The sequence below is a fragment of the Dictyoglomus sp. DH genome, from assembly GCF_055181375.1.
The window spans coordinates 1,152,847-1,210,517 of sequence record NZ_CM143706.1 but is presented as its reverse complement, the minus strand read 5'-3'; the positions used below and the strand labels follow the sequence as shown (position 1 = coordinate 1,210,517).

General features: G+C 32.1%; 55 protein-coding genes, 12 tRNA genes and 1 pseudogene (2 of these 68 only partly in view). 8 read left to right on the top strand and 60 right to left on the bottom strand.

Annotated features, from left to right (window positions below):
- Positions 1-641, top strand: partial view of a phosphodiester glycosidase family protein gene (locus ACY3JJ_RS05935; RefSeq protein ID WP_463091220.1) — the final stretch only. Its footprint begins 1,423 nt before the window's first position; 641 of the gene's 2,064 nt are visible here — the last part of the coding sequence; its start codon lies off the left edge, out of view; the stop codon is at positions 639-641.
- Between the two features lie 4 nt (positions 642-645).
- Here the strand turns inward: ACY3JJ_RS05935 and ACY3JJ_RS05930 are convergent, their stop codons facing one another.
- The 3 genes from ACY3JJ_RS05930 to ACY3JJ_RS05920 are packed head-to-tail and all read right to left on the bottom strand — an operon-like array spanning position 646 to position 2,716.
- Entirely contained in the window at positions 646-1,194 is a 549-nt protein-coding gene (locus ACY3JJ_RS05930; protein WP_463091219.1) for a CDP-alcohol phosphatidyltransferase family protein, read from the bottom strand.
- Entirely contained in the window at positions 1,163-2,125 is a 963-nt protein-coding gene (locus ACY3JJ_RS05925; protein ID WP_463091218.1) for an ROK family protein, read from the bottom strand. Before ACY3JJ_RS05925 ends, ACY3JJ_RS05930 begins: the two co-directional genes overlap by 32 nt.
- Before the next feature lie 12 nt (positions 2,126-2,137).
- Positions 2,138-2,716, bottom strand: a complete 579-nt coding sequence (locus ACY3JJ_RS05920) for a hypothetical protein (protein ID WP_463091217.1) — start codon at positions 2,714-2,716, stop codon at positions 2,138-2,140.
- Between the two features lie 163 nt (positions 2,717-2,879).
- Here ACY3JJ_RS05920 and ACY3JJ_RS05915 point away from each other — a divergent pair, with 163 nt between their 5' ends.
- On the top strand, positions 2,880-3,107 hold the full coding sequence (locus ACY3JJ_RS05915) for an FmdB family zinc ribbon protein (protein ID WP_463082112.1): 228 nt from the start codon (positions 2,880-2,882) through the stop codon (positions 3,105-3,107).
- Between the two features lie 12 nt (positions 3,108-3,119).
- Here ACY3JJ_RS05915 and ACY3JJ_RS05910 read toward each other — a convergent pair whose 3' ends face one another.
- The 7 genes from ACY3JJ_RS05910 to lepA are packed head-to-tail and all read right to left on the bottom strand — an operon-like array spanning position 3,120 to position 11,050.
- Positions 3,120-3,881: a class I SAM-dependent methyltransferase gene (locus ACY3JJ_RS05910; RefSeq protein ID WP_463091216.1), complete on the bottom strand. Its 762-nt coding sequence runs from the start codon at positions 3,879-3,881 to the stop codon at positions 3,120-3,122.
- A complete protein-coding gene (gene mnmG, locus ACY3JJ_RS05905) occupies positions 3,868-5,727 on the bottom strand; it encodes a tRNA uridine-5-carboxymethylaminomethyl(34) synthesis enzyme MnmG (RefSeq protein ID WP_463091215.1) in 1,860 nt (619 codons plus the stop codon). The genes ACY3JJ_RS05910 and mnmG overlap by 14 nt, the downstream gene beginning before the upstream one ends.
- Positions 5,714-6,742, bottom strand: a complete 1,029-nt coding sequence (locus ACY3JJ_RS05900; protein ID WP_463091214.1) for a glycosyltransferase family 4 protein — start codon at positions 6,740-6,742, stop codon at positions 5,714-5,716. Before ACY3JJ_RS05900 ends, mnmG begins: the two co-directional genes overlap by 14 nt.
- A complete protein-coding gene (locus tag ACY3JJ_RS05895) occupies positions 6,739-7,335 on the bottom strand; it encodes an ANTAR domain-containing response regulator (RefSeq protein WP_463091213.1) in 597 nt (198 codons plus the stop codon). Before ACY3JJ_RS05895 ends, ACY3JJ_RS05900 begins: the two co-directional genes overlap by 4 nt.
- Positions 7,336-7,352: 17 nt before the next feature.
- A complete protein-coding gene (gene hemW, locus ACY3JJ_RS05890; RefSeq protein WP_463091212.1) occupies positions 7,353-8,477 on the bottom strand; it encodes a radical SAM family heme chaperone HemW in 1,125 nt (374 codons plus the stop codon).
- Positions 8,478-8,483: 6 nt separating this feature from the next.
- Positions 8,484-9,242 (bottom strand): 5'/3'-nucleotidase SurE, encoded by a 759-nt coding sequence (surE, locus tag ACY3JJ_RS05885; protein WP_463091211.1) that lies wholly within the window; start codon positions 9,240-9,242, stop codon positions 8,484-8,486.
- Between the two features lie 5 nt (positions 9,243-9,247).
- Positions 9,248-11,050, bottom strand: a complete 1,803-nt coding sequence (gene lepA, locus ACY3JJ_RS05880) for a translation elongation factor 4 (RefSeq protein WP_463091210.1) — start codon at positions 11,048-11,050, stop codon at positions 9,248-9,250.
- Positions 11,051-11,182: 132 nt separating this feature from the next.
- On the opposite strand from lepA, the pseudogene rpsT reads away from it, so the two are divergent.
- Positions 11,183-11,471: pseudogene (rpsT, locus tag ACY3JJ_RS05875) on the top strand (30S ribosomal protein S20).
- On the opposite strand, the gene holA reads toward rpsT, so the two are convergent.
- The 31 genes from holA to rho form a co-directional block, all read right to left on the bottom strand.
- A complete protein-coding gene (gene holA, locus ACY3JJ_RS05870; RefSeq protein WP_463091209.1) occupies positions 11,448-12,431 on the bottom strand; it encodes a DNA polymerase III subunit delta in 984 nt (327 codons plus the stop codon). The pseudogene rpsT and the gene holA sit on opposite strands and share 24 nt — an antisense overlap.
- Positions 12,412-13,569, bottom strand: a complete 1,158-nt coding sequence (locus ACY3JJ_RS05865) for a ComEC/Rec2 family competence protein (RefSeq protein ID WP_463091208.1) — start codon at positions 13,567-13,569, stop codon at positions 12,412-12,414. The genes holA and ACY3JJ_RS05865 overlap by 20 nt, the downstream gene beginning before the upstream one ends.
- A 174-nt stretch (positions 13,570-13,743) precedes the next feature.
- Positions 13,744-14,301, bottom strand: coding sequence for a helix-hairpin-helix domain-containing protein (locus ACY3JJ_RS05860; RefSeq protein WP_463091207.1), 558 nt, complete (start codon positions 14,299-14,301; stop codon positions 13,744-13,746).
- Positions 14,302-15,555, bottom strand: coding sequence for a S41 family peptidase (locus ACY3JJ_RS05855; protein WP_463091206.1), 1,254 nt, complete (start codon positions 15,553-15,555; stop codon positions 14,302-14,304).
- 28 nt (positions 15,556-15,583) lie between these two features.
- Positions 15,584-16,714: a murein hydrolase activator EnvC family protein gene (locus ACY3JJ_RS05850; RefSeq protein ID WP_463091205.1), complete on the bottom strand. Its 1,131-nt coding sequence runs from the start codon at positions 16,712-16,714 to the stop codon at positions 15,584-15,586.
- A complete protein-coding gene (locus ACY3JJ_RS05845) occupies positions 16,711-17,520 on the bottom strand; it encodes a permease-like cell division protein FtsX (RefSeq protein WP_463091204.1) in 810 nt (269 codons plus the stop codon). The genes ACY3JJ_RS05850 and ACY3JJ_RS05845 overlap by 4 nt, the downstream gene beginning before the upstream one ends.
- Positions 17,521-17,535: 15 nt before the next feature.
- The gene (locus tag ACY3JJ_RS05840) at positions 17,536-17,781 is read right to left on the bottom strand and encodes a DUF4321 domain-containing protein (RefSeq protein ID WP_463091203.1); all 246 of its coding nucleotides are present in this window, start codon (positions 17,779-17,781) and stop codon (positions 17,536-17,538) included.
- Positions 17,778-18,305 carry a Gx transporter family protein gene (locus ACY3JJ_RS05835; RefSeq protein WP_463091202.1) on the bottom strand — a complete coding sequence of 176 codons (528 nt, stop codon included), beginning with the start codon at positions 18,303-18,305 and terminating at the stop codon, positions 17,778-17,780. Before ACY3JJ_RS05835 ends, ACY3JJ_RS05840 begins: the two co-directional genes overlap by 4 nt.
- Positions 18,302-19,306, bottom strand: a complete 1,005-nt coding sequence (locus ACY3JJ_RS05830; protein WP_463091201.1) for an FAD:protein FMN transferase — start codon at positions 19,304-19,306, stop codon at positions 18,302-18,304. The genes ACY3JJ_RS05835 and ACY3JJ_RS05830 overlap by 4 nt, the downstream gene beginning before the upstream one ends.
- The gene (locus ACY3JJ_RS05825) at positions 19,270-20,070 is read right to left on the bottom strand and encodes an RnfABCDGE type electron transport complex subunit B (protein ID WP_463091200.1); all 801 of its coding nucleotides are present in this window, start codon (positions 20,068-20,070) and stop codon (positions 19,270-19,272) included. Before ACY3JJ_RS05825 ends, ACY3JJ_RS05830 begins: the two co-directional genes overlap by 37 nt.
- Before the next feature lie 15 nt (positions 20,071-20,085).
- Entirely contained in the window at positions 20,086-20,673 is a 588-nt protein-coding gene (rsxA, locus tag ACY3JJ_RS05820) for an electron transport complex subunit RsxA (RefSeq protein ID WP_463091199.1), read from the bottom strand.
- A gap of 4 nt (positions 20,674-20,677) precedes the next feature.
- A complete protein-coding gene (gene rsxE / locus ACY3JJ_RS05815; RefSeq protein WP_463091198.1) occupies positions 20,678-21,274 on the bottom strand; it encodes an electron transport complex subunit RsxE in 597 nt (198 codons plus the stop codon).
- Between the two features lie 12 nt (positions 21,275-21,286).
- Positions 21,287-21,823 carry an RnfABCDGE type electron transport complex subunit G gene (locus tag ACY3JJ_RS05810; RefSeq protein ID WP_463091197.1) on the bottom strand — a complete coding sequence of 179 codons (537 nt, stop codon included), beginning with the start codon at positions 21,821-21,823 and terminating at the stop codon, positions 21,287-21,289.
- Complete coding sequence (locus ACY3JJ_RS05805) at positions 21,820-22,791, bottom strand: RnfABCDGE type electron transport complex subunit D (RefSeq protein ID WP_463091196.1); 972 nt, start codon at positions 22,789-22,791, stop codon at positions 21,820-21,822. Before ACY3JJ_RS05805 ends, ACY3JJ_RS05810 begins: the two co-directional genes overlap by 4 nt.
- Positions 22,792-22,809: 18 nt before the next feature.
- A complete protein-coding gene (gene rsxC / locus ACY3JJ_RS05800; protein WP_463091195.1) occupies positions 22,810-24,123 on the bottom strand; it encodes an electron transport complex subunit RsxC in 1,314 nt (437 codons plus the stop codon).
- A 34-nt stretch (positions 24,124-24,157) separates the two neighbouring features.
- Entirely contained in the window at positions 24,158-26,800 is a 2,643-nt protein-coding gene (locus ACY3JJ_RS05795) for a valine--tRNA ligase (protein ID WP_463091194.1), read from the bottom strand.
- Positions 26,801-26,812: 12 nt separating this feature from the next.
- Complete coding sequence (gene clpX / locus ACY3JJ_RS05790; RefSeq protein WP_463091193.1) at positions 26,813-28,042, bottom strand: ATP-dependent Clp protease ATP-binding subunit ClpX; 1,230 nt, start codon at positions 28,040-28,042, stop codon at positions 26,813-26,815.
- 26 nt (positions 28,043-28,068) lie between these two features.
- Positions 28,069-28,656: an ATP-dependent Clp endopeptidase proteolytic subunit ClpP gene (gene clpP / locus ACY3JJ_RS05785; protein WP_463091192.1), complete on the bottom strand. Its 588-nt coding sequence runs from the start codon at positions 28,654-28,656 to the stop codon at positions 28,069-28,071.
- Positions 28,657-28,663: 7 nt separating this feature from the next.
- Positions 28,664-29,956 carry a trigger factor gene (gene tig / locus ACY3JJ_RS05780; RefSeq protein ID WP_463091191.1) on the bottom strand — a complete coding sequence of 431 codons (1,293 nt, stop codon included), beginning with the start codon at positions 29,954-29,956 and terminating at the stop codon, positions 28,664-28,666.
- A gap of 153 nt (positions 29,957-30,109) precedes the next feature.
- Positions 30,110-30,184: transfer RNA gene (locus tag ACY3JJ_RS05775), tRNA-Gly, on the bottom strand.
- A 17-nt stretch (positions 30,185-30,201) separates the two neighbouring features.
- A tRNA-Leu gene (locus ACY3JJ_RS05770) sits at positions 30,202-30,285 on the bottom strand.
- A gap of 5 nt (positions 30,286-30,290) precedes the next feature.
- Positions 30,291-30,366: transfer RNA gene (locus tag ACY3JJ_RS05765), tRNA-Lys, on the bottom strand.
- Between the two features lie 5 nt (positions 30,367-30,371).
- Positions 30,372-30,448, bottom strand: a tRNA-Arg gene (locus ACY3JJ_RS05760).
- Positions 30,449-30,461: 13 nt separating this feature from the next.
- Positions 30,462-30,538 (bottom strand) — tRNA-His (locus ACY3JJ_RS05755).
- 30 nt (positions 30,539-30,568) lie between these two features.
- Positions 30,569-30,645: transfer RNA gene (locus tag ACY3JJ_RS05750), tRNA-Arg, on the bottom strand.
- 16 nt (positions 30,646-30,661) lie between these two features.
- Positions 30,662-30,736: transfer RNA gene (locus tag ACY3JJ_RS05745), tRNA-Gly, on the bottom strand.
- 12 nt (positions 30,737-30,748) lie between these two features.
- A tRNA-Pro gene (locus ACY3JJ_RS05740) sits at positions 30,749-30,826 on the bottom strand.
- Positions 30,827-30,889: 63 nt separating this feature from the next.
- Positions 30,890-31,438, bottom strand: coding sequence for a phosphodiesterase (gene yfcE / locus ACY3JJ_RS05735; RefSeq protein WP_463091190.1), 549 nt, complete (start codon positions 31,436-31,438; stop codon positions 30,890-30,892).
- A 5-nt stretch (positions 31,439-31,443) separates the two neighbouring features.
- Complete coding sequence (locus ACY3JJ_RS05730) at positions 31,444-32,169, bottom strand: metallophosphoesterase family protein (protein WP_463091189.1); 726 nt, start codon at positions 32,167-32,169, stop codon at positions 31,444-31,446.
- Between the two features lie 2 nt (positions 32,170-32,171).
- Positions 32,172-32,678: a GerMN domain-containing protein gene (locus ACY3JJ_RS05725; RefSeq protein ID WP_463091188.1), complete on the bottom strand. Its 507-nt coding sequence runs from the start codon at positions 32,676-32,678 to the stop codon at positions 32,172-32,174.
- A gap of 6 nt (positions 32,679-32,684) precedes the next feature.
- Entirely contained in the window at positions 32,685-34,091 is a 1,407-nt protein-coding gene (rho, locus tag ACY3JJ_RS05720; RefSeq protein WP_463091187.1) for a transcription termination factor Rho, read from the bottom strand.
- A gap of 197 nt (positions 34,092-34,288) precedes the next feature.
- Here rho and ACY3JJ_RS05715 point away from each other — a divergent pair, with 197 nt between their 5' ends.
- On the top strand, positions 34,289-34,978 hold the full coding sequence (locus ACY3JJ_RS05715) for a DUF72 domain-containing protein (RefSeq protein WP_463091186.1): 690 nt from the start codon (positions 34,289-34,291) through the stop codon (positions 34,976-34,978).
- On the opposite strand, the gene hflX is transcribed toward ACY3JJ_RS05715, so the two are convergent.
- The 9 genes from hflX to ACY3JJ_RS05670 are packed head-to-tail and all read right to left on the bottom strand — an operon-like array spanning position 34,967 to position 46,220.
- A complete protein-coding gene (hflX, locus tag ACY3JJ_RS05710; protein WP_463091185.1) occupies positions 34,967-36,187 on the bottom strand; it encodes a GTPase HflX in 1,221 nt (406 codons plus the stop codon). The two genes, ACY3JJ_RS05715 and hflX, sit on opposite strands and share 12 nt — an antisense overlap.
- Positions 36,151-37,356, bottom strand: a complete 1,206-nt coding sequence (locus ACY3JJ_RS05705) for an LL-diaminopimelate aminotransferase (RefSeq protein ID WP_463091184.1) — start codon at positions 37,354-37,356, stop codon at positions 36,151-36,153. Before ACY3JJ_RS05705 ends, hflX begins: the two co-directional genes overlap by 37 nt.
- The gene (gene miaA, locus ACY3JJ_RS05700; RefSeq protein WP_463091183.1) at positions 37,349-38,326 is read right to left on the bottom strand and encodes a tRNA (adenosine(37)-N6)-dimethylallyltransferase MiaA; all 978 of its coding nucleotides are present in this window, start codon (positions 38,324-38,326) and stop codon (positions 37,349-37,351) included. Before miaA ends, ACY3JJ_RS05705 begins: the two co-directional genes overlap by 8 nt.
- The gene (mutL, locus tag ACY3JJ_RS05695; protein WP_463091182.1) at positions 38,323-40,050 is read right to left on the bottom strand and encodes a DNA mismatch repair endonuclease MutL; all 1,728 of its coding nucleotides are present in this window, start codon (positions 40,048-40,050) and stop codon (positions 38,323-38,325) included. Before mutL ends, miaA begins: the two co-directional genes overlap by 4 nt.
- Positions 40,038-42,626, bottom strand: coding sequence for a DNA mismatch repair protein MutS (mutS, locus tag ACY3JJ_RS05690; RefSeq protein ID WP_463091181.1), 2,589 nt, complete (start codon positions 42,624-42,626; stop codon positions 40,038-40,040). Before mutS ends, mutL begins: the two co-directional genes overlap by 13 nt.
- The gene (miaB, locus tag ACY3JJ_RS05685) at positions 42,619-43,941 is read right to left on the bottom strand and encodes a tRNA (N6-isopentenyl adenosine(37)-C2)-methylthiotransferase MiaB (RefSeq protein WP_463091180.1); all 1,323 of its coding nucleotides are present in this window, start codon (positions 43,939-43,941) and stop codon (positions 42,619-42,621) included. Before miaB ends, mutS begins: the two co-directional genes overlap by 8 nt.
- A gap of 1 nt (position 43,942) precedes the next feature.
- Complete coding sequence (locus ACY3JJ_RS05680) at positions 43,943-45,373, bottom strand: histidine kinase N-terminal domain-containing protein (RefSeq protein WP_463091179.1); 1,431 nt, start codon at positions 45,371-45,373, stop codon at positions 43,943-43,945.
- Positions 45,374-45,865, bottom strand: a complete 492-nt coding sequence (gene argR, locus ACY3JJ_RS05675; RefSeq protein ID WP_463091178.1) for an arginine repressor — start codon at positions 45,863-45,865, stop codon at positions 45,374-45,376.
- Positions 45,828-46,220, bottom strand: coding sequence for a Fur family transcriptional regulator (locus ACY3JJ_RS05670; protein WP_463091177.1), 393 nt, complete (start codon positions 46,218-46,220; stop codon positions 45,828-45,830). The genes argR and ACY3JJ_RS05670 overlap by 38 nt, the downstream gene beginning before the upstream one ends.
- A gap of 113 nt (positions 46,221-46,333) precedes the next feature.
- Here ACY3JJ_RS05670 and ACY3JJ_RS05665 point away from each other — a divergent pair, with 113 nt between their 5' ends.
- A complete protein-coding gene (locus ACY3JJ_RS05665) occupies positions 46,334-47,854 on the top strand; it encodes an amidohydrolase (RefSeq protein WP_463091176.1) in 1,521 nt (506 codons plus the stop codon).
- Here the strand turns inward: ACY3JJ_RS05665 and ACY3JJ_RS05660 are convergent.
- From ACY3JJ_RS05660 to ACY3JJ_RS05615, 10 genes are all read right to left on the bottom strand, one after another.
- Positions 47,836-49,233: an NAD(P)/FAD-dependent oxidoreductase gene (locus tag ACY3JJ_RS05660; protein ID WP_463091175.1), complete on the bottom strand. Its 1,398-nt coding sequence runs from the start codon at positions 49,231-49,233 to the stop codon at positions 47,836-47,838. The two genes, ACY3JJ_RS05665 and ACY3JJ_RS05660, sit on opposite strands and share 19 nt — an antisense overlap.
- Positions 49,230-50,054: a DUF4388 domain-containing protein gene (locus ACY3JJ_RS05655; RefSeq protein WP_463091174.1), complete on the bottom strand. Its 825-nt coding sequence runs from the start codon at positions 50,052-50,054 to the stop codon at positions 49,230-49,232. The genes ACY3JJ_RS05660 and ACY3JJ_RS05655 overlap by 4 nt, the downstream gene beginning before the upstream one ends.
- A 21-nt stretch (positions 50,055-50,075) precedes the next feature.
- A tRNA-Arg gene (locus ACY3JJ_RS05650) sits at positions 50,076-50,152 on the bottom strand.
- Between the two features lie 66 nt (positions 50,153-50,218).
- Entirely contained in the window at positions 50,219-50,467 is a 249-nt protein-coding gene (locus tag ACY3JJ_RS05645; RefSeq protein ID WP_463082157.1) for a metal-sensitive transcriptional regulator, read from the bottom strand.
- Between the two features lie 3 nt (positions 50,468-50,470).
- Complete coding sequence (gene gltA, locus ACY3JJ_RS05640) at positions 50,471-51,865, bottom strand: NADPH-dependent glutamate synthase (RefSeq protein ID WP_463092588.1); 1,395 nt, start codon at positions 51,863-51,865, stop codon at positions 50,471-50,473.
- A complete protein-coding gene (locus ACY3JJ_RS05635) occupies positions 51,840-52,691 on the bottom strand; it encodes a sulfide/dihydroorotate dehydrogenase-like FAD/NAD-binding protein (RefSeq protein ID WP_463082158.1) in 852 nt (283 codons plus the stop codon). The genes gltA and ACY3JJ_RS05635 overlap by 26 nt, the downstream gene beginning before the upstream one ends.
- Before the next feature lie 71 nt (positions 52,692-52,762).
- Positions 52,763-53,458 carry a hypothetical protein gene (locus ACY3JJ_RS05630; protein WP_463091173.1) on the bottom strand — a complete coding sequence of 232 codons (696 nt, stop codon included), beginning with the start codon at positions 53,456-53,458 and terminating at the stop codon, positions 52,763-52,765.
- 32 nt (positions 53,459-53,490) lie between these two features.
- Positions 53,491-53,565, bottom strand: a tRNA-Ala gene (locus ACY3JJ_RS05625).
- 17 nt (positions 53,566-53,582) lie between these two features.
- Positions 53,583-53,658: transfer RNA gene (locus ACY3JJ_RS05620), tRNA-Cys, on the bottom strand.
- Between the two features lie 19 nt (positions 53,659-53,677).
- A tRNA-Gly gene (locus tag ACY3JJ_RS05615) sits at positions 53,678-53,752 on the bottom strand.
- A gap of 153 nt (positions 53,753-53,905) precedes the next feature.
- Between ACY3JJ_RS05615 and ACY3JJ_RS05610 the strand changes: the two genes are divergently transcribed.
- From ACY3JJ_RS05610 to ACY3JJ_RS05600, 3 genes are all read left to right on the top strand, one after another.
- On the top strand, positions 53,906-56,008 hold the full coding sequence (locus ACY3JJ_RS05610; RefSeq protein ID WP_463091172.1) for an ABC transporter substrate-binding protein: 2,103 nt from the start codon (positions 53,906-53,908) through the stop codon (positions 56,006-56,008).
- A 73-nt stretch (positions 56,009-56,081) separates the two neighbouring features.
- Positions 56,082-57,146, top strand: coding sequence for an ABC transporter permease (locus tag ACY3JJ_RS05605; protein WP_463092587.1), 1,065 nt, complete (start codon positions 56,082-56,084; stop codon positions 57,144-57,146).
- A gap of 10 nt (positions 57,147-57,156) precedes the next feature.
- Positions 57,157-57,671, top strand: partial view of an ABC transporter permease gene (locus ACY3JJ_RS05600; protein ID WP_463091171.1) — the 5' end (the start) only. The gene runs 871 nt beyond the window's last position; the window shows 515 of its 1,386 coding nt (coding positions 1-515); its start codon is at positions 57,157-57,159; the stop codon falls past the right edge of the window.

Below are 57,671 nucleotides of genomic sequence, written 5' to 3'. Positions count from 1 at the left end.
TAGATAATCTTCAAAGGGAAAAGATTCTTTCATTAGACGGATTAAAATTTGACCCTAATTATTTCAGAAAAAATGGAAAGGGATTAACTGCTATTAACCCAGGAATTACAACCATAACGTATACATTCGATAATCTTTCTGCGACTTATACAATAGAAATTGTGCCAAATATAATAGAAGATTTTGAAGAAGACAAGAAATGGAATATAAGAGGAAAAAATTATAATCCTGATAGTACATTTTACAAACTTACATCAGATGCATACACAGGAAAAAGTTCTTTTATGTTAGTTTATGATTCAAAAGAAGAAAATTCTTTTATCTATGTTGATTTAAATATATCAATTCCTCCTGATAAAATTTCCCTCTCTATTGCACTAAAAGGGCAAGGAAATGGCTGGATTAGGTTATTATTTTATGATGACGATGGAACCCCATGGGTAATGGATCTAACAACAACACTACAATATAACTTTAATAAATGGACAACTATTAATAAAGATCTCACAGAAATAAGACCTTTAATATCTATAAATAAAAATACTCCCAAAATTCCTCTTAGATTAGCTAGCATCTATTTAGTTGGATTAAACAATAAAATCTCTGGAAACCTTCTCATTGATAGCTTAAATTTTAAATAAAAAATTATTTTCTCAAAACCTTTAAGTAATAGTTTAAATAATCTAAGCCTGCAAATATGGAAAAGAAAAGTCCAATAGCAAAAACCGATACAGATAAGGGTATTTGAAGTAGTGCCATTAGTATAGACATAGAGGTTAAAACCATTGCAATCTTTCCATACATTCTTGAAGATATTATCTTTATCCCTTTTAATAAAAACCACAAACCCACCAAAAGCATTAATAACTCTTTTAATACAAATATGATAACTAGAACTGGCGGAAAAATTCTTTTGAATGAAAAAAATATAAGAGTTACTCCTACAATTAACTTATCAGCTATTGGATCTATTATTTTCCCTAACTCAGAACCTTGATTCAATCTTCTTGCCAAATATCCATCCAATATATCACTGACAGCAGCAAGTCCATAAAGAACTGCTGCTGTCATGTAACGATTAGAAACTAAAAAATAAAAATAAAAAGGTACAATAATAAATCTTATAAAGGTCAATAAATTAGGAATAGTAAACATGTTAATCTCACCTATATAACACAAATAAAGCTGCTCCAATGCCTCCTGCATCTTCACCTAACTCTGCCCATGCAAAGGATATCTTATCCCTTAAGCTTGGTAAAACTCTTTTATAAAACTCATCTCTCATAGGCTTTCCAATATAATCTCTTACATTAGCAACACCACCGCCTACAACTATTTTCTCAGGATCAATTACGTGAACATAATTCGCCAAGGCTATACCAAGATAATATCCTGCTCTATTGAAAATGTCTATAGCTAACTTATCTCCTTTTTCTGCAGCTTGGTATATTACCCTTACAGTTACTTTATCTACATCTCCATTTACTAAATTCCATATAAGACTATCCTTATTATCTAGAATAATAGATTTTGCATATCTTTCTATACCACTTCCCGAGGCAATTGCTTCAATACACCCTTTATTTCCACAACCACAAATAGGCCCATCGGGAATTACCGTAGTATGCCCAAATTCACCAGCCATTCCATGTGCTCCAATCCATAATTTACCATTTAACACTATACCAGAACCAATCCCTGTTCCAATCGCGATAGATATCATTGTTTTAGTCCCTCTTCCTGCCCCCACAAGCCATTCTGCCCAAGCCACTAAATTTACATCATTTTCCAAAAATACAGGCACCTTAAAATAATTCTCCAGCTCTTCTCCTAGAGGTACTTCCCTTTTCCATTCTTCACCTAAATTAGGAGCATATAAGGTTGTTTTCTTTTCTCTATCCATAATACCTGGAAATCCTACACCTATACCCTCTATATCATTAATTTTAATATTTGCTTCAACAAGTACTTTATTTATCATGTTTTTAATCTTTCGAATTACATAGTCTCTTCCTTTTTCAGACTCAGTAGGTTGTTTATCTCTTGAGATTATCTCACCCTTTTCATTAACCAGAAGTACATTTATTTTAGTACCACCTAAATCAACACCTATAGCTTTTCGCATCGTCAACCTCCTTTATCTTACTAATATAAATTCAAAATTTATTTTCCTCATTGTTGTTTCAAAAAGAACATCAGGAATGATAAATCTTGCGGGGAATTTACAATAAGGTAAATGAAAAGCTATCAAACCACTTACTCTTGCACCTGCAAAAATTCTCCCATCCTTAAACTTTAAAAGTTCATAACTTTTTATAATTTCTTCCAAAGATTTTTCTTTATTAGAAGAACTTATACTGAAAGAAAAAGTCGGAGGTTGGTTTGTCCCAAATGAAACTTCAAAAGATACTTTTGGGGATGTGGAGGGTTGATAATATATCTCTCTTATTGGTGAAAATTGTTTTCCGGTTTGATCTATAATCACAGATTTTCCTAGTGGATAAACCCAAATATTTTCTGAAGAGTTATTCACTATTTCCAGGTTTATAACCAAAATATCCTCTGAAAGATTATACCATCTTGAATCCCTAATAATATCAACGCGTGCTTCTACCCCCCCTTTGGATGTAATTTGAGGGGATATATTTACGGGTTTTATACAACCGCTAATTATTAATATAGTAAATATTAAAAAACAAAAAATAACCTTTTTCATAATTAAGCCACTCCTTTAAATTTAAACTAAATTAAAAAGTTTCACACTAATACATTTTACATTAAAATAAGACTTCTTGACAATAAATATCTTAAGATTTAAAAATATGAAATGGTGAACCTTAAAAAGAAAGTTTAATAATTATACTAAGGAGGTGAAAGTAATGCCTATCTATGAATATGAATGCGAAAGATGTCATGAAAGATACGAGATTATGACAAACCTTGGAGAAGAACCCCCAAAAACTTGTATAAAATGTGGTGGCAACTTAAGAAAAATCTTTTCACCTGTAGGAATTGTCTTTAAAGGATCAGGATTTTATACTACAGATTATAAGAAAAAATCTTCTAATTCTAGCGAAAAATCTAGTGATAGTAAGGGGGAAGAATAATTTCTCCCCCCTTTATTTTTTAATTGCCAATATTATTAATCTTCTTGATCCAATATGAAATTTACGACCTTCATAATCTCCCATAAGCCTATCTACATGAAATCCGCTCTCTTTAAAAAGATGTATAATCTCTGAAGGAGAATAAAGATATATTCTTCTTACAAATTCCTTTCTAATATTGTTTTTCAAATCAATAACTATTCTGTTTGATATATAAAATCCCGTATCCAACTCAAAAAAATGTTCTGTAAGTAAAACATAATCCTCCCCAAAAAGATCCCAAGAGTATGGAATAAAATGTTTAAGAAGGGCATCTCTATTTTCAATATCTATAAGAAATCTACCATCCTTTTTTAACACTTGATATACCTTATTAAAAGTCTCTTTATCTTCCTCATATGTGGAGAGTCCAAAACTGGTATAAAGAGAAAATACGATGTCAAATTTATAGTCAAGCTTATCAATATCTTTGTATTCCATCACATAAAATTCCACATTAAAAACTTTTTCTTTTCTAGCATTTTCTTTTGCTATCTCAATAAGTTCAGATGAACGATCTATTCCAATTGTTCTGTATCCTCTTTTGCCAAGTTCTAAAGTATGTCTTCCAAATCCGCAACCAAGATCTAATATTAAAGATCCCCTTTTTAAGCTTAGTATAGATTCTAAAAAATCCACTTCCCTTTTTGTACGCTCTGGAGTTAGATGTTTAGCAAGATATTGATAATAATCTCTACCAAAATATTGATCTCTCCAATCTTTACCTTCTTGCATATTTCTGCCTTAAATAATACAAAAGTATAGTAAGATCACTAGCGTTTACTCCTGTAATTCTCTGAGCTTGTCCAAAAGTAGTTGGTCTTACCTTTTCAAGCTTTTCTTTTCCTTCTCGAGAAAGATGCGATATTTCGTCATAATTTATATCAGGAGGAATTACTAAATCTTCATATTCCTGAAATTCTCTAATCTTTTGGAGTTCTTTTTGTATGTATCCTTCATATTTAATATCTATTTCTATTATGCTTCTCCACTTTTTTGGTAAATCTCCAGAAAGACCTATTTTTTCCAAATCATCATAGGTTATTTCAGGTCTTTTCAATATCTGGATAAGAGGAATCGACTGTTCTATAGGATTAGTACCCTTTTCTATTAATAAGTCATTAATTTCATTAGGATCTACCGATGTTTTTTCAAGTCTCCTCCTTTCAAGCCTTAATTTTTCCATTTTTTCTTGAAACATTTTCCACATATCTTCATCTATTAGACCTAACTTGTAAGCCTTGGGAGTAAGTCTTTGATCTGCATTATCAGATCTTAAGAGTAATCTATATTCTGCTCTTGATGTTAAAATTCTATATGGCTCATCCACACCCTTTATTACAAGATCATCTATAAGTACCCCTATATATCCTTCGTCTCTTCTTACAATAAGTGGTTCTCTTCCTAATAGACTTAACGCAGCATTAGCTCCTGCAATTAATCCTTGTGCGGCAGCTTCTTCATAGCCAGTAGTACCATTTATTTGACCCGCCAAATATAAACCTTTTATTTTCTTGGTTTCAAGAGTAATCTTTAACTGTTGAGGGTATACAAAATCATAAGCTATAGCATATCCAGGCCTTATAAGTTCAACCTCCTCTAAGCCTGGAATACTTCTTAAAATTTGGATTTGAATTTCCTCTGGCAAACTTGTATATATTCCTTGTACATAAATCTCTACCGAGTTTTTTCCTTCTGGCTCAAGAAAAACTTGGTGAGTTTCATGATGAGGAAACCACACATATTTTTCCTCTATAGATGGACAATATCTCGGTCCTTTTTTTACCATCCCCCCAATTCGAGAGGCTGTTAGATGAATATTATTAAGTACTATTTCTTTCGTCTTTTGGGTGGTTCTAGTTAAATATGATAAAACTTGCTCTCTTGGTTCTGGCTCTTCCCAGAAAGAAAAAGAATGAAGTTCTTCATCTCCTGGTTGAGGTATGGTCTTACTAAAATCAATAGTTCTTTTATCTACTCGAGGAGTAGTGCCTGTATTAAATCTTCCTACTTCTAAGCCTAATCTCCTAAGAGCATCAGAAAGACCTATAGAGGGAAATTCTCCCATTCTTCCTGCTGGCTTAGACCAGGTACTTATATGGATAACACCATTCATAAAAGTACCAGGGGTAATAACAACTCTTTCAGCATAAAACTCTTTTTTAGTTGATAAAACTACACCTTTTACTTCATCATTTTCTACAATTAGATCTATAACTTCTCCTTGATAGACATCTAGATTTTTCTGCTTTTCAAGAAATTCTCTCATCTTTATAGGATAAAGCCATTTATCTACCTGTGCCCTAAGAGCCCTTACTGCTGGACCCTTAGAAGTATTTAGCCATTTTACTTGAATCATACTTCTATTTGTTATTCTTCCTATGGCACCACCCAAAGCATCTATTTCCAATATTAGGTGACCCTTCCCAGGACCCCCCATAGCTGGATTGCAAGGGAGCCATCCCAAGGTATCATAATTCATAGTAATCAAAAGAGTTTTAACACCAAGACGAGAGGCTGCATAGGCAGCCTCACATCCTGCATGACCACCACCTACTACAATGACATCATACTTTTCCATTGCCATTTCTCCTTATCTCTAAAACTCCTAACTTTTTCAGTATAAATAATATTAAAAATAAAGTTCCAAACACAAGAAGAGCTGATATATAAGGATCCTGGATTAAAGAAATTAGTATTGCCACTAAAGACATACAAATGGTAAATAAATAAATAAAAGCAATACTTTGCTCTGTTGTCATACCAATCTTCAAAAACCTATGATGTATATGATCCTTATCAAACTTCCAAGGTGCCCTACCTTCAATTAGTCTTCTCACAATAGAAAAAGCTGTGTCAAGAACTGGAAATCCCATAACAAGAATTGGAATAAACAAATTAATAATAGTACTTATTTTTAAGACTCCCACTATAGATATGGCTCCTAATATAAAACCTAAAAACATTGCCCCTGAATCTCCCATAATAATAGAAGCAGGTGGAAAATTGAAAAATAAGAATCCTAATACACCCCCCAAAATACTTGCCAATAAAAATGCCATCTCTAATCTTCCCAAAAGTAAAGAAATAATGAGTAAAGAGAAGGAAGATATTGCTGCTACACCTCCAGCGAGACCATCAAGACCATCTATAAAATTCATGGCATTTGCAATACCTAAAAGCCATATAAATGATATTAAATGAGCCCAAAAACCTTTTATTATTATTCCTGTATAAGGAATCCTCCACAAATCTACTCTAACTCCCAATATAACTGCCAAAAGTATAGCTATAAATGTAAGAGAAAATTTAGGAGCTGGTTTTAATTCAACAAAATCATCTAATAATCCCACTAAAAACACTAATGTTCCTCCCATTAATATCCTCTCTACAATAAGAGACCTATTAAAAAGAATGTTTACTATTAAAACTCCTAAGAAAAATGAAACGCCACCAATTCTTGGAATAGGTTTAGTATGAACTTTTCTATCTGTAGGAATATCTATTCCACCTATTATAAAAGCTTTCTTTCTTATCCAAGGTGTAACTATTAAAGAAATAATTAAAGATAAAGTAAAAGATATTAATATTTTCATTTTTCCTTCTTATCTTTTAATTCATAGGCTAATATAATAGCTTGAGCTATTTCTTTCATAGGTTTTCTTTTGTCCATACTGGCTTTCTGAATTAATCTAAAGGCTTCATGCTCTTTTAAACCTTCTCTATCCATAAGCAATCCTTTTGCTCTATCTACAAGCTTTCTTGTCTCGAGAGCATCTTTTAGGTCTTCTACTTCCTTTCTTAAAAGTTGAAATTCTTTAAATCTTGCAATAGCTATTTCAATAGCTGGAAAAAGATCAGATTCTTTAAAAGGCTTTACAATATAAGATATAACTCCAACCTCTTTTGCTTTTTCTACTAATTCTTTATCTGAATAGGCAGTAAGAAAAATTATAGGAGCAATTTCCTCTTGAGTTAATATCTTAGCTGCCTCAATACCATCTAAATTAGGCATTCTAATATCCATAATTATCACATCTGGCTTCAATTTTCTTGCAAGTTCTACAGCCAGCTGACCGTCTGAAGCTTCTCCTACCACCTCATAACCCTGCCCTTCTAAAATCTCTTTTATATCCATTCTAACTATAGGTTCATCTTCTGCTATTAATACCCTTATAGGCTTTTTCATATGTTTCAGCAACCTCCTCAAAGGATATCTTTAAATATTTCATTTGCAAGTAATATTCCCTTTTTAGTCAAGCATATTCTATCTTTATTTCTCTTTATAAGACCTTCCTTCATAAAAAGAGAGAGATTTGGAATATAATCTGATATTTTTTTTCCAAACCTTTCAAAAAACTCCTTTTCAGAAACTCCTTCCATAAGCCTTAGCTTTATAAAAAGATAATCCTTAGGATAAGTTTCATCATTTAAAATTTCTATATTTTCAATCGGCAATTCACCATTATTTATTTTCTCATAGTATACAAAAAGATTTTTGTAATTTCCATACCTTATGTGATTAGTAAAAGAATAAGCTGATACACCATATCCATGATATTCTTCTTGATTCCAATACTTCAAATTATGCCTACATTTTAGATTAATGTTTCGTGCAAAATTAGAGATCTCATAATGAATAAAACCTACTTCTTCTAATAGATTCATCGCATACGCATACATATTAGCTTCTTCATCATTATCAGGTAAAGTAAATTCTCCCTTTATATATCTTTCATAAAATAATGTACCTTCCTCTATTATAAGATTATATATAGAGATATGTTCGGGATTTAGTGAAAGGGTAAAATCTAAGGACTTATAAAAGTTATTAGGGTTCTGAAAAGGTATAGAGTAAACAAGATCAAAATTTATGTTATCAAAACCATAATCCCTAAATAAAAAAAATGTTTTTAACGTATCTGAAACAGTATGAATCCTACCTAAAATGAATAATTCTTCATCTATGAATGATTGAGCTCCTATACTTATTCTATTAATTCCTACATTCTTCCAAAAAATTATTTTCTCCTTGTCTATAGTACCAGGATTGACTTCTATTGTTATCTCTGCATCTTTTCTTACCTTATAATTTTTATTAATACAGTCAAGAATTGAACTCAATACCTTTAAAGACATTAAAGATGGCGTTCCACCACCGAAATATATTGTATCTACAATCTCTCCTTTAGCTTTAAGTTGTATCTCTTTAATAATATACTCCATGTATCTTTCTTCTTCCTCAATAGAATAAACAAAAGAGGTAAAATCACAATAAGGACACTTTTTCACACAAAAAGGATAATGAATATATACTCCTACAGTTTTCATAAATATTTATTCAGTTATAAGCTTTTTAATTATTTCTATTAATGGGAAATAAGTCATGTTAGAGTGAAGAGGAGTGATAGATATCATCCCATGATTGATTGCCCAGATATCAGAACCTTCTTCTGCTTCCTTTTCTATTTCGCCATGAAGCCAATAATACTCTTTATTTCTGGGGTCATATCTTTTTTCCACTCTATTCTTATAATGAAACTTACCCTGGTAAGTTACAAAAACATTTGAAATATCAGCTTTAGGAGGTACATTTATATTCAAGAAAACTTCCTTAGGTAATATCCCTAAAAATAAGTGTATATATTTTATTAAGAACTCTACAGCCTTTTCATAATCTTCTTCTCCTCCTTCATGAGATACAGAAATGGAAACAGCAGGTATACCATTAAGAGATGCTTCCCTTGCCCCAGAAACTGTACCAGAATAAATAATATCAGTTCCTAAATTATATCCTTTATTTATCCCAGATATAACAACAGAAGGGAAATTAGGAAGTAAAGCATAAAGTCCTAAAAGAATACAATCTGCAGGATTACCGTTAGTAGTCCAGCATTTAATATTTGGAATTTTCCATGCTACCTCATTAACTCTTAAAGGCTTATGAAGAGTAATAGCATGACTTCCTCCACTTCTCTCTCTTTCAGGTACAATAATATAAACTTCTCCTAAATCTTTTAGCCTTTTGCTTATAATCTCTAAAGCAGGTGAATTTATTCCATCATCATTTGTTATAAGTATTCTTAATCTTTCCATAATTCCTAATCCCTCTTTAACACAGTCCAGAAAGCTTCTTGAGGTATTTCTACATGACCTATTTTCTTCATTCTCTTCTTACCTTCCTTTTGCTTTTCTAATAGTTTCTTTTTCCTTGTTACATCACCACCGTAACATTTTTGAAGAACATTTTTTCTTAAAGGCTTTATCTCTTCACGAGCTATAATCTTACTCCCAATACCCACTTGTATTACTACCTCAAAAAGTTGACGTGGTATAACTTCTCTCAATTTCTGTGCCAATTTTCTCGCTTCTTCATAAGCCTTTTCTTTATGTACGATAAGAGAAAGTGCATCTACAGGTTTTCCGTTGATATACACATCTAATTTTACTAACTCACTATTTTTATAACCAATCAGCTCATAACTTAATGATCCATACCCACGGGTAACCGATTTTAATATATTGAAAAAGTCAGTTATAATCTCAGAGAGGGGGATCTCAGCAGTAATTAACACACGATTAGTAGTAAGATATTCCATACCCTTAAATTCTCCTCTTCTTCTATCAATCAATTCCATAACCGACCCAAGATATTCATTAGGTGTTACAATGCTTGCTATTACAAATGGTTCTCTAAACTCAGAGATTTCATATTGAGGAGGTAAATCCAAAGGATTCTGAATAATTTTTTTCTCTCCTTTTTTCGTAATTACTTCATAAGCTACAGAAGGTACAGTAGTAATTATATTTAAATCAAACTCTCTTTCTAATCTTTCCTGTATAATTTCCAAATGTAAAAGTCCCAAAAAACCACATCTAAAACCAAAACCAAGAGCAGGCGAACTTTCAGGTTCATAATATAAAGAAGCATCATTTAGACTTAGTTTTTGTAAGGCATCCCTTAATTTCTCATAATCTTCATTATCAATTGGATATACACCACAAAAAACCATAGGTTGTAATTTTCTATAACCAGGCAAAGGTAAATTTGCTGGATTATCAGTTTTTGTAATTGTATCTCCTACTCTGGCCTCTGAAATATTCTTTATATTAGCAATAATATATCCAACTTCTCCTGAAAGAAGACTTTCCACCTTTACCATATCAGGAGTAAATACTCCTACTTCTTGCACCTCATATTCCACGTTATTAGACATAAATTTTATTTTATCACTTACCTTTACCATTCCGCTAAAGACTCTTACATATACTACAACACCTCTATATGGATCATATTTAGCATCAAAAATCAATGCTTTTAAAGGATCATTAATATCTCCCTTTGGATGTGGTATATACTTAACAATACCTTCCAATAATTCCTCAATTCCCCAGCCTTCCTTAGCACTTACAAAAAAAGTTTCTCCTATATAATCACTCCCAAGAAGTTCCTTGATCTCTTCAGCTACCTTTTGAGGTTCTGTATTTGGAAGATCTATCTTATTTATAACAGGAATTATGGTCAGATTATTCTCAAGGGCAAGAAGAAGATTGTTTATCGTTTGGGCTTCTATTCCTTGAGAGGCATCTACAACTAAAATTGCACCTTCACAAGCCGCCAAACTCCTTGATACTTCATAAGTAAAGTCCACATGACCAGGTGTGTCAATTAAATTGAATTCATAGTTTTCTCCATCCTTTGCCTTATAAAAAAACCTTACCGCTTGAGCTTTTACAGTGATTCCCCTTTCTCTTTCAATTTCCAGAGTATCTAATAATTGATCTCTCATCTTTCTCTTATCTATAGCTCCTGTAAACTCTAAAAGTCTGTCAGCTAATGTAGATTTACCATGATCTACATGTGCAATAATGCTAAAATTTCTTATCTTAGTTATATCTCGCATAAATCCTCCTCCCAATCTTTGCCATATTTTTGATTATATAACATTTTGTAAAATCTTTTGAACTATTTTAATTTTATGGTATAATTCACACTGTTAAATCAAAAATTTTTATAAAGGAGAGGGAAAAGGAATATGGCAAATACAAAATCTGCAATTAAAAGAATAAAGATAAGTGAAAGAAACAGAATTAGAAATCGTGTAAGACTTGGAAAAATTAAATTTTATACAAAACAGTTTCTTAATCTCCTCAAAGAAAATAAAATAGAAGAAGCCAAAAAAATCCTTCCAGAAGTAATAAGTGCAATAGACAAAGCAGCACAAAAAGGAACTCTTCATAAAAATACTGCAGCAAGAAAGAAATCAAAACTCATGAAGCTTCTTAACGAAAAACTTGCCGTCAAATCTTAGCTCCAATTTTTAGTACTACTTTTTCCAAAAGTACTCTTGGATCTTTAGTTGTAGTCTTAAACTCTAAATCAGTCTGCCGCAGAAGAAGATATATCTCAAAAATTTCTGCGGCAGAGTATTTTGTTAATGAATCTAAAAGCTTTTTTACTACAAAGGGGTGTAAACCAAGTTTTTCCCTAATCTCTTCACTTGAATACCCATCTTTAAATAATGCATTTGCTCTTAGAAGTTGTCTCATTTGTCTAATAAGGATTTCCAATATGACTTGAGGATATGTTCCTTCATTAAATAAAGTATCAATTCCAGACAAAGCAAGATAGAAATCTCTCCTCAAAATAGCATCTAAAAAAGTATAAAAGGCTATCTCCACAGGAGAGAGTAATCTCTTTAAAACATCAATTGTGATATCCTTTTTATCTATAGCAAAAATACACACTTTCTCAATCTCTTGAATAAGTAAACCTATATTTTCAGAATAATAAGATGATAGAAAATATATGCTTTCATCATCGATATTTTTACCCCTCTCTTGAAATTTTTCCTTTATCCATTTTCTCAAAGCGTCAGCCCTAAATTTAGTAAACTCTACAACTCCTTCTGGGGGTATCATTTTTGAAAAAGAAATCTTTTTGGGTTTTTCTTCTTCAGCATTAGCCATAAAAACTAAACAAGTATTAGTCATTTTTCTAAATAAAATCTCCAATTTTTTTGGAATATTTTGATCTTTAAGGTCTTGGGCATGCCTGACTACAATAAATTGATTCCCCAAAAGCGGAGGTGATTCTAAATATGGGAGAAGGTCATTCCAATTTATTTCATCTCCAAAAAAGGCCACATAGTTAAATTCTTTAAATCTCACTTTCTTAAGTTCCAATAAAGCTTCTTCCATTAAAAATTTTTCTTCCCCTATAAAAAGATAAACAGGAGAAAACTTCCTTTCTTTTAATGAATGCCTAAACTCCCAGTAATTCATAATCCTCCCTTTTCCTCATAATTATTGGTAAAAAGACAAGAAATAAGGAAATTACAAGACTAATTTTATAATGAGAAAGAATGAATTGCAAACCATTTATCAGAATATCAATCAAAATAGATAATAGTTTTACAAAAATATGATTAATTGGATAAATATTAATGAAAAATAACAAAAAACTAAGAATTAAAATAATATAGAATATGGGAATTGAAAAAATATTTGAAAGAATTGAGATAAAAGAAATTTTTTTAAAATAGTAAAGATAAATAGGAGATAAAAATATCATTAACCAAAAAGAACTTTCCCAAATTTCCTGAAAAAATTTTGGTAAAAACTTAGGAAATTGAGGCTTATACAGAAGACCTAACATGGAAAGATAAGAAAGTTGAAAGCTTAAATTAAAAAGCTTTAACGGAAATATTATAAGATTAATCAATGCAACCCAGAAAACTGCGTTCAAAGTATCTTCTTCACGTCTAAAAAGAAAAGCTAAAAGTAGAAAGATATATTCCCCTATAACTCTCCATATAGGTGGATTATCTCCAATAACATAACCATAAAAAATAAGTATGGGAAGAAAAATAATTCTGCTTAATACTTTCCTAAAAGGTAAAAAGTTAATAAAAATTCCTATTAACAAAGAAACATGTAAACCTGAAATTGCTAACAAATGAGAAGTACCAGTTTCAGAAAATATCTCTTTTATATCTTTATTTAGTCCTAATTTCTCTCCAATTGTAATAGCCTTGATAAATTCTTTTTTATCATCACTAAAAAAACCCAAAATGTGATCAACATATTTTTTAAATTTTAACCTTAGAAGTTTAAATCTATCTTGGTATCTATGTCCGACTAATTGCATCTCCTTAACCTTTATTTTATATATAAAACTTTCACTCCAAATATTATTATTTTCTAATGGATAATATTCTACTCCTCTTAAAAGAAGTACATCTCCCACTTCATATCTGACACTTTTACCAACAGACATAATAAATTCTTCCTTACTAATATCTGCTTTTATAACATATTGTATATATTTTTGGGTAAATCTCACATCTTTTACCTCTGCATAAATCTCATGATATTTTTTATGAAAAAGTTCATATTGAGGTGATGATACCTTATATAACAAAGATCCAAGAAAGAAAAAAAACAAAGATAAGAAAATAAGTAAAAATCTTTTCCTTAAAAAGATGAAAGAAACAAGAATAAAAAAGGGTATTCCAAAACTAAAATGATATTTGGATATAATTATTCCTACCACATAACTTATTAAAAAAATAAATGAATAAGGTATTCCCAAAGGTCACCAAGTAATTTTATCTTTTAATTTTTCAAGTTTCTTTTCTCCTATTCCCTTAACATTTAATAGATCATCATAAGAAGTAAATAATCCGTGTTCATTTCTATAATCAATTATTCTTTGAGCAAGGGTAGGCCCAATTCCAGGTAAAGTTTCAAGTTGTTGTTTGGAAGCAGTATTTATATTAATCTTATCATTAGTTGAAATACCAACCGAAGTTCTTAATTCTTCTTTAGAAGATATGACTGAATTTAAGCACTGGACTTTGGAAGGAACGTTTATTTTTGATGCGTCTTTCAAATAATCTGCAAGGTTAAGCTTATCTAAATCAGCAGAGGGTAAGGGACCACCTGCCACATTTATAGCATCAATAACCCTTGCTCCATCTCGTAATTTATACACCCCAGGAATCTTAACTTCTCCTGCCACATGTACTACTATAAAACTATCTACATCTTCTTCTAATATTTTTTGTTCCTTTCCAAATAAGTTAAATACAGTAAAAACAATAACTAAACATACAAAAATTATGATAATTATTTTTTCTTTTTTATCAAACATCTATTTTCTTAATACTAATTTAGTTTTATCCCTCAAAAGAGAGATATTCTTTTTCAATATTTCCATAGCTCTATTTAGCTGAATATCATTATCCCTACCCACACTCTCTGGGGCCATCTCTACTAATACCTCTGGAACTATACCTTCTTTATTTATATCTCTACCTGATGGAAGTAAATATTTTTCTGTAGTTATTTTAACAGCTGACCCATCTGAAAGAGTGAAAATTGTTTGAACTACTCCTTTACCAAAAGTTTTCTCTCCTACTAATATACCTTTATTATAGTCATTTATAGCTCCTGACAAAATCTCAGATGCACTTGCAGAATACCTATTAACAAGAACTATTAAAGGCTTATTCCATTTATATGTTCCTTTTACTACTTTCTCTCCATATAATCTTTTATCCCTATCCTGTCTATAAACAATTATACCTTTTGTATCAAATGTTTTAGATGTATTATTATCTTTAATAATAGTTTTTACTTGATCATTTTCGGAAATAAAGAAACTTGCTATAGTAACTGCAGCTTTTAAATCTCCCCCTGGGTTATTTCTAAGATCTAATATTACTCCGCTTACTTTCTTCTCCAATGCTCTAAATGCATCAGATAATTTTTGAGGTGAGTTTTGAGTAAATTCATAAAATCTTATATATCCAATATTATTATCTAAAACCTTATATTCCACAACAGGCACTTCTATAAGCGCTCTCTTTAAAACAAACTCATAATATTTCTTCTCTGATTCTCTATATATTTTTATTTTTACCTCTTTACCTATCTCCCCTCTAATCATAGAAACCACAAGATCTAAAGGTTTATCAACCACACTTTGTCCATCCACTTCTACTATCTGATCCCCAGGTTTTATACCTGCCTTAAAAGCTGGTGTTCCTTCTATTGGTGATACAACTAAAATTTTTCCGTCTTTAGACTCAAGCCTCATTCCAACCCCACCAAAAGAACCCTGTATATCCTCTGTAAAGGTCCTAAAAGCTTTTGGATCAAAAAATTCGGTATATGGATCATCTAAAGCCTTTAAATATCCTCTTATTGCTTCATACTCTAATTTCTTATTGTCTAAATTTTTCTCAATATACGCATTTCTTACATAATAAACAGTTTCAATAAAAACCCTAATACTTGTAATAATGTCATCAATAGAATCCTTAGCCATATTTAATTTAGAGATTAAAAATACAGCTATTAAAGCAATGAAAGTAAGTATTAAAATTCTCTTTTTAAATCTCATTCTTTCCTCCTTTATTTATAACTTCCTATTATTTTAACCAATTCATTGGATCTACAGGTTCACCATTTACTCTCACCTCAAAATGTAAGTGGGGACCTGTACTTAAACCTGTACTTCCTACATATCCAATTATATCACCTTCAGAAATTTCTTCTCCAGATCTTACAGCTATTCTTGATAAATGCCCATAAACAGTAGATATATTACCCCCATGATCTATTATTATCATATTTCCATATCCGCCATACCATCCTGCAAAAATAACTCTACCAGAAGCTACCGCTCTTATAGGTGTTCCATAATCTGCTGAAATATCTATACCAGTATGGAAAAGAGGAGCTCCTCCAAGTATAGGATGTCTTCTCATACCAAATCCAGAAGTAACACTCCCAATAACAGGCCAAGAGAGGTATCCTTTTTTAGCTTTTTGAATTTTAGAAGATGCCAATTTCTTTATCAAATTCTCAATCTCCTTTGACTCTCGCTCTAAGGTTGCAATTACTTGTTGCTGATACCTTTTCTGCTCCCTAATTTTCTGAAGAAAGGCTTCCCTTTCTTTCTTCTTTGCTTCTATATATCTTTTTCTTTCTGATATATCCTTCACTAAAAGTTCAACCTTCCTTTTTTCAGCCTCCCATTCTTTTTTCTTCTTATCTATATCTTTACATTGTTTATCAATACTTTGTAGTCTATTTACTTCTTTCTTCATTAATATCTTCAAATAATATGGAACAGCAATAGAGGCAAATACATCCTGTGTAAAGATAATATCTAAATGTATCTTAGATTGTATAGTTTTAAAAATATCACCTAAGGATTCTTTGTAGTTTAAACTTCTATATCTCAAATTTCTTTGCATTATACTTAATTGTGTTGATAATACCACCAATTTTGCTTGAGCTTCTCTAAGTTTCGTTTCCGCAATACTAAGATCTCTTTCTGCTTTATCAAGATCCATATCAATTTTGCTTATTTCTTGAACAATATTCAATTCCTTCTTTTCTAAATTTTTAACTTGTATCTTTAAACTATTTATTTGCTCTCTTTTTTTCTGCAATTCCTTTTGTTTTTGAAGTATAGTATTATCTATGTTACCCCATGTAAATATGGGTACTAATAATAGTGATAGGACAACTGTTATTGCAATTATCCCTCTCATCTAAGTCTCTGAAAGCTTATTAAGGCAGAAGTAAAACTAATAATTACGTTGGATATTACAAAATAAAAAGTCCATATCAAGATGTGTTTTAAATCAAATACATAAGAGAAATAAGGAAGTATTGTTGATATATGATCTTTAAAAATGTTCCCCAAGAAACATATGGAAGCCAATGCAGAAAAAAAGGAAATTGTTGTTATTATTATATTCTCCATTATTTGAGACGGTACTGAAAATATGGGATAAGCAAGATGAGTATGAGTAAGTAGTTCAACAGACAATAAAAGAAAAGACAAACTACCTAAGTATGTAAAAATCTTTTTAATGGTATCCACTAAGCCCTGCAAATTATACCATTGAGTAACCATTTCTTCAGGATATCTTACATCTTCAACAAAGTTATAATTAAGAAGATACCTTATAATATCATGTATATTTTCTAATAAAGATGGAATTATTTCGATAGTTTTAGGCAAAGAATCAGGTGATCCCCAAGCAAAAATATCATTCTCTCTTCCTACAACTTCCTTTAGCTTTTCCCAGGCCTCCTTCTGGGTTATATAAGTTGCTTCCTTAAAATGAAAATTAGATTTTAGATCTGTCAATAATTTAACTATATCAAAATCAGAAGTTTTGGGATTTACAAAAGCATAAATTTTTATTTTCTCTGCCCAAAGATTTAGAGATCCATTCATAGAAGTAATAAAAACAATCAAAAACAATAAAAGTATATAGAGTATAAAAAACCCTATAAAGACAAAAAAACCTTTGTTTTTTAACCCCTCTATAAAATCTCTACTACCCATAGTTAAATTATAACTCTAAATATTATAAAAAAGCAACACAATTAATACTCCTAAGGCTCCACCCAAATTAATTTTTAAATCAAATCCTAATGTGAAAGTAAGAAAATACATGTTAAGAGTAACTGGGGAAAAGCCAATATTTAATCCCTTCTTTAAAAATTCTAACTTATCTCCAAATGCCTCAGCAATAACTCCACCCACAATTAGTCCCAGAACAATAAGAAAGATCAGAAGTTTTGTAGACATTTTATTTCTTCTCATAGGTCACCCCCTAAATAGTTTTTAATATATTTTATTAGATACCCCCCTACTATTCCATTAAAAAGACCTGCTAAAAACCCAAAAATGATAAGGAATGGAGCATAGTAAAAAATACCCTTATGAAAAATGAAAAAGGCAACTATAAAAAGTTGGGTCATATTATGAATAATCGCTCCTATAATGCTATTATTTATAACACTTATTGAGGTTTTTGAAAAAAAACCCATAAAAAGATTACTTATCAATCCACCAAAAAACCCTAAATAAAAAGAGATATCTAAAAATCTTCCCATAATTATATTAACTATTATAACTCTAAGTACAGTTATAATTATAGCCTCTTTTATACCTACGGTATAAATAGCAACTAAGGGAACTAAATTTGCAATTCCAACTTTTCCACCTGGTAGAAAAAGAAAGGGAGAGATAAAAGTACTTTCAAAATAATAGAGAACACAAGCTAAGGATATCATTAAACCTAAGGTAGTAATATAAACAACTTTATTTTCCTTTATCCTTTTCACTTTTTACTCTCCACTTTAAATTCCAGATTAGGAGAATACCATACATTTAAATTTGGAAAAACAATAACTAAGCCTAAGTAAGAAAATTTTTCTTTCCACAAAGATATGGCATCTTTACCTAAAACAAAAAAAGCTGTTGATAAAGCATCAGCTTCTGTTCCACTTTTACTTATCACACTAACACTTATAACGGAGTTTGATGGATATCCATTTTTAGGATTAATTATATGACAATATCTCTCATTGTCTTTAATAAAAAATCTTTCATAATCTCCCGAAGTAGAAACAGAACCTTCTTTTATCCATACTCTTCCAATAAAACCTTGATCTTTACGGGGATGCTTGATACTTACTTCCCAAAGAGTTCCTTTCTGAGTTCTTCCATAAACTCCAACTTGTCCTCCAAAATTCAAAACAGCCCTATCTATAGAATATTTTCTCAAAACCTCAAATATTTTATCCATTAAATATCCTTTAGCAATACCCCCCAAATCTATTTCCATTCCCTTTTCTATCATAACTTTGTTTCCTTTTATATGAATTTTTCTATAATTCACACATTGAAGTTTATCTTCAATCTCTTTTTTGTCAGGAACTCTGTAATTTTTATCATAAAATCCCCAAATCCTCATGAGAGGAGCTATTGTTGGATCAAAATAACCGTTTGTAATCTGAGCAAAATATTTAGCCTTTTTTATAATGTCTACAATGTCATAAGAAATTTCAACATAATTTCCAGCATTTTTATTGATCTTACTTATTTCACTATATGGGTTGAACCTGTCAATTTTTTTACTCAAATTTTCTATTAAAGCCCAAGATTCATTAAGAGCTCTATAACTGTCTTTCCCCCAGATTCTTATATCAACAAAAGTATCCATTAAAATACCAATATAAGAAGCTTCCCTATTCCCTTGATAACTTCTAACCAAGAAAATAAAGAAAATTAATATAGACAATATAATTAACGCTTTAATAATATAAGCGCCTTTGTTGGACATTTTTCTACACAGATTCCACAACCATCACAAAGGTCATAATTTATAACTGGAAATCTACCATCCATCTTAATTGCTCCTTTAGGGCATACCTTTTCACAAATACCACATCCAATACATGCATGAGAACATACCTTTCTTGCATCAGGTCCTGGAAGTTCTGTTATACAACCAAGAAGTAAAGGGATATTAACAGGTAATAAAGTTAAAATACCTCTTGGACATGCTTTCACACACAAACCACATCCAGTACATTTATTCACATCAATTTTAGGTAGACCATCATCTCCCATATGTATAGCATCAAAAGGACAAGCTCTAACACAATCACCATATCCTAAACATCCAGTAGGACAACCTTTATAACCTCCTTGAACCAAATTTGCTGCTTTACAGGTTTCTACTCCTTTATATATAAACCTTTCCTGAGCAATTCCTTTGCCTCCTTGACATGTAAGGAAAGATACCTGTTTCACAAGACTAACTTCTTCATTAGCTCCCATAATCTTTGCAATTTCTTTCGCTACTTTATCTCCTCCTACAATACAAGCAGTAATAGGTGCTCTACCCTCTAAAATCGCTATAGCACAAGCCTCACACCCTGTATAACCACACGCACCACAATTTCCCCCCGGTAAAACCGACATAATCTGAGAAATACGAGGATCAACCTCTACCTTAAATTTCTCACCTGCTACTGCTAAACCTAAGCCAAAAAGAAAACCAATCCCTCCTAATACTAAGATTGATATTATTATTAATTCCATATAATTTCCTCCTCTTTAATGAGCAAGTCCTTGGAATCCAAGAAAAATTAATGCCAATAGGCCAGCGGTTATAAAAACAATAGGATATCCTTGCCAAAATTTAGGTATATCTGAAAAAGATAACCTCTCTCTTATGGTTGCAAGAAGTACTAAGGCAATTGTAAAGCCAAGAGAGACACCCAATGAATAAATAATAGATTCAATAAGATTATGCTGATAGTTTATATTTAAAAGCGTAACACCTAATATGGCACAATTTGTAGTTATTAATGGTAAATAAATACCCATAGCCTTATAAAGAGATGGAGAAGTCTTTTTTATAAACATCTCCACAAGTTGTACTAAAACTGCAATCACTAATATAAAAGATATGGTTCTTAGAAAAATTAAATTAAAGGGAATAAGAATATAATAATAAATGAAAAATGTAACCACCGATGCCATAGTCATAACAAAAGCCACAGCAACACCCATGCCAATAGATGTTTCAAGAAAAGAACTCATACCTACAAAAGGACATAAAGCTAAAAATCTCATAAAAACAATATTATTGATAAAGGAAGCAGATAGAAAAAGAAGAAATAGTTTTCCAATATATCCCATGTTATTACCTCCTAATTTTACTATCTACCCATTTCAATATTCCTATCAACAATCCTATTCCCCAAAAAGCTCCAGGAGGCATTATAAAAACCTTAGTTGGCTGAAAACTTGGAATAATATTTATATTCCAAAAAGTTCCTGATCCCAAGAATTCTCTTATAGCTCCTAAGGCTACTATAGCCCATATATAACCTATACTTATTCCTATCCCATCAGCAATAGATTCCATTACTGAGTGTTTATAAGCAAAAGCCTCAGCTCTACCAATTATTATGCAATTTACCACAATTAATGGAATAAAAATACCTAAAGCCTTATAAAGTTCTGGAAAATAAGCAGATATAACAAGATCAACAATGGTAGTAAAAGTACCAATAACTACAATAAAAATAGGTATTCTTATGTCATGAGGTGTAAATTTTCTTAAAAGAGATACAAACAAATTAGAAAAAACCATAACAAAGGTAAAAGCAAGTCCCATTCCAATTGCATTTTGTACACTAACAGAAACAGCAAGTACAGAACACAGACCTATCATTAATATCAAAACAGGATTCTCTTTAAAAATACCATTTCTTATATATATCCATAGCTTTTTCATTTTTCTTCCCCCCTAAAAGTTTTTGTGTTTCAGAACCTCATTTACAGCTCTCACAATCGCAGAAGAGGAGATAGTTGCTCCTGACACAGGAGTAACATTCTTTTTTACTTCTAAATTTGGGGTATCTCTTCCTATAAACTGATTTAAAAAACTATCCTTAACAATTTCAGTCCCAAGGCCTGGTGTTTCTTGTTGAGAAAGTATAGTTATGTGGGAAATTTTACCTTCCTTATTTGTACCAATGATCATCAAAATATCACTACTATACCCCTTTGATGTTACTTCCCAAACAGTTCCAGTTTTTTCATTTCCTTTATAAGCAATATATACTTCGGTTATTTTTACTAAATTACTATCAGATTCTGGAGGATTCTCGACTTTTTTGAAATCTGTTGCCTCTGGAATTATTTCCTTTAAAATTCTTTCTTTTTCTTTTTTTCTATTGCTCTCAATTACTCTCTGAGTGTTTTCATATGTAAAGGCTAAAACACCAGCCGATATACTACATACCAAAAAAAGGATTAATCCATATCTTAATATCTGTTTCATTTTCTCACCTCTCCAAATTTGCGAGGTCTTAAGGTTCTATCTATAAGAGGAGTCAAAGCATTCATAACAAGAATTCCATAAGATACTCCTTCTGGATAAATACCAAATAATCTTATAACCATTGTAAAGAAACCTGCTCCTACTCCAAAAATAATTTTACCTTTTGTTGTAAGAGGGGTTGTTACCCAATCAGTAGCCATAAAGAAAGCACCTAAAAAAAGTCCTCCAGCTAATATTTGAAAAATAGGGTCTTTCCCGAATAAAAGGGAAATTATAATAACCGTTGAAATATATGAAAGTGGTATTCTCCAATCCACTATTTCTTTATAAATAAGGTAGAGACCACCTAAAAGCAATAATAAGGCAGAAGTTTCTCCTATACATCCTGGAATATCACCAATAAAAAGATGAAAATATGAGGGTATTTGATAACCAGTAAGTTTAAGTTTTTCTACAGCAAGAGGGGTAGCAGTAGAAGTAAGGGGAGATGCTTGTGAAACTATGCCTCCAATTTTATGAATAGGTTCCATCCATGAGGTCATTATTTGAGGATAGGAAGAGAGGAGAAAGGCTCTTCCAACTAAGGCAGGATTTAAAAAATTATCACCCAATCCCCCAAAAACCTGCTTTCCAAGAAGAATAGCTGCACCAGATCCCACCATAGGAATCCATAATGGAACCTTAGGAGGTAAAGTAAGAGCAAGAAGAAGCCCTGTAACTACAGCACTAAAATCTAAAAGTATATTTAATGGCTTTTTCCTCAAAATAAGAGCAAAAGCTTCCCATAAAACTGCTGAAATTATACTTACTAATATAACCAATAAAGAATACAAACCAAAAAAATAAACACCTGCAAGAGTAGCAGGTATTAGTGCATAAATTACTTGCCTCATCGCATATGAAACATCTTCTTTAACAAAAATATGAGGCGATGAAGAAACTATTAATTTATCCACCTCTGACTTCATAACTGGTTATGCCTCCCTTTACTTTCTTTTCTTTGCTAAGATATCCGTTTTACCTACTCTTATCCATTGAAGAAGTGGCCTTCTGGAAGGACATATATAATTACAAGAACCACATTCTACACAATCTAATATTCCTAACTCCTCCGCCTCTATTAGTTTACCTCTTCTTACATATTTAGCTAATATGGTAGGCATTAATCCCATAGGACAAACATCAATACATCTTCCACATCTTACACATTCCACAGGTTCATAATATTTTGTTTCCTTCTCAGAAAAAACAACCACACCTGATGTACCTTTAATAACTGGTGTATCCATATCATAAATAGCTATACCCATCATAGGTCCACCAAATATAATCTTTCCTGGCTTTTCTCTAAATCCTCCTGCAGCCTCAATAAGTTTTGATACAGGAGCACCTATCAAAACCTCTAAATTTTTAGGAGAATTAATATTCTCACCTGTAACTGTTACTCCACGAGATATTAAAGGAAGGCCTGTTTTAAAATGTTCAGCAATAGCTACTGCTGTTCCCACATTATTAACAACTACCCCTACATCTAAAGGAAGACCTCCAGAGGGAACTTCTCTATCTAAAATAGCCTTTATGAGCTGCTTTTCAGAACCTTGAGGATATTTCGTGGGTAAAATAGCAATTTCTATATCCCTATCTATATATTTTCTCAAAACTTCCGCTGCATCCTTCTTGTTATTCTCAATACCAATAATTCCCTTCTTAACTCCTAATGCATACATCAATATCCTCAACCCTTCTATAATTAGTTGAGGTTTCTCTAACATAAGCCTATAGTCTATAGTCAAGTACGGTTCACACTCTGCTCCATTGAGAATAACCGTATCTATCTTTTTCTCTGGTGGAGGTGATATCTTAACATGGGTAGGAAAAGCAGCACCTCCGAGTCCAACAATACCAGCCTCTCTAATTCTCTTTTTAATCTCGTCAGGTGAAAGATTTTGCCATGATAAATCTCTGGGAATATCTGGAAAAATCTCTTCTTTGCCATCTGGCTCTATCTCAATACCCAAAACATTTCTTCCATTGGGATGAGGGAAAAGTGCAATTCTTTTTACAGTTCCTGAAGTTGGAGCATGAATAGGAGCCGTAACAAAAGCCTGCGCATCTCCAATTTTTTGTCCTTTAAATACGTAGTCTTTAGCTTTAACAAGAGGGGTTGTAGGAGCTCCTGTATGCTGAATTGTAAGAATAAGTAATCTTTCAGGGAGAGGAATTTTTGTTATTGGTACATCTTTTGATAATTCCTTTTTTTCAGGGGGATGTACACCACCTTTAAAGCCATATATTTTCATAATGACCTCCCTGTTTAATTTTTAAACTACTTAACTACTCTAATGTATTAAAACTTTCTTCTAAGCTCCTTATCTTTCTATTAATACTTTCTAATTTCTCTTTCTCCTTTTCTACCACATTTTCTGGGGCTTTTCTTAGAAACTCCTCGTTGGAAAGTCTTTCTTCAATTTTCTTCTTTATATTTAATGCTTCCTCTAATTCTTTCTTTATTCTCTCTTTTTCTTTTGTTATATCAATTAAACCCTTTAGATTTACATATAAATCAACACCTTCTAAGACTTTATGTACTACATTTTTAACATCTTTCTTTTCGTCAACTTTATTAATTTCTGCTTTTGCAAGCGTAGCAAAATAACCAGAATTACCGAGAAGTAAAATCTCCTTATCTTTATCAAGGGTGTAAAAATCTACTTTTATAACATCAGAGGGAGAGATATTGAATTCAGATCTAATTGCTCGAATTGTTCTGATTGACTCCATAATAAATTCCATATCCTTTTCTGCTTTTTCATCAATAAAGGTATCATCAGAGATAGGCCAAGATGAGATCATTATACTCTCGCTGTTTTCTGGTAGTTTATGCCAAATCTCTTCAGTAATAAAAGGCATTACAGGATGAAGAAGTTTCAGATTATCACTTAACACCTTCCAAAGAATAGTTTGAGAAACTAACCTACTTTCTGGATCCTCTTTTTGAGATAATCTGGGTTTTACCATCTCAATATACCAGTCACAAAATTCATTCCAAAAGAAATTATATATAGTTTTTACATATTCACTAAATCTATAATTCTCTAAATGATCTGTTACCTCTTTAATCTCTTTTTGAAGCCTGCTCAATATCCATTTATCTGATAAAGATAAGAGATGGTATTCTAATTTTACTTCTGAATATTTTCTATCTTCCAAATTTGATATTACAAATCTGGAAGCATTCCATATTTTATTAGTAAAATTTCTTGTGTTTTCAAAATTCTCTTCATGAAACCTCAAATCTTGCATTTCAGTACACTGAATAGCAAGGCCAAATCTTGTAACATCTGCACCATATTTATTGATTAAATCTAAGGGATCTACACCTGTTCCCTTCGATTTACTCATACGTTTTCCTTCTCTTGTAAGTACTGTTGGATGAACATATACATGGTAGAAAGGCACATCATTTTTAAACTCAAGCCCCATCATAATCATTCGGGCAACCCAGAGATTGATAATATCTCTTGCCGTACTTAATACAGAAGTAGGATAGAAATATTTAAGATCTTCTGTATCTTCTGGCCATCCTAAAGTACCAAGAGGCCATAAAGCAGAACTAAACCATGTATCTAATACATCATCATCTTGTTTTAGATTAGACGAACTACAATTCTCACATTTATCAGGAGATTTTTCAGCCACATTTATATGGCCACAATCGTTACAATACCAAGCGGGAATTCTATGCCCCCACCATAACTGTCTTGATAAACACCAATCTCTAATGTTATACATCCAATCAAAGTAAACTTTCTTCCACCTATCAGGAATAAATTTCACTTTACCTTCCTCAACTGCTAATATGGCGGGATTTGCTAAATTATCCATTTTCATAAACCATTGTTTAGATATCATAGGTTCTATGGGAGTACCACATCTATCACAAGTGGCAATATCATGAACATATACTTCTTTCTTTAAAAGAAATCCTTCTTTTTCTAAATCTTCCTCTATTTTCTTTCTACATTCTAAAACACTAAGTCCTTTATATTTACCAGCATTTTCATTCATAAATCCTTTTTCATCAATCACAGATATAAAATCCAAACTATGTTTTTTACCTATCTCAAAATCATCAGCATCATGAGCTGGAGTAACCTTTAAAGCACCAGTACCAAAGTCAGGATCTACTGTCTCATCGCCAATAATAGGGATTACTCTTCCTACTAATGGTAGAATAACTTTTTTCCCAATAAGATTCTTATATCTCTCATCTTCTGGATTAACAGCTACAGCAGTATCACCTAACATGGTTTCAGGTCTTGCAGTTGCTATAACTATATAACCTTCTTCATCATAGAAAGGATATTTTATGTACCATAAATAGGAGGACTCTTCTATATATCTGACTTCCAAATCAGAAATAGCAGTTCTACAACGAGGACACCAATTTATTATTCTTTCTCCTCTATATATATATCCCTTTTTATAAAGCTCAACAAAAGCCTTAATTACAGCTTTTGAATATACTTCATCCATGGTAAATCTAAATCTTTTCCAATCACATGAAACCCCAAGTTTCTTTAACTGCTCTACAATAGTATTTCCATATTTTTCCTTCCAGTCCCATACCTTTTCCAAAAATTTTTCTCTGCCTAAATCCCATCTGCTTTTTCCCTCTTTTAAAAGTTCTCTTTCTACTACCATTTGGGTTGCAATGCCTGCATGATCAGTGCCTGGAATCCATAATGCATTATAACCTTGCATTCTTCTCCATCTAATCAAGATATCCTGAATAGTCGCGTTTAAAGCATGGCCTAAATGTAAAGAACCTGTAATATTTGGGGGTGGCAATACTATACAGAAGGGTTTTTTTGAGTCATCCACTTCTGCATGAAAATAATCCTTATTTAGCCAATAATCATACCATTTTTTCTCCACATCCAAAAAGGAATAAACAGAAGCCATCTCCTCTTTCATAAAATAAACCCCCTAACCTGCCATCTTTTTTAATTTTTCTATAGATAATTTTCCACGATTATAAACTAATTCTGGTGTGATAACAAATTTTTTGATTCCTAAGGACGGTAGCTCATACATAAGTTCTAACATAAGTTCTTCCATTACAGCCCTTAATCCTCTTGCACCTGTAGCCTTTTCTTGTGCCTCTTTGACTATAGCTCTTAATGTATCCTCTGTAAAATCTAATTCTACCCCTTCTAAAGCCAATAATGCCTTATATTGTTTAACAAGAGCATTTTTAGGTTCTACTAATATCTTCATAAGAGCTTCCTCATTAAGAGGTTCTAAAACCGCTACAACAGGAAATCTTCCAACAAATTCAGGAATCATTCCGAATTTTATAAGATCTTCTGGAATGATATTTGAGAGGATCTGACTTAAACTCTTTCTATTTTTAGGTTCTATTTGTGCACCAAATCCGATACTTGATACATCAAGTCTTTTTTCTACTATTTTTTCTATTCCTTCAAAAGAACCACCAGCAATAAACAAAATATCTTTTGTGTTTATCTGAATAAACTCTTGATAAGGATGTTTTCTCCCACCTTGAGGGGGTACATTAGCTATAGTTCCCTCAACAATTCTTAATAAAGCTTGTTGAACTCCCTCCCCAGAAACATCTCTTGTAATAGATGGATTTTCAGACTTTCTCGATATCTTATCTATCTCATCAATGTAAACTATTCCTTTTTCTGCCCTTTTAACATCCCAATCTGCATTTTGAATGAGTCTTAAAAGAATATTCTCCACATCTTCCCCCACATAGCCAGCCTCAGTAAGTGTGGTAGCATCTGCTATAGCAAAAGGTACCTTTAAGAATTTTGCAAGAGTTTCTGCAAGAAGAGTCTTACCTACACCAGTTGGTCCAATTAGAAGTATATTACTTTTCTGAATTTCTACATCCTCTTTTAATTTATCTCTCATAAATATTCTCTTATAATGATTATAAACTGCTACTGATAATATTTTTTTTGCTTTCTCTTGCCCTACAACATATTGATCTAAGAAAGATTTAATATCGGATGGTTTTGGAAGTTCAAAATTATCATAAGTATCGTCTTTTTTATTCTCTTCTTCCAATATTTTATAAGCTATTGATATACATTCATCGCAAATATAAACTCCTGGTCCTGCAATAAGTTTTTTAACCTCTTTTTGACTTTTTCCACAAAAAGAACAATGAAGCTCTCTATTTCCCATACATTAGTATCTCCTTTATCTATGATTTAGCTTTTCTTACTTTCTAATACTTCATCAACAATACCATACTCTTTTGCCTCATAGGCAGACATGAAGAAATCTCTATCAGTATCTTTTTCGATCTTCCCTATAGGTTGTCCTGTATGGTATGACAATATTTCATTTAATATCCTCTTTATTTTAAGGATTTCTCTTGTATGAATTTCTATATCTGCAGCAGGACCATATGCACTACCCAGTGGTTGATGTATCATTACTCTTGAATGAGGTAAAGCATATCTTTTACCTTTGTCTCCTGCACTCAAAAGAATAGCAGCCATGCTTGCTGCCTGACCTACACATACAGTAGCTATTTTAGGCTTTATATGTCTCATAGTATCATAAATAGCAAGTCCTGCCGAAACTTCACCACCAGGGGAATTTATATAAAGATAAATATCCTTTTCAGGATCTTCAGATTCCAAGAATAAAAGTTGCGCAATTATAAGATTTGCCACATCATCATTTATGGCTGTACCTAAAAAAACAATCCTACTTTTCAAAAGCCTCGAATAAATATCATATGCTCTTTCCCCTCTTGGAGTCTGCTCTATAACAATAGGTACTAATGTCATAATAGATCTATTCCTCCTCTATTAAGTTTTGTTCTAATAAAAATTTCTTAACTTTTTCTCTAATAAGATTTCTTCTTAGAGTATTTATCAAATTTTCTCTCTCGATTTCTTTCTTAATCTCTTCGTAATCTCTGCCTTCGCTATCAGCAATCTCTCTTATAGCATCTTCTATCTCTTGATCAGAAACAAAAATATTTTCGACTTCCGCTATCTTTTCAAGAATCATCTCCATCCGTATTCTATTCTTTGCATCTTCTATGACACTCCTAATGAACTCATCTTTTGTTATTCCCTTCTCATTTAGATAATCATCTAAACTCATTCCTCTTTTTGCGAGATCATTAACGAATTCTCTAAAAATATTTTCTGCAAGATACTGTACATAACTTAAAGGAGGGTCAAGTTCTGTTTTTTCCAATATTTTGCTCATAATTTCAGAAAAAGCTTTGTCCTCAGACCTTCTTTCTCTTTCTTCTTTTATGCTTTCTCTCACTTTCTCTCTAAACTCTTCAAAAGACTGTGCACCAACCTTTTGAAGAAAAGTCTCTTGATCAGGCTTTTCATATCTCCAAATCTTATTAACCTTCCATTTCAATTTTAACTTTTGACCTGATAAATCTTTTTCATAAAAATCTTCAGGAAAAGTTATCTCAAATTCCTTTTCTTCTCCTGGTTTCATTCCCAATATCTTATCTTCCAATTCTGGAAACACTTTTCCATTTAATGTAAACCACATTGGAGAAAGCTGAGTACCATCTTCCTTAGTTCTTTCTATATAAACCACATCACCTTTCTCAACTTGTCCTTCCTCTACAGGATTTAATTTACTAAGTTGTAATTCTATCTGCTCTATAACCCTATTAATTTCTTCCTCACTAACTTCTACTTTTTCTTTTCTGATATTTAAACCTTTATAATTTCCAAGCTTAAATTCTGGTGGTACTTCCAATACAAAAGAGAATTTTAAATTTTCATCTTCTTTCCAAGAATCAGGAATATCAAAATAAGGATCCTGAAGAGGTGTAACATTTTCTTTATTTAAAAACCATTCCAAGGTTTCTCTCGCAACTATTTTTATTGCTTCACTTTCAAAGGTCTCATTTCCAAGGTATCTTTCCAAAATAGGACGAGGAGTATGACCTTTTCTAAAACCAGGCACTTGAATTCTTTTAACCAAAGACTTATATGCTTTTTCAAGACTTTTCTCCCTCTCCGATTGATTTATTTCTACATTCACTTTTACTCTGCTTCCCTCAAGCTTTTCTACATCATATTTAATGTTGGTCTCATTAATTGTCATTACATTACCTCCTATCTATTAAAATAACATTTTTATGTTAAATACCAAAGCTATATTATATCATCATAAAAAATACTATTAAAGAAGAAAAATAGAAAAGAGTTTATTAAATTTGCGTAAAAAATGATTGCATGGGGTATATTATTAAAAATTTGGAGCGGGAGACGGGATTTGAACCCGCGGCCTTCTCCTTGGCAAGGAGACGCTCTACCCCTGAGCTACTCCCGCTCATCAATATATCTACTTGGTGCGAGGGGTGGGATTTGAACCCACACGGGAAATCCCACTAGATCCTAAGTCTAGCGCGTCTGCCATTCCGCCACCCTCGCACAACTGGTGAGCCGTGCAGGAGTCGAACCTGCAACCCCCTGATTAAGAGTCAGGTGCTCTGCCAGTTGAGCTAACGGCCCGTGAATGGCGCGCCCGGAGGGAATCGAACCCCCGACCCACGGATTAGAAGTCCGTTGCTCTGTCCTACTGAGCTACGGGCGCTTTTTATATATTATGGGGTGAACGGCGGGACTTGAACCCGCGACCACTGGGGCCACAACCCAGCGCTCTACCATCCTGAGCTACGTTCACCATCATCCATGTTTTTCAACTTACTCTTACTGGCGCGCCCAGGAGGACTCGAACCCCCGACCCGCAGATTCGAAGTCTGCCGCTCTGTCCACCTGAGCTATAGGCGCAAATGCCCATCAAAATTGGAGCGGGAGACGGGATTTGAACCCGCGGCCCTCAGCTTGGAAGGCTGATGCTCTACCCCTGAGCTACTCCCGCTCTTTTATTATATGGTCGGGGCAGCTGGACTTGAACCAGCGACCTCCTGGTCCCAAACCAGGCGCGCTAAACCAACTGCGCCATGCCCCGATTGCTAAATAAATATTATAAAAAATTGTCTCTAAAGTCAAGAGTTACCATGTAATTATATTATCACTTAATCAATTCCAAACTAAAAATTTCTTTTTTGCTTATTATGTCTATAATCGAAACTTTTTTTTCATCAAGAAAAGCTACAGATTTATATTCTGTCTTTGGTAAAGCAGGACTTCCAGGATTAAGTATTATTCTTTTATTTCTTTCTTTAAGAACTGGAATATGGATATGTCCAAATATTAAAAGATCTACATCAAAAAGTTCTGCAAGATTAAAAAGATCATCTTCATTTCTATTTTCTCCATGAGTAACAAAAATCTTCAAAGAATTCACATATAACAGAAGATAAGGAGAAGAAATAGGAAATTTTATAACTAATTGATCTACATCAGCATCACAATTACCCTTTGAAATAAAGAAAGGTTTTGAGTTATTTATAAGTTCAGCAAGCTTGCTAGGATTATATCCTGCAGGTAGTGGATTTCTTGGACCATGATAAAGAACATCTCCAGCATGTATAACGAAATTTGCTTCGGACAAAAAATCATTTATATATTCCCAAAAACTTGTATCACCATGAGTATCACTCATAATAAGTACTTTCAAATTAATCACCTCCCATATTGGAGCCTTTCCCAAAGCTGTTTAGGAAAACCCAAAAGTTTCATATAATTTTGTATTTTTCCTACATCATATTCAACTCTCTTAAATTTTAAAATCTTTTTATCAACATCATATATAACAAAGCTTGCTTTCCAATTACCATCTCGAGGTTGACCCACACTACCAGGATTTATTAAATATTTACTATTTTTCTGTAACTTTAATTCTCCTCCTTCGCTAAAATTTACATAGTATATTTCTTTATCCGAATATACAAAAACCCCAGCTAAATGAGAATGTCCAAAGAAACAAATATTCTCATCCATAATCTCAAAATTGGCCAATACTGAATAATAATTTATTAAATATTCATCAAGAGGTTCTCTGATGCTTCCATGAACTAAACAAAAATTATTATTTTCAATAATAAGAGGAAGCTTTTTCAATTTTTCAATATTCTCCCAACTTAATCTTTCTTTAGTCCAATCTATTGCAAATTGAGCATAAGGATTAAAATCATCATAGGTTCTCAAATCAATTACTGCAGCATCATGATTACCTAATACAGAATAACCAAATTTATTCAGATATTCCATACACTCATTGGGATATGGGCCATAGCCTACTATGTCTCCCAAAAAATATATTTCATCTACTTCTTTCTCAAGTTCACTGTAGACCTTTTCTAATGCAGGCAAATTAGCATGAATATCTGAAATAATCCCAATTTTCATTTTTATTTAACCAATGAAAGATCTCTTTCTAAAGGAGAGGTTAAATCCATATGTCCCACTAAGGTCTCTACCACAGCACCACTTATTAAAATTTGAACCTTTTTAATTTCTGGAAATTCTGTAAGCGTATCTACAATGCTATAAACAGTTAACATCTCTCCCAAACTACCACCAGGATGGTTCTTCCTTAATTCATCGGAAAAATCTATATAAGCTATATTGTTTTTGACAGATATATTAAGGATTTTTGTCCCTTTTGGTATAGGTAGATGATATATATTATTGTCAGAATAAGAAATAAGATTATTGATTGCTTCTTTATATATTTTTTCCTTTATAAAATATTTTTCAAGTCTGGTTAACTTAATATTTATATCCTTGCTTTCTAAGGCCTGTTTTTGAGGATTGTAAACATATAACCTTATAGAAATATCTTCTTTAGTAAGAAGAAAAGCCAAAGTCACTATTATTAGAGATATAAATAAAATAATTAATATTGTTTTTCTCACCTTAACCTACCTTCTTACAGTATTTCCTTTCTTTATAATCCCATCAATAAATTTCAGAAATTCCTCATTATTTCTTGTTTCTCTTAACATTCTCTTTAAACCCTCAATAGCTTCTCCCTCTTCTTGCCCTATCAAAGTTCTTCTCAAGAACCAGATTTTCTTTAACTGCTCCTCAGGATATAAAAGTTCTTCTTTTCTTGTACCAGATCTTGAAATACTTATAGCTGGGAATATTCTTCTATCTGCCAATTTTCTGTCTAAAACAAGCTCCATATTTCCAGTACCTTTAAATTCCTCAAAAATTACATCATCCATACGACTACCAGTCTCAATAAGAGCTGTAGCAAGAATAGTCAAGCTTCCTCCACCCTCTATATTTCGGGCAGCCCCAAAAAATTCTTTAGCATGATGTAAAGCTGCAAGCTCAACTCCACCTGAAAGAGTTCTACCACTTGATGGTACTGCCCAGTTATACGCCCTAGCAAGCCTTGTTATACTATCTAAGAGAATAACCACATGTTCACCATATTCCACCAATCTTTTTGCTCTTTCAAGAACTAACTTAGCAACTTGTATATGCCTTTCTGGTGGTTCATCAAAAGTAGATCCAATTACTTCACCTTGAACAGATCTTCTAAAATCGGTTACCTCTTCAGGTCTCTCATCAATTAGTAGAATAAATAATTTAACTTCTTTATGATTAGCAGAAATTCCATTTGCTATTTTCTTTAAAAGAGTTGTTTTACCAGCTTTTGGTGGAGAAACAATTAAACCTCTTTGTCCCTTTCCAATAGGAGCTAAAAGATCAATGAGTCTTGTGTCTACTTCTTCTGGGGTTGTTTCTAATTTTAGTCTTTCTGTAGGATGGTACGGAATAAGATCATCAAATTTGGGCCTTTGGCGAGAATGCATTAAATCTCTTCCATTAACCGTATCTATCCTTAATATAGCATACCATCTCTCATTCTCTTTTGGTGGTCTTACCATTCCTCCAATTAAATCACCATACCTAAGCCCAAATTTTTTAATTTGGGATGCAGATATATATACATCTTCATCACTTGGCTTAAAGTTTTTCCTTATAAAACCATATCCCTCTTCCTGAATCTCTAAATAACCCTCTCTAAAAACACATTCAAAACCATCAATAATAACCTTATCCTTTTGTTCTTGCTTTTCCTCGATCTTTATCTCCGTCTCTCCTTTACTTTCAATTAAAACATCTGGCTCTACTTTGGTTTTCATCTCTTCACTTTTTTCCTCAATTAAAATTTCTCCCCCCTCTTCTAATTTCCTACTTATTGCTTCTATCATTTCTTCTTTTGTCATACGATAGTACCCAGGAATTTTCAATTCTCTTGCTATTTCTGCTAATTCTGCTCTTGTTTTTATTGCTAAATCCTCATAAGGCATTCCTCAAACCTCCTCTTGTAAGGAAATTTTTTATGGATGTAAAAAAATACAAGTAATAAAATAGATAAGGTACATTCTTGAAAGTTAATGGTAGTATAGAACAAAAGTAAAAAATAGTCAACAAAGGAAACACAAAATTTTAAAAAATTTACAATTCTTTATAGCACTATTATATAATATCTAAGGGGTGAATAAAAGTGGATATTTATATTGGAACATCGGGATGGAATTATAGTTGGAATCCAAAAAGAAGCTTAGATTGGTACATTGAAAATACTCCTTTCAATGCTATAGAAGTTAATAGCACCTTTTATCATACTCCTAAAAAACAAACAATTAAAAAATGGTTGTCCTTTGCAGAGAAATTAAGATTTGTTATCAAAGTGAATCGTTCAATCACCCACCTACATAGATTTAACGATAAAGCAATGGAAGAATGGAATAAATTTTATGAAGTTTTCTTAGATTCAGATCCCTTTATTGATTTTTATCTTTTTCAAATTCCTCCAAGTATAAAAATAAACTATTTAGAGAAAATTATTAAATTTTATGATTTTACCAAATTAAAAGAGAGGTTTGCCTTTGAACCAAGAAATATAGAATGGTTTGATGACAAGATTATTAACATAATAAAAAATTATGGAATAACTATGGTATCAGTAAGTGCTCCTAAATTACCGGATAAAATGATACTAAATTTATACTCTCATGTATATATGAGGTTTCATGGAAAAGAAAAATGGTATTCATATTATTACAAAGACAGTGAAATTATAAAATACGCTGAAGAAGTCAAAAAATTAAATCCTAAAAAAATATATTTATTCTTTAATAATGATTATATGTTAGAAAATGGAATCACTATGTGGGAACTCTTAAAATCTTAAAGAATCCAAAACCTTCTTGTATTCTTTTGGAACCTTTGCTTTAATCTCTACAAAATTATCCTGATATTTTTCTTCTTCGATATAAATTCTACTTTTAATTTTTTGAAATGTACCCCATCTCTCATATGGTATTTTAAATTTATATGTTCTAACACCTTTTAGCAATTCTTTTACAATTGCGCCTTTTAATTTATTAATTCCTATTTTATGATAAGCTGAGATAAAAACCGAAGGCCTATAAAATAACTCTTTTCTCAGATAAGCTAACTCAGCTTTAGTTAACAAATCAATTTTATTATATACCCTTATTATAGGTTTATCTTCAATTCCCATTTCTTCTAATAAAGATTCAACAGTTTCTATATGCATCTCAAAATTTTTGTTAGATACATCAATGACATGTAATATAACATCTACATAATATATCTCTTCTAATGTTGCTCTAAAAGCTGTAAGCAACTCTTCGGGAAGATTTCTAATAAAACCAACTGTATCTGAAATTAGAAATTCCCAACCATTCTCAAATTTCACCCTTCTTACCATTGGATCCAAAGTTGCAAAAAGTAGATCTTCTGCCTTAGCATTCTCTCCTGTAAGTACATTAAACAAAGTTGATTTTCCAGCATTTGTATAACCTACAAGAGCAATTTGCGGAATATCTAACCTTTTTTTTCTTTGTATCTCTCTTTCTTTCCTTACCTCTTCTAATTCATTTTTCAAGGTATGAATTCTTTTTCTAATTTTTCTTCTATCTATCTCTAACTTTGTTTCACCAGGTCCTCGAGTACCAATTCCTCCCCCTAATCTGGAAAGAGCTTCTCCTCTTCCCACAAGCCTTGGTAGAAGATATTGAAGTTGGGCAAGCTCAACTTGAATTTTACCTTCCTTCGTCCTAGCGTGTTGAGCAAAAATATCTAAAATAAGCATGGTTCTATCTACAATCTTAACTGGTATTTCTCTCTCTATATTCCTAAGTTGTACAGGAGTAAGTTCATTATTAAAAATTACCACATCAATTTGATTTCTAAGAACCAGATCCTTCAGCTCATTTAATTTTCCAATTCTTAAAAATGAGGAAGGATCTAATTCACCCCCAAAAACTAAAACATCCTTTACTAATACTCCTGCAGTTTTTGTTAATAGCTTTAATTCTTCTAAATCATCTAAATCTTCTATTTTAGCAACAAGGATGGCTTTTTCGATTTCCAATCTCCCTTCCCGAAAAATTCTTTTATCCTTCTTAAAGCTTCTCTAAGTTTATTCTCCTCTACAGTAGTAGAAATCCTTATATAACCTTCTCCATAATCCCCATATCCAATTCCAGGTACTACTAATACACCTATCTCCTCTAATAAAAAAGCAGCAAAATCGGTAGACGTAAAACCTTCGGGTACTGGTACCCACACATAAAAAGTTCCCTTAGGAGGAAGAATTTCAACCCCTAAATCTTTGAAAGCATCTAATACCATATCCCTTCTATTTTGATATATTTTACTACTTTCTTTTGGAAAATCTCTAAGATTATACAAAGCCTCTATCCCTGCATATTGAATAGCCTGAAAAACTCCTGAGTCAACATTGGTTTTAACAGTTGAAAGAATAGAGATTAAATCACTATTTCCTACAACATAACCAATACGCCATCCTGTCATATTAAAAGTTTTAGAAAGGGAACCAAATTCAACGGCTATATCTTTTGCTCCTTTAACTTCTAAAATACTTGGAGCAATAAACCCATCAAAGGTTATCTCCGAATAAGCATTATCATATAAAATTACTATATCATTCTCCTTTGCAAATGATATGGCTTCTTCTAAGCCATGCTTATCTATTACAGCCCCTGTTGGATTACTTGGATAATTAAGAAACATTACTTTACTCTTTTTAGCTATATCCGATGGAATATCCTCCCATTTAGGAAGGAATTTATTTTCTTTCTTTAAAGGTATGGGATAAGGGATACCTTCTGCAAGAAGTGTTGCTATTTTATAAACTGGATATCCTGGATCAGGACATAAAACTATATCTTCCTTATCCACAAGTCCCCAAATAATATGCACTAATCCTTCTTTTGAACCAATAAGAGTTAAAACTTCTTTTTTAGGATCTAGGTCTACATTAAACCTATACTTATACCAATCTGCTACTGCCTTTCTAAATTCTAACATTCCTTCATAAGACGGATACCTATGATTTGCAGGATTTAATGCTTCTTCACATAATTTCTGAATTACTGGCATTGGAGTAGGTTGATCTGGATCTCCTATTCCTAAACTTATTATATCTATACCTCTTTTTATTGCCTCTTCTTTTAATTGATCAATTCTTGCAAAAAGATAAGGGGGTAAACTCTCTATTCTTTTAGCCTTTTTAATCATTAAAACTTTCACCTTCCCTTTCTTTGAATTTATATCCTAACAATTCCCAATCTTTGATTATGGTATTATAAACTAATATTGCCAATTGGTGAAGATCATATAAAGAAACATCAAACCAATGAATATTTTTGTCCTTTTTAAACCATGTATACTGTCTTTTTACAAATATTCTTGTTCTTTTCTTAATTAATTTTATACTTTCATCCAAACTTATCTTTCCTTTTATATACTGTAATATTTCTTTATAACCTATACCTTGCATTGAAACCTTATCTTCATCTATTCCATTTTCGTAAAGCCTTCTAACCTCATCAACTAAACCCATTTCTATCATCCTATCAACCCTTTTATCAAGAATCTCATAATGTAATTCTTTTGGTAAAAAGAGTCCAACTTTTGAAACTAAATATTTATCTTCAATTTTAGTACCAGCTAACTCACTGATAGGTTTTCCTACCTTATAGTAAACTTCTAATGCTCTAATAATCCTTTTATAATCATTAAAATGGATTTTAGATGCTGTTTTAGGATCAACTTTTTTCAATTCTTCATATATCTTTCCAATACCTTCCTTCTCTATTCTTTTTTTCATTTCTTCTCTAAACTTATAATCGGGTGGAACATGGGGAATATGAAATTCACCAAATAAGACTTTATAGTAAAGGGAAGTACCACCTACAAGTAGAGGATATCTACCTCTTTCATATATTTCTGGTATAATTTTTTCTACCCTTTCTTTAAACTCTGCCACTGTAAAGGGATAATCAGGAGAAACAATATCTATCATATGATGAGGTACTTTTTTCCTATCCTCTTCAGAAGGCTTTGCGGTACCAATGTCCATATCTTTATAAACTTGCATAGAATCAACAGATATAATTTCTATTGGAAGAAGATTAGCAAGTTCAAGAGAAAGTGCCGTTTTACCTGTACCTGTTGGACCCAAAATGACTGCAATTGGTATCTTCATTTTCTATGAAAGTATTTCTCTAACTCTTCTTTTTTTATTTCCCATATATAAGGTCTTCCATGAGGACATGTAATAGGGATTTGATTATCAAAAACCATTTGTATAAGAGTTTCCATCTCCTCCTTTATTAAAATATCCCCACTTCTTATAGCTCCATGACAAGCCATACTTTTTACAATTTTATCTTCTAAAACTTCTAAATCTTTTTCATTTATCTCAGAAATTATTTCTTTAAAAAGACTTTCAATGGATACAGGCTCAAAATTCAAAAACTCATATGGTACCTTTATAAGCCTTATCCTATTAGGGCCAAAATCTTCCCATGAAAAAGCAAATTTTTCTAAAATTTCTCTTTTTTCTTCTAACTGCTTTTTTTCTTCTAAGGAAACATCAATTATAATAGGTAAAATAATTTCTACATTTTGAAGAAGACCTAAATTTAATTCTTCTTTTAACCTTTCATATCTAATCCTTTCATGGGCAGCATGTTGATCTATGATAAATACCTTATCTCCAGTTTCTACTATTACATAATTATTAAATATCTGTCCAACTATTCTAAAACTAAAACTTTTTTTGGTTTTGGGTAAATATTTCTCGGTCTTTTCAGAAATATAATTCTTCTCAATTGATGTTAAGGGTAATTGAATATTTTCTTGGATAATTTTTTTATCAGTTTCATAATTTTCCCAATTAACTTTTATGTTCTGATCTAAGTTCACTCTTCTAAATGTATTTTCATAATTCTCTAAAGCCTTTCTTATAGAATTTTCTATAAAACTAAAAATCTCTTTTTCCTTTTCAAATTTTACTTCCCTTTTTGTGGGATGTACGTTTACATCTACTTCATCATAAGGTACCTTTAAAAATAAAATTACAAAAGGATAATAACCCTCCAATATTCTGCCTTTATATCCTTCCTTTAGTGCTTGAAAAATACTAAGATTCCTTACCCATCTTTTGTTAACATAAAAGAAATCTTGAGGCTTTATGGAAACTAACTTCCCAGGTTTACTTAGTAATCCCCAAATAGAATAATCACCATGTGTATTCTCAAATTCTATAAAATCATCCAAATTTATATTTTTAAACACTTCAATTATTACATCCTCTATTTTTCCACTCCCTAAAGTGGTAAATTTAGTCTTTCCATCATCAATATACTGAAAAGATATATCAGGATAAGCTAATGCAATCTTTCTTACGAAATCCACTATAAGATTACTTTCTGTTGTCTTACTCTTTAAAAATTTTTTCCTTGCTGGTAAATTATAAAAAAGATCTTTAACCCTAACACTTGTTCCCACACTTCCTTCCCATGGTAACACATCCAATATATTTCCACCTTCTACTCTTATAAAAACCCCATCATCTTTTTCAGTCTTTGTTCTAATTTCCATTCTTGAAACACTAGCTATACTTGCTAACGCCTCTCCTCTAAAGCCTAATGTTTCTATTTTAAATAGATCATCAATATTTCTTATTTTAGAGGTAGCAAACCTATTAAGAGCAAGAATAGCATCATCCTTAGACATACCTTCTCCATTATCGGTAACTGAAATTAAATTTTCTCCTGCATCAATAATTTCAATTATTATTCTCCTTGCTCCTGCATCTATTGAATTTTCCACCAGTTCCTTAACTACAGAAACTGGCCTTTCTACAACTTCTCCTGCTGCTATTTTATTTCTAATCTCTTCCGGAAGTATTATTACTTTTCCCATTCTTTTATAATTTCCTTCCACTCATGGATTTTTAAAAGGGCCTGAATAGGTGTTAATTCGTTAGTATTAAGAGATAATATCTCCTTTTTTAATTTCTCAAATCGCATATCTGTAACCTCTGAAAAAAGTGGGAGTTGAACAATCTCTTTCTTTTGAATTTCTCTACCTTTCTCCAATTCTACGAGTATTTTCTCAGCTCTTTCAATTACCTCTTTAGGTAATTCAGCAAGTTGGGCTACATATATTCCATAACTTTTATCAGCTGGTTTTTCGATTATTTTATGAAGAAATATTATATCTTTCCCTCTTTCTTGAACGGCAACACTTAAGTTTTGTAAATTCTTAAGCTCTTTTTCAAGTTCAGTAAGCTCATGATAATGAGTTGCAAATAGGGTTTTGGCCTTAAGTTTATTATGGATATATTCCAACACCGCCCACGCAATACTTATTCCGTCATAGGTACTAGTTCCTCTTCCTACCTCATCTAAAATAAGTAGACTTCTCTCTGTAGCATGTGAAAGGATATTTCCTACTTCTTTCATCTCTACCAAAAATGTACTCTCACCAGATGAGATATCATCCCATGCACCAATTCTTGTAAATATCCTATCTACAACCCCTATTTTTGCCTCCTCAGCTGGAATAAAGGACCCCATTTGAGCAAGAATAACAATAAGAGCAACTTGCCTTATATATGTTGATTTACCTGCCATATTCGGTCCCGTAATAAGTTTTATAAATTTATCCTTATTTAAATAGGTATCGTTAGGAACAAAAGTACCAGGAGGTAACATTCTTTCAATTACAGGATGTCTTCCCTGTCTTATTATTATTTCATAATCATTTGTAACTTGTGGACAAACATATCCATAATCCTTAGCAGTTTTAGCGAGAGATATAGAGACATCCAATTCTGCAACAACCTGAGCAAAAGTTTCTATATCCTTAGACCTTTCTACAACTTTTTTTCTCAACTCTTGGAATAAATTTTCTTCTATTCTTTTAATATTTTCTTCAGCATGGAGAATCTTATTTTCCCATTCTTTTAGCTCTGGTGTAATAAATCTTTCTGCATTTACTAATGTCTGTTTTCTTATATATTCGGGTGGAACAAGGTTCAAGTTTGCCTTAGTAACCTCTATGTAATATCCAAAAACCTGATTAAATCCAATTTTGAGAGACTTTATACCTGTTCTTTCTCTCTCCCTATTCTCAAGATCAATAAGCCAATTCTTACTATCTCTAAGAAGTGCTCTTAACTCATCAAGCTCCTCATTATAACCATCTCTAATAAAGCCACCTTCTTTTATATGGGATGGAGGAGAATCAACTAAAGCTCTATTTAACTCCTCATAAAGAGGTTCCAAATTTGGTATATTTTCCTTTAACTCAATTAATTTTGAAGATTCTACTTTCTCAAAGACCTTTCTTAAGGAAGGCAAGAAGGATAAAGCTTGCATGAGATATATAAGTTCCTTCGGAGTAGCAGTATTATAATTTACGCGAGAATTTATTCTTTCAAGATCTGGTATGTTCTTTAATAGTTCTTCAAACTCTCTTCTCAATACTTCTTTTTCTAATAATTCCTTTATAGCTTCCTGTCTTTTTCTGATAATGTTGACATTAAGAAGAGGCTGCAAAAGCCATTTCTTTAGAAGTCTTGCTCCCATTGAGGTTAAAGTTTTATCAATCACCCATATAAGGCTTCCTCTTCTCTGTCCCTCTCTAACAGTTTCTAATAATTCTAAATGCTTTATAGCAGTACTATCAAGGATTAAATATTGATGGGGTTTATAAAACTCTAACCTATCTATATGAGTAGGTATCGTAAACATTACGTCTTTTATATAATTTAAAATACCATAAGAAGCCTTTAAGGCTAAGGGATAATTCTCTTTTGGTTCGGAAAATTCCAAACTATGTTCTACCTCTTCGAAATATTCCTCAGGTACGAGAGTAATTTTAGGATCTATATCCCTCTTTAAATCAGTTAATATATCCACCAAAATATCCTTTGCTGAAAAAGGTAGAATAATCTCCTTAGGTTTTAATCGCACAAATTCAGAGTAGATTATTTCCTCAGCATCTTTACCCATCCACTCGGTTCCGAAGAATTCTCCAGTTGAAACATCAATAGTAGCTATACCTATATATTCTTTATTTAATATATAGATTGATGATAGAAAATTATTATTTCTATCTTCCAAAAGAGTATCCTCAACAAGAGTTCCAGGAGTAATAACTCTTACTACTTCCCTTTTTACAAGTCCTTTAGCTAAAGCAGGATCTTCAACTTGCTCACAAATTGCAACCTTGTATTTTTTTTGTACCAATTTTGAAAGATAGCTATCTAAAGCATGATAGGGCACACCTGCCATTGGAATTCTTTTTCCTTTTCCAACCTCTTTTGAAGTAAGCACGATATCTAATTCTTGAGATATAATCTTTGCATCGTCCTCAAAAGCCTCATAAAAATCTCCAAGTCTAAAAAGGAGGATTGCATCTGAAAATTGATCTTTTATACTCTTATATTGTTTATAAAGAGGAGTCATATTTTCCATAAAATATTTAATCATTCACCTCTCTTACAACTTCGCCTTTTAGAGACCATAATCTAGCTTCTTTTATTTTTACCACTAATAATTTTCCAAGAAGGGATCTATTACCTGGGAAAAATACAAGACGAAAATTTTTTGTCCTACCGCTTATTTCTTCTGGATTTTTAGGATTAATTTCTTCAGCAAGTACTTCTTCTTCCTTTCCTATCATACTTAAATTTTTTTCATATATTATCTTTCTTTGAAGATTTTCTAATTCTTCAAACCATTTCTTTTTGGTTTCAAAAGGAATTGGATCTTCAAAATTAGCTGCTGGAGTTCCAGGCCTTGGGGAGTAAATAGCTAAATTCACAGTATCAAATCTTAGCTCTTCTAAAGCTCTTCTTGTAGCTTGAAAATCTTCTTTTGTTTCTCCAGGAAATCCTACTATAATGTCGGTTGAAAAAGACGAATCCTTGATTTCAGATCTTATTTTATATATTAAATCCTTATACTCTTGGTAAGTATATCCTCTACCCATTCTTTTCAAAACCCTATCAGATCCAGCTTGTAATGGTAGATGCCAATGCGGACAAACTTTAGGAAGTTTTGCCACTTTTTTAATGAGCTTATCAGTCACATCTCTTGGATGGGAAGTAAGAAATCTTATTCTCTTAATATTAGAAATCTTATGAATCTCTTCCAATAGATCCGCTAAATCAACATCACCAAGATCTTTACCATAAGAATCCACATTTTGTCCAAGAAGAGTTACTTCTACAACACCTTGTTCCGCCAAATATTTTGCTTCCTCTACAATATCTTCTAATTTTCTACTCCTTTCTCTTCCTCTAAGATAAGGTACTATACAATACGTGCAGAAATTATTACATCCATAAATAATAGGTATCCAAGCTTGAAATTTACTATCTCTCTTTATAATTTTCCAATCCAGGTCCTCTGGATAAGGCTCGTCATCAAATAATATAACTTTTTTATTATCTTTTAGTTCTTCTAATATTTCGGGAAGTCTTATAAATTTATAACTTCCTAAAACAAAATCCACATGGGAAAATTTTTCTGCAAGTTCATCTTTCATCCTTTGAGCCATACATCCCAAAACTCCAATTTTTAATTCTGGATTTCTCTTTTTTAACTTTTTGAGTTCTCCCAATTTACCAAATACCTTCTCTTCCGCTCTTTCCCTTACAGAACAGGTATTCAAAAGTATAAGATCCGCATCTTCTTCCCTATCAGTAGGAAGAAAACCTAATTTTTCAAGTATACCTGCCACTTTCTCTGAATCTGATTTGTTCATTTGGCAACCATAGGTAATTATATGATACTTAGGCATATTATTCGTCTCCTCTTGAAAAGATCAACTTAATTTTTAATGTATCATCTACTTTATCAATATCTATTTTACCTCTAATTTCATCTACTAACATTTGAACCAATTGAAAACCTAAACTTCCTTTAGATGAAAGAAGCTCTGAACTTTTTGTTTCTTTATCTAAAAGAGTATTTGTCACCTCTAATATTATATACTTATCATCCTGATTTATGGAAAGGATAATTTCTGTAACTATATCTTCAGAAGTGCCATGCTTTACTGCATTTTGTAACAGCTCATTCATAATTAAACTTACTGATGTGGCTTTCTTAGATGATAAGAAAATATTTTTTTTGTTTTTTTCAAATTTAAAATTACAAGGAAGATGCTGATAAGTCTGCTTAAATGCATTAAGTAATTTTTCAGCCACCTCTATGATATCAACTCTATCTTCTTCAAATTTAGATAAAGATTCATGTACTAATGCAATACTATTTATTCGATTAATACTTTCTTGTAGTGCTATCTTGGCACTCTCAGAGTCAAGTCGCCTCATTTGTATCCTTAAAAGACTTGCTATAGTTTGCAAGTTATTTTTTACCCTATGATGAATTTCCTTGATAAGTACTGATTTAAAATTTAATTCCCTTTCCTTTTGACGAAGCTCAGTTGTCTCTTTTATCAAATAAAATATTCTCCATAGAGAATTATCCCCTTTTGAAACTGGAAGTATTCTCTTATAAAAACTTCTTGTTTCTTCGCCATATTCTTCAAAGAGTTCTTCCCCATATGCCTTAACAGTACCCATTTCTTTATAAGCATCTACGAATTTATAGAAGAAAGGATCTTTAATTTTTTTTCCCAAGATATTTCCCACTTCTCCAAGAGTTCTAAATAGTCTCATTCCAGCCATATTAGCAAAAAGCACTATACCATCTTTATCAAGGATTAAAACCCCTTCATTATCTAATAGTGGGTCCACATATCCTTTCCAACTTAGTTCTTGTTTTATAAAAGATTTTATTAACCAATGGGATGTTTCTTTGAATACCCTTGAATTATAAGGAAATTCATTATGTATTAAAAGATTTCTCTGTATCTTAAGAATTCCTATAATCTTTCCTGATTTTTTAATAGAATAAAACTCCTCTTCTACTGGAAATCCTCCTATTACAATATCAGTTTTTCTTATCTTTGATTTATCAGAGTCTATTAGCTTAAATATCTCTGGCTCATCCTCTAAAAATATAAGTTTACCAACTTCTTGCCTAAAAGAAATAGGTGGTACTACTTTAGGATGAGCTTCTGTTATTAAAACAACAGCAGATAAATCCCAGATAGGTTGATATAAATAAAGATCTGCTCCTAACAAATCAGAAATCAGATATAAATAAGGTAAATATTCTTTAAATTCTTCAAAAAGATATATAGTATCTTTTTTATTATTAAGCATTTACTTTTGTAAATTTTGCAGTTTAGATAATGCTTCTTGTATTTTCTCTTTTGTTCTCAAAACAATTAGTATAGTATCATCTCCTGCTACACTACCCACAAAATAATCCCAATCTTTCATAAAGTTATCTAACATAAAGGCAACTGCCTGTGCATTACCAGGTAAAGTTTTCACCAAAATAAGATTTTCTGCATAATCAATGTTTATCACGACCCTTTTGAATAGGTCTTTTAAGGATAGTAAATTGAAATTATTCTCCGGAATAATATATCTTTTTCCAAACTCAGTATTTTGTCTTATGACTCCTAATTCTTTAAGATCTCGAGATAAAGTAGCCTGTACCACATTAATGCCTTCTTTTTTTAAGACTTCCATTAACTCTTTTTGGGTACCTATATAATTTTGTTTTAAAATAATTTTGATTTTTTCTAATCTTTCTCTTTTACTTAAAATATTATCTACTCCTTTTTGCACATCCTTCACAAATACCATAAATAATCATATGAAAATCTACATCTTTAAAAGAAGTACTTTTCTCTATTTCTTTCCTAATCATTTCACTATTTAAATTTTCTCCCTCCCAATCTTCAACCTTCCCACAGATCTTACAAATTAAATGATGATGAGGTACTATCTTTGCATCATATCGGGTGACTGCACTTCTATCATAAAATTTTAGAGCCTTACCCTCATTCACTAAAAGCTCTAAAGTTCTATAAACAGTACCCAAACTTATTTTTGCTCCCCTTCCCTCTGCTCTTCTAAAAACAGTAAGAGCATCTGGATGATCCATACTCTCCATTAAAATCTCCGAGACTAATTTCCTTTGTCTTGTTTCTCGTTGCATAGCTTTTTTCATCTCCTTTCCATATTAAAGTTTAGATTATAATTATTATTTTGTCAAAATAATCTATTTTTTGTGATATAATATTTCAAAATAAAAATCAATAAGGAAGATATATGAAAAAATATTTTCTTAAAGCTCAAAAAATATATTCATTTGACCCTTATTTTAACATTTATTCTTGGATTTTAATAGAAAACAACAAAATTATAGATTTAGGAAACGAATCCTTACCTTCTGAAACTAATATACCCATATATAATTTTGAAGAAGGCTATATATTACCAGGATTTATTGATTCTCATGTTCATCTTTCATCCACTGCTATCAGTGATATTTTATTGGATTTAAGTAATTTTTCATCTCTAAAGGAAATAATTAAAGCTTTAGAAGCATTAAGAGATTCAATGCCAGAAGGTGAATGGATTATTGCAAAGGAATTTGATCCTGAAAATATTGAGGAAAAAACAAATATTACAAAAGAAGATTTAGATAAATATTTTCCAAAACATCCAGTTTTAATAATAAGAAAAGACGCACATTCAAGTATTATAAATACAATAGGAGAAAAAGTTCTAAACTTAGATTTATCATACTCAGAAGGTGAAATATTAACAGGAAGAGATCATCAGATAGTGGTTGGAAAGGTTTATCAAAATATTGAACCTTCTTTATTGGTAAAAGGTATTTTAAAGATATTAAAAAAATCAGCAGAAAAAGGTGTCACAACAATACATGCCTTAGAGGGCGGATACACATCCCCTCCCAATATTCCTCAACTTTTATTGGGATTAAGGCAATATTTTCCAATAGATGTACTCATATATTACCAAACAACCTCTATAAAAAAGGTAAAAGAACTTGGCTTAAATCAAATTGGGGGATGTCTTCTTGTAGATGGTTCTGTTAGCAGTATGACTGCAGCTTTGTCGGAACCATATAATGTAGATAACGAAAATTATGGCGTCTTATACTGGGATTTAGACTCCTTAATAAACTTTATCAGATCTGCCCATAACGAAAACTTACAAATAGCCTTCCATGCTGTAGGAGACAGAGGAATTGATCTTCTCCTCAAAGCTTATAAGAAGGTATTAAAAGATTACCCTAAAAAAGATCACAGACATAGGATAGAACATTTTGAATTACCTAAAAATGAACATATAAAAATGGTAGCAGATTCAGAATTGATGTTATCTATGCAACCAAGCTTTTTATACTTTTGGGGAGGAGAGGGGAAATTATATGAGGAATTTTTAGGAAAAGAGAGAAGTAAAAGAATAATACCATTAAAAAGTATTATAGAGAATAATATAATTGCTGGAGGTGGATCTGATAGTTCAGTAACTCCTATAGATCCATTTTTGGGTATTTATTCTGCAGTCAATCATCCAAATCGAGAGGAAAGTATATCTATAAAAGATGCTATTAAAATGTTTACTTTTAATAGTGCTTACATTGGTTTTTTGAATAATGAAAAAGGCTCTATTGAAAAAAATAAACTTGCTGATTTAGTAATATTGGATAGAGATCCGTTAGATATAGACACAAAAGATATTTTGGACATAAAAGTCTTAGCAACCATCTGTAGAGGAAGATTTGTATATAAAAATCCTTCTTACGATTTTAATGAATAAGAAGTAAGCCTCCTAAGAATTTCTTGTCCAACTACTAAACCTGAAATCGATGCTTGCATAAGACCTCTTGTAATTCCTGCACCATCTCCTATAGCAAATAAATTTTTAATTTCTGTTTCAAGTGAAGAGCTTAATTTTACTCTTGCTGAATAAAACTTAACCTCTACACCGTAAAGAAGAGTATGTCGAGAATAAACTCCTGGAGTAACTTTATCTAAAGCTTGAATCATCTCAATGATATCCACTAAATATCTATAAGGTAATACCAAACTTAGATCTCCTGGAACTGCATCTTTTAAAGTAGGAACAACCATTCCTTTTTGTAATCTATCCCATGTGGATCTTCTTCCCGCTAATAAATCTCCTAATCTTTGTAATATAACCCCATTACTTAATAGATTGGCAAGACTACCTATTGCTCTACCATATGCAATTGGGTCTTTAAAAGGTTCGGTAAAATTCTTTGAAACAAGAATAGCAAAATTTGTGTTTTCAGTTTTCTTTTCAGCAAAACTATGTCCATTTACCGAGATTATTCCTTCATTTTGTTCCATTACTACCTCACCATATGGATTCATACAAAATGTTCTTACCTTATCATCAAAAGTTTTTGTGTAATATATAAATTTTGCCTCATATAATTCATCTGTAAGTTCCTTCATAACTGCTGCAGGAATTTCCACCCTCACTCCAATATCTACAGGATTTATGACCCAAGAAAGCCCAATTCTTTTACCTTCTTCAGAAAACCATTTAGATCCCTCTCTACCAGGAGCAACAATCACAAAATCAGCATAACAAATTTTTCCATCCTCTAATTCTACACCCTTAACTTTATTTTCCTCAACAATAATTCTAATAACTTGCCTATTCAAAATAACATCTATTTTATCCTTTAGATATTCATACATGTTGAGTAATATAGGTGCACACTTTTCAGTACCGAGATGTCTAATAGCATAATAGACTAATCTTAAATCTGCTGCTATTGCTTTTTTATGAAAATACGCAAACTTATCAGGATCTGGTTTTACAATAGGTTGATCTGCTCCAAATTCGGTATAAATTTCGTTTACATCATCCATCAATTTTATTAGCTTTTGCTCGCCAATATAATCCTTTAACCAACCACCAACCTCAGTTGAAAAAGTAAGTTTACCATCACTAAAAGCACCAGCTCCACCCCATCCAGATACAATATTACACCTCGGGCATAAAACACATCCTTGTCTATTTACAATAGCTGGACATATCCTTCTACTGGTAATATCTCCTTTTTCTACCAGCAAAATTTTAAGGGGCTTATTACCCCTTACTAAAGAAATAGCACTGAATATACCTGCTGGTCCGCCACCAACTATAATTACATCATACTTCATACTGGATACAAATTCTCCTGTGATAATCTTGGTAGATATTCAAGACCTTCTTTCAATCTCACTCTACCACCTTTAACTAATTTTACAAGTTCCGGTATAATTTTACCTCTTTCTTCTTCAATTTCCAAGAGGATTTTTTCCATATTCATCTTTCCATCCATAATCTTCAGCATCTTTTGGACTGCAGGATCATTAGATGAAACGTTACCCACCTTCTCAGGCACCACATGCCGCAAATTTACAAGATCTCTTAATGCAAGCCTCCCTGATTCTAAATTATTTAATACTACATCTATAGCCAATAATATGCCTAATCCACTTATTCTTGCAATTGTAGCAAAATCTCTTCTACCATCTATATTTGATAAAATGAACCTTTCCTTCTCTTCGGGTGTCATATTCTCTGGATCTTTTCTTAAAATAAGTACTTGAACATTTGATGGTATAGCAAAAGATGGATTAGGAAAGAAAGGAACGACTGTAAGGGATCCTAATTTTTTTGTTTTTTCTTGCCACTCATCCATAATTCTTGCTGCTTCTAAAACTAAAGCTTCAGGAGACATAGATATAGCAACAGGAACATCTATATTTGTTTCTTCCACAAACTCAAAATTTCCATCATCCCAAGTAAATAGCTCAAGGAAAGCCGACATTCCTTTAAGTTTACCAACCTCGCCATTGATTACTCTTCCGTCTTTAAAATAAAGAATTCCTTTCTTAAAAGGTTTATTAATGATGAGTTTTCCAGTAGAAAATTTTCCAGATAGTATCTGTATTAAAGAGACTAAATCAAATTCTTTTAAATTACCAGTAAGCGGCATATACCTCTCCCCTCATATATATGGTGCGCCCGAGAGGACTTGAACCTCTAACCTACGGATTCGTAGTCCGCCGCTCTATCCTGTTGAGCTACGGGCGCACTCTTCTAAATTGATTATAAAATGTTTTTTTTTAATAAGTCAAGAAAGTTAATGATTCTTATTGATTAGAACAATGATTGAAGATCTCTTAATAATTCACTTATCTCGTTTTCTAAATCTTTATCTCCTTCAGCAAGACATTTTTTTGCATAATTTTCTACTAACAATACTCCTACTCTCTTTAAGGCAGATCTCACCGCAGCGATTTGAGAAATAATCTCTTTACAGTCCCTATCTTCCTCTATCATTCTTTGAAGTCCTCTAACCTGCCCTTCTATTCTTCTTAAAGCCACAAGATAATCTTTCTTATCCAATGTTTAATTCTCCTCCAATAAATGTTTAATAATACTCCTTGCCGCTATTTTTCCTGCACCCATAGCGTTTATAACCGTAGCTGCACCGCTTGCAATATCTCCTCCTGCATAAACCCTTTCTTTAGATGTTTTTCCTGTTTTATCATCGATTATTATAGTTCCATGCTTGCTTATAGCTAAATCTGGAGTAGTCATACTTATCAGTGGATTTGGTACGGTTCCTATAGCTACTATTATCATATCTAAAGGGAAAAAGAAGTTAGAATCGGGAACAGGAATTGGTCTTCTCCTCCCACTACTATCTGGTTCTCCAAGCACCATTCTTTGAAGTTCTATACCTATTAATCTACCATGTTCATCACCAATAAATTTAATAGGAGCAACTAAGAAATTAAATCTAATTCCTTCTTCCTTTGCATGGATGATCTCTTCATATCTTGCAGGCATCTCTTCCTCAGTACGTCTATATAAGACATGAACTTCTTCTGCACCTAATCTTAGAGCTGTTCTTGCAGCATCCATAGCTACATTTCCTCCTCCTACTACACCCACTCTTTTTCCTATTTTTATCGGTGTGTCATATTCAGGAAATCTATATGCTTTCATGAGATTAATTCTTGTTAAAAATTCATTAGCAGAATATATACCCACAAGATTTTCTCCAGGTATGTTCAAAAACTGAGGAGCACCAGCTCCCGTACCTATGAATACCGCATCATATTCCTTCAAAAGCTCATCTATGGTTATAGTCCTTCCAACAACTATATTTGTGTAAATATTAACCCCTAAATTTTTAACATATTCTATTTCTGCTCTAACTATTCTTTTAGGAAGTCTAAACTCAGGTATTCCATAAATTAAAACTCCTCCAGGTTCATGAAAAGCCTCGAAGATGCTTACATTAATCCCCTTCTTCGCTAAATCTCCTGCTACTGTCAATCCTGCAGGGCCAGAACCAATTACCGCTACTTTTTTATCATACCTTTTCTCTATTTTGGGAATTTCTATACCTTCTTTTAATTCGAGATCTGCAACAAATCTTTCTAATCTCCCAATTGCTACTGGTTCCCCAACTTTTTTTAAAGTACATAGTGCTTCGCATTGGTTCTCCTGAGGACATACTCTTCCTGTTGTAGCTGGAAGATTATTAGTCTCCTTAATTTTTTTAATAGCCTCATCATATCTTCTTTCTCTTATAAGTCTAATAAAACCAGGAATATCAATATTTACAGGGCATCCTTTTATACAAGGAGCATCCTTACATTGCAAACATCTACTTGCCTCAATTAAAGCTTGCTCTTCAGTATAGCCTAATGCCACCTCATCAAAATTCTTAATCCTTTCTTTTACTGGTTGTTCAGGCATCAAAGTTTTAGTCTTTAGAACTTTCAATTCTATTCGCCTCACTTTCTTCAAGAATCTTTAGAGCGAGCATCTCTTCTTCCTTATAAGTCTTTAACCTTAATAAAAGTTCGTCAAAATCAACCAAATGCCCATCAAACTCTGGACCATCCACACAGGTAAACTTTATCTCACCACCCACAGTAACTCTACATCCCCCACACATACCAGTACCATCCACCATTATAGGATTAAGACTTACTATAGTTGGCACATTATATGGTCTCGTAACCTCAGAAACTACCTTCATCATAATAGTAGGACCTACAGCCCATATTCTATCTATTTTCCTATTTTCTAATAATTCCTTAAGTACATCAGTAACAAGCCCTTTTCTACCCAAGGTACCATCATCTGTTGTAATATAAGCTTCATCTACTAAATTTTCAATTTCATCTCTATAAATTACATAATCTTTACTTCTTCCACCTATAATACTTATTACATAATTTCCATAAGATTTTAGAGATTTTAATATAGGAAAAAGTGCTGCTATTCCTACTCCTCCTCCCACACCAATTACTACTCCGTATTTATCTATTTCACTTGGTTTGCCCAGGGGGCCAACCACATCAAGTATATATTCACTCCTTTCTAATTTTCCAAGAAGTTTTGTAGTTTTCCCTACTTCTTGAAAAACTATTGTAATACTTCCTTCTTTTTCATCTTTATCTGCTATAGTTAAAGGAATTCTTTCACCTTTCTCATAAACTCTTATCACAACGAATTGCCCTGCTAATGCCTTCTGAGAAATTAAAGAAGCTTTAACTTTAATCAACTTAACTCCTGGAGCTAATATTTTCTTGTCCAATATTTCAAACAAGAATTAACCCCTCCTTTTTTTGAGAAAAAGTATAGCATCAAAGGATAAACAAGTAAACCCAAATGGGTATATTATGCTTTTGGAGGAGGCGCTTCTATAAGAGGAAAATTTTCAAAAAACATAACATTTACATTAATCTCTCCTATCGTTATTTTAAATGATTTGGGTAAGTTGCTATAAGTAAAAAGAAGGATAAAAGAAAATGATTCTTTAGTTTTTAGAATCTTATTTATTGGAATATATATCAAAGAATCACCTAAAAGTTTTCTAAAAATATCATCATTGTTTAATAATTTTTCTTCGCTACGAGAAACATTTTCTAACACAAAAATTGCTTTACTTAAATCTAATTCCCTTGTCCCATTATTGTATATACTTACAAAGAGTGGTAATGTTTTATCATATAAATAATAATCAAATTTAGGATAATTCTTAAGATTAAGAACAGAAACTTTTAGAGGATAATTTATAGCGTAACCATAATGAAGGTTAAAAAAATTAAGATTTTTAGCATTAATCCTAACACCTTCAATGTGCAACCTAACCAAGTTTTCCTGAAGCTCTAAATAATTTGCCGTTTGATACAGCTTAGTATAATAATCTACTGCAATATTCCAAGCCACATAACTATTATCAGGATTCTTCCAAAATCTATCTTCTTGGTCTTTTGCTATCTTTAATAGTACATCATCATTCTTACCTTCAGATAAGGTAAGAAGTCCAAATAGAATCATGATAAAAAGTGGAAAGAGTTTTTTTATAAACATATTTTCTCTTCTGAAAGAATATCAATAAAAATTGGTGGAGCTGGGGGGACTTGAACCCCCGACCTCTTCCGTGCCATGGAAGCGCGCTCCCTCTGCGCTACAGCCCCACCAAGATTTTCCAAATTGGAGGCGGCACCCGGACTCGAACCGGGGAATGGGAGATTTGCAATCTCCTGCCTTAGCCGCTTGGCGATGCCGCCACAAATTCTAAACAATTTTTGGAGCGGGCGACGGGATTTGAACCCGCGACCCTCGGCTTGGGAAGCCGATGCTCTACCTCTGAGCTACACCCGCCTTCCCAAGTATAAAATCAACTCATTTCTTAATAGAGAATAAATTCTTTTTTAAATTTTGTCAAGAATCAATTAAAATAATTATTTTGGTTGACAATAATTTATTTTCTTATTATTATAAGAATTAAAATTATCTTCATCGGGAGGTGTTAAGATGCCAAAGAGATGTATTAGGGTTCTTTTATTAGTAGTATTTCTTTTAGGCCTATTCCTCTTATCTTCTCAAGCACAAACTGTTAATGTGAATCCAAATGGATGGCTTGACCAAGTAGCCTTCATTCCTGAAAAGGATATGGCAAAGGCTGTAGAAATGATGTCCAAAGGAGATATTGACATATATTTCAACGAAATAAGTGACCCACAACTTTTCAAGAGAGTCAAAGAAGATCCAAATTTAACCTATGGAACATCTTTTGGACTTTATTATGAACTTACCTTTAACCCAGTAGGACCAACCTATAAAGATGGAAGATTAAATCCATTTAGTAATAAGAGAATTAGAGAAGCAATGAATATGGTAGTAGATAGACAATATATAGTGGATGAAATTATGGGGGGACTTGCAGAAGTAAAGCTTTTACCTCTCAATAAAGGTTTCCCAGAATATGAAAGATATAAAGACACTATAGCAGGTTTGGAGAAACTCTATAAATATGATTTTGCAAAAGGCAAAAAGATCATTGATGAAGAAATGAGAAAGATGGGAGCAGAATTAAAAGGTGGAAAATGGTACTATAAAGGAAATCCTGTAGTAATAAAATTTATCATCAGAACTGAGGATAGAAGAAAACAAATAGGAGATTATGTATCAACACAGCTTGAAAAATTAGGATTTACAGTAGAGAGAATGTATAAAACATCAAGAGAAGCATCTCCACTCTGGGTAAGAGGCAATCCTGAAGATGGCCAATGGGATGTCTACACAGGCGGCTGGATAACAACTGTCCTTTCAAGAGATATGGCAGATAACTTCAGATTCTTCTATACACCAGATTCTGAAATGTCCTATTCTCCACTTTGGAGAGCTTATAAACCAGATAAAGAATTTAGAGATATAGCAAATAAACTTGCTCAAAGAACCTTTAAATCTATAGCTGAAAGAAACTACTTAATGAGAAAAGCCTTAGAACTTTGCTTGAAAGATTCAGTAAGAGTCTTTTTGATAGACCAAAAGGCTGCATGGGCAAGAAGAAAGAATATTGATATTGCAGTAGATTACGCAGGTGGAAATTCATCAAGAGCATGGCCATACACATTAAGAATTGTTGGAAAAGAAGGCGGAAGTGTTAAAGCAGGAATGGCTGAAGTAATAATTGACCCATGGAACCCAATAGCTGGATCTAACTGGGTTTATGATTCTATCTTCTGGGAGGCAACCTTTGGAAGAAACTGGATTTACCATCCATACACAGGTCTTCCTATACTCTTTGGAATCAAGAGCGCAGATCTTACTGTTGCAGCTGATGTTCCTACATTCCCCAATAAAGGCTCAGAAAACTGGTTGAAATTTAAGAGAGTTAAGACTGTTACTGTTCCAGAAGATGCGTGGTATGGTTGGGATGTAAAGAAACAAACTATGGTCACCGCAAAAGAAGCTGGTATAAAAGAGGCCAAAGTAAAAGTAGTAATTAATTATGGTGATGTTATCGGTAAAAATAAATATCATGATGGGACAGTACAAAGCATTGCAGATTATTTAGTTGACTTTATTATAGGTTTTGAAAGAGCAAGTAAAGATAGTAAGATTTATGATGAAAGCTATGTAGATACCTTTAATTCATGGAGAGAAAGTTTTGTTGCATGGAAGATTGTAAAAGAAAATCCACTTATCATCGAATACTATACTAACTATGCTGAACTCGATGCAGAATTGACAGCTCTCTGGCCAACTACCTCTGTATTATTCCCATGGCATGCCCTTGCAATTGGAATAAGAGCAGAAGAAGAAGGTAAACTTGCCTTCTCTGCTGATAAAGCTGAGTCCCAAAAGGTAGAATGGATGAACTACATTGGCGGACCAAGCTTAGGAGTACTTAAAGAAATGCTTGATAAATCACAGAAAGATAACTACCTGCCATTTAAGAATTTCGTAGGAAAATATGTAAAAGAAGGAGAGATCAAAGAAAGATATAACGCTCTTGCTAACTGGTATAATAGATTTAAACATTTCTGGGTAAGTAATGGTCCATACTATCTTGAAAAAGCAGATACTGTTGCTCATACAATTCTCTTAAAGAATGCTAAATTTTTGAAGTAAAATATAGTATAATATAAACCCAGGGGATAAAATCCCCTGGGTTTTTTTTTGAACTTTTATAAAAAGGAGGTTGATGAAGATAAAAGAGATTAAAAAAGTACTTCTATATTTTCTTAAAAGAGCAGTAGCAATTTTTATTACCGTTGCTATCGCTATTTATTTAACAATAGTAATAGCAAATGCAGGTGGATATGTAGATAAAATTGTTGAAGATGAAATAAGAATGAATGTCGCAATGAATTTAAGAAATGATCCCACAGTACGAGGATATACTGATGAGCAGAAACAAAAAATTATCGAAAGTAGAGTAAGAAATGAATTAAAAAGAAGAGGTCTTGATCAACCCTTTTTAATAAGAAGTATCTATCATTTGAAGAGAGCATTACTTTTAGACCTCGGTACTGCTACAACTATGACCAGTGATAGTGGATCAATGCTTGTAAAAAACATTATCTTAGAGAGAATTCCTTTATCTGTATTACTTTTTACAACTATTACCCTTTTAGAATTTTTAGTAACTTTATATCTTGGTCTAAAACTTTCAAGAAAATATGGTTCCTTTTTTGATAAATTAATAGTATATTTGTCACCCCTTTCTACCATTCCAGGATGGTTTTATGGAATTTTTCTTATAATGATTTTCTATTCATGGCTTCATATCTTACCCCCAGGTGGATTTATGGATTTTCCACCACCTAATGATATTTTTGGGAAGGTTCTAAGTGTTTTAAAGCATATGATCCTACCAGTTTTATCATGGCTTTTAAGCTATCTTTTCTTGGGAACATATAGCCAAAGAAACTTTTTTCTCATATATTCCACAGAGGATTATGTAGAGGTTGCTAAGGCTAAAGGACTTCCTGATAAAGTTATTGAAAGAAAATATATATTAAAGCCTGCCCTTCCACCTATAGTGACCTCCTTTGCTTTAGCCCTTATATCTTCATGGATGGGTGCAATAGTTACAGAAAGTATTTTTAACTGGCCAGGATTAGGTATGGTTCTTTCTCGAGCTATAGGATCTTTTGATGCTCCAGTGATAGTAGGAATAACTGTAATATATGCATATCTTTTAGGAGCTACTGTTTTACTCTTAGACTTTATTTATGCTCTAATTGATCCAAGGGTTAGAATATGAGGTGAAAAGTATGGATAATATGGAATTTACATCATCTTATAGTTTAAAAGGAATAATAAAAGAAGTTATTAAGAGTAAGGCTGGTTTATTTTCCCTAATTATATTTTTTATATTAATTGTACTCTCTATTTATGCTTATTTAAGTATGCCTTATAATGAGGTTAAGACTTTATGGAATGATAGTCAGGCATGGCTTAAATATCCGAGAAATGCAATACCCTCTTGGTGGGCTTTATTTACAAGGAAAAATCTTCCCAAAAACATAAATCTTAAAGAACCCAAAATTGAGACTATATCAGATAATCCTAACATTCTTAAATACGAGTATAGTTTTTCTTATTTTTATGATGATTTCCCCAGTGAATTTAATATATTCCTTAAAAGCAGTTATAAAGACACCCCACCAATTTTAAGATTTTATTGGATAAATTCAAAAGGAGATAAAATTTTCCTTTTAGAAAAACAACAAAGATCAGAAACAGACACTTTTTATTTAGCAAATGAATCATCTATTGAAGAAAATTT

Bases quoted from the DNA above. Each gene is read 5' to 3' on its own strand.
- ACY3JJ_RS05925 (WP_463091218.1), bottom strand. From the start codon at position 2,125: ATGCGAAAAGCTATAGGTGTTGATTTAGGTGGTACTAAAATAAATGTA.
- ACY3JJ_RS05920 (WP_463091217.1), bottom strand. From the start codon at position 2,716: ATGAAAAAGGTTATTTTTTGTTTTTTAATATTTACTATATTAATAATT.
- ACY3JJ_RS05915 (WP_463082112.1), top strand. From the start codon at position 2,880: ATGCCTATCTATGAATATGAATGCGAAAGATGTCATGAAAGATACGAG.
- ACY3JJ_RS05910 (WP_463091216.1), bottom strand. From the start codon at position 3,881: ATGCAAGAAGGTAAAGATTGGAGAGATCAATATTTTGGTAGAGATTAT.
- mnmG (WP_463091215.1), bottom strand. From the start codon at position 5,727: ATGGAAAAGTATGATGTCATTGTAGTAGGTGGTGGTCATGCAGGATGT.
- ACY3JJ_RS05900 (WP_463091214.1), bottom strand. From the start codon at position 6,742: ATGAAAATATTAATATCTTTTACTTTATCTTTAATTATTTCTTTAATA.
- ACY3JJ_RS05895 (WP_463091213.1), bottom strand. From the start codon at position 7,335: ATGAAAAAGCCTATAAGGGTATTAATAGCAGAAGATGAACCTATAGTT.
- hemW (WP_463091212.1), bottom strand. From the start codon at position 8,477: ATGAAAACTGTAGGAGTATATATTCATTATCCTTTTTGTGTGAAAAAG.
- surE (WP_463091211.1), bottom strand. From the start codon at position 9,242: ATGGAAAGATTAAGAATACTTATAACAAATGATGATGGAATAAATTCA.
- lepA (WP_463091210.1), bottom strand. From the start codon at position 11,050: ATGCGAGATATAACTAAGATAAGAAATTTTAGCATTATTGCACATGTA.
- holA (WP_463091209.1), bottom strand. From the start codon at position 12,431: ATGAATTACTGGGAGTTTAGGCATTCATTAAAAGAAAGGAAGTTTTCT.
- ACY3JJ_RS05860 (WP_463091207.1), bottom strand. From the start codon at position 14,301: ATGTTTGATAAAAAAGAAAAAATAATTATCATAATTTTTGTATGTTTA.
- ACY3JJ_RS05855 (WP_463091206.1), bottom strand. From the start codon at position 15,555: ATGAGATTTAAAAAGAGAATTTTAATACTTACTTTCATTGCTTTAATA.
- ACY3JJ_RS05850 (WP_463091205.1), bottom strand. From the start codon at position 16,714: ATGAGAGGGATAATTGCAATAACAGTTGTCCTATCACTATTATTAGTA.
- ACY3JJ_RS05845 (WP_463091204.1), bottom strand. From the start codon at position 17,520: ATGGGTAGTAGAGATTTTATAGAGGGGTTAAAAAACAAAGGTTTTTTT.
- ACY3JJ_RS05840 (WP_463091203.1), bottom strand. From the start codon at position 17,781: ATGAGAAGAAATAAAATGTCTACAAAACTTCTGATCTTTCTTATTGTT.
- ACY3JJ_RS05830 (WP_463091201.1), bottom strand. From the start codon at position 19,306: ATGTCCAACAAAGGCGCTTATATTATTAAAGCGTTAATTATATTGTCT.
- ACY3JJ_RS05825 (WP_463091200.1), bottom strand. From the start codon at position 20,070: ATGGAATTAATAATAATATCAATCTTAGTATTAGGAGGGATTGGTTTT.
- rsxA (WP_463091199.1), bottom strand. From the start codon at position 20,673: ATGGGATATATTGGAAAACTATTTCTTCTTTTTCTATCTGCTTCCTTT.
- rsxE (WP_463091198.1), bottom strand. From the start codon at position 21,274: ATGAAAAAGCTATGGATATATATAAGAAATGGTATTTTTAAAGAGAAT.
- ACY3JJ_RS05810 (WP_463091197.1), bottom strand. From the start codon at position 21,823: ATGAAACAGATATTAAGATATGGATTAATCCTTTTTTTGGTATGTAGT.
- ACY3JJ_RS05805 (WP_463091196.1), bottom strand. From the start codon at position 22,791: ATGAAGTCAGAGGTGGATAAATTAATAGTTTCTTCATCGCCTCATATT.
- rsxC (WP_463091195.1), bottom strand. From the start codon at position 24,123: ATGAAAATATATGGCTTTAAAGGTGGTGTACATCCCCCTGAAAAAAAG.
- ACY3JJ_RS05795 (WP_463091194.1), bottom strand. From the start codon at position 26,800: ATGAAAGAGGAGATGGCTTCTGTTTATTCCTTTTTGGATGTGGAGAAA.
- clpX (WP_463091193.1), bottom strand. From the start codon at position 28,042: ATGGGAAATAGAGAGCTTCATTGTTCTTTTTGTGGAAAAAGTCAAAAA.
- clpP (WP_463091192.1), bottom strand. From the start codon at position 28,656: ATGACATTAGTACCTATTGTTATAGAGCAGACTCCAAGAGGGGAAAGA.
- tig (WP_463091191.1), bottom strand. From the start codon at position 29,956: ATGACAATTAATGAGACCAACATTAAATATGATGTAGAAAAGCTTGAG.
- ACY3JJ_RS05730 (WP_463091189.1), bottom strand. From the start codon at position 32,169: ATGAAAATTGGGATTATTTCAGATATTCATGCTAATTTGCCTGCATTA.
- rho (WP_463091187.1), bottom strand. From the start codon at position 34,091: ATGCCTTATGAGGATTTAGCAATAAAAACAAGAGCAGAATTAGCAGAA.
- ACY3JJ_RS05705 (WP_463091184.1), bottom strand. From the start codon at position 37,356: ATGATTAAAAAGGCTAAAAGAATAGAGAGTTTACCCCCTTATCTTTTT.
- miaA (WP_463091183.1), bottom strand. From the start codon at position 38,326: ATGAAGATACCAATTGCAGTCATTTTGGGTCCAACAGGTACAGGTAAA.
- mutL (WP_463091182.1), bottom strand. From the start codon at position 40,050: ATGGGAAAAGTAATAATACTTCCGGAAGAGATTAGAAATAAAATAGCA.
- mutS (WP_463091181.1), bottom strand. From the start codon at position 42,626: ATGATTAAATATTTTATGGAAAATATGACTCCTCTTTATAAACAATAT.
- miaB (WP_463091180.1), bottom strand. From the start codon at position 43,941: ATGCCTAAGTATCATATAATTACCTATGGTTGCCAAATGAACAAATCA.
- ACY3JJ_RS05680 (WP_463091179.1), bottom strand. From the start codon at position 45,373: ATGCTTAATAATAAAAAAGATACTATATATCTTTTTGAAGAATTTAAA.
- argR (WP_463091178.1), bottom strand. From the start codon at position 45,865: ATGGTATTTGTGAAGGATGTGCAAAAAGGAGTAGATAATATTTTAAGT.
- ACY3JJ_RS05670 (WP_463091177.1), bottom strand. From the start codon at position 46,220: ATGCAACGAGAAACAAGACAAAGGAAATTAGTCTCGGAGATTTTAATG.
- ACY3JJ_RS05665 (WP_463091176.1), top strand. From the start codon at position 46,334: ATGAAAAAATATTTTCTTAAAGCTCAAAAAATATATTCATTTGACCCT.
- ACY3JJ_RS05660 (WP_463091175.1), bottom strand. From the start codon at position 49,233: ATGAAGTATGATGTAATTATAGTTGGTGGCGGACCAGCAGGTATATTC.
- ACY3JJ_RS05655 (WP_463091174.1), bottom strand. From the start codon at position 50,054: ATGCCGCTTACTGGTAATTTAAAAGAATTTGATTTAGTCTCTTTAATA.
- ACY3JJ_RS05630 (WP_463091173.1), bottom strand. From the start codon at position 53,458: ATGTTTATAAAAAAACTCTTTCCACTTTTTATCATGATTCTATTTGGA.
- ACY3JJ_RS05610 (WP_463091172.1), top strand. From the start codon at position 53,906: ATGCCAAAGAGATGTATTAGGGTTCTTTTATTAGTAGTATTTCTTTTA.
- ACY3JJ_RS05605 (WP_463092587.1), top strand. From the start codon at position 56,082: ATGAAGATAAAAGAGATTAAAAAAGTACTTCTATATTTTCTTAAAAGA.